Source organism: Micromonospora sp. D75 (assembly GCF_018070405.1).
GTDB classification, from domain to species: Bacteria; Actinomycetota; Actinomycetes; order Mycobacteriales; family Micromonosporaceae; genus Micromonospora; species Micromonospora chalcea.
The window spans coordinates 1-57,671 of the sequence record NZ_JAGPXV010000001.1 but is presented as its reverse complement, the minus strand read 5'-3'; the positions used below and the strand labels follow the sequence as shown (position 1 = coordinate 57,671).

The following is a 57,671-nucleotide window of genomic DNA, read 5'->3' as shown; positions in this document are numbered from 1 at the left end:
GCGATTTCTTGAAAACCTTCACAGCCTCAGTCAACTACCCACCAATTTGGGCCTATGTCCGTATTGCGACGTTCCATTGGTGACGGTAGAGCGCCGGGATCTAGGAGTTGAGGATAACTATCGCTGGGTTCAAGAGATGGTTGAGCACTGCGATCGGTGCATGTTTTGGCAGTTGAACGAACTACGCCTCACTCGGTATGAGAACCGGGGAGTTCTTACGAGATACGACTATCTGACTCTCCGCTCCAAGGTGCGGGAGTTCGATACCCACACACCCGACGGATCCCTGAGCGAAATCTCGAAATGGTTTCGACGACATCCTGAAAAGTATCAGGCGGTAACTCCACGCTATCTCGAACTGCTAGTTGCTCGTGTATTCGCTGAGGTCGGTACCTACGTTGAGGCGCGACACGTCGGTCGGCCAGGTGACGGAGGCGTGGACGTTCTTCTCGTAGACGCGGAAGGCAAATCCTGGGTGGTGCAGGTCAAGCGACGAGAGAGCCCGAAGGCGGTAGAACCTGTCGACACCATACGAAATTTACTGGGAGCGCTGGTTCTGGGACGAAGTCGCCACGGAATCGTAGTTTCCACTGCCGACCACTTTACCTATCCCGCTCAGTCAAGCGCACGGCACGCAAGAGGCGAAGGCTTTACCATCGAACTCGTCGATCGGCATCTGCTCGATGCGCTCCTAGCCAAGACGGTCGCAGCAAGCCCCTGGGCACCTCTTAAGAGGATGCTTGAGGATCAACGGGGCGGGTGGTTGCGCCAGGAGTGGTCCGAATCCGAGCTATTCGACACCTCCCCGAGCTGGTCAGCTAGGTAACACTCATTCCGGTGCTCACCCCGAGCATCACGGCTCGCCAACGAACCTGCTCGCGGGTGTTGCAGCAACCGCTGATGGTGATCCAGTGCGCTCGACCAGCGATCAACAGTGCTTGCCGGGCTGACATAGTTGCGCTGGGCGTCTAAAGTTCATCCCATCAAAGGGACGGCAACGATAGACGCCCTCGCAAAAGACTGGTCGCGAAAACAAAGAAGGGCCAAGGACGATGACGTTCGAGTCTAGCGAGTCACCTTTCCCCGAGGTCCCACTGTCTTGGCTGGCCGACGCGCCACTGTTCATCGACAGCGAGCAGATATCTGCTTTCTACGATGCGGTCATCATGCCGGAACACGACACAGACAAGATAACCATATCCACGAAGAATGTGACGCTCACCAAGACAAGCGTAACCGGCAAAGCCGGGGCCAGAATCAGCACTAACGCCCTGCTAGCAACTATCTTCCCGTTTATTGACGCACAGGCAAACGTAGAAGGAGCCACAGGGCGCGAGAAGTCCAGGCAGCAGGATCGCGGAGACACCATTGAGCTAAGCCCAATTAAAACGCCTCACCGGCAACTCGTACAACTTGCACTTCACTATGCGGCAAACCTGCCAGGACGAGGTCAGCTACATCCGCGACGGCAATTGGGATGCCTTGCTCGATCCTGCGTTCGTGGCCGCAACTCCAAGGGCGCTCGTTTTCCTTGATCTACCGCCGGCGCAGCCAATCATTCCACTCGCCGCAGAGTTGACGACAGGCCGGGTGGTAACCCTTTTTGATGAACTAGCGGCCGAGGTTTCCAAGCGGGTCCGCTCATTGCCACCTCCCTACCCTGGCGTCGATGACCCTGCAGAAACACGCAACCACTGGGCCTGGTATTCCGCGAACTACAGCGCCATAGCGGCGATGAACGTGCTTGAACGCGGCATTGGCGAGGGCGGTTTAGCGAGATGGGTAGATTACAGATTGCAACTGACGGAAGAGGCGTCACTGCACTTCTCAATGCGCGGCAGGGGCGGATTTCCAACCGGCATTTATGCTTACTCCACCATCGCACGCGGTCATGAACACGGGATAAGGATTGTGGGAACGCTCAAGTCCGGACCTGACCTCAACATTCTTGCGCTATTCGAGAAGTAGCAATACATTTCCACCCGGCACTTTTGCCCCACAGCGCAGGTTCGGCGACGCTGGTGTGCGCGACGACAACCAGGGTTGTCGTCGCGCACACCAGCTCGGCGAGCACGGCCACGTGCCGCATGACGCCCGCTCGTCTACACCTCGTCAACGATCGTGAACGAGTTCGGCGGTCGCCCGCGACTCGATCACTAACTGTTGCCTCTGCTCGTCGCTCAGGGCAGCACCTCAAGCGGGTCGCGCTCGCGGGCTGCAGGCGGGCGCACCGCCCTGCATAGCGTGCGGTCCCCATCGGTCCGCACCTCGAGCCAGAGCGGGCCGGAGCCCTCCACACGCCGGAGGGAAACCGACCTTGTCGGCAGGTCGCAAGCCAGCGGCGCTGGCCCGGGTACATCTGAGGTGGCACGGATCCGAGAACATGTAAACATGACTAAAATCGGGGATCGTGCCGTCGTGAGTTCCCCCCGCTTTGATGGAGCGGTGGTTACCTGCTGCCGGCTGGCGCAGGGGTGGCGATAGGTGGCTCGGCTGGTTGCGGCTGGCGGGTGTGCCAGGCGGTCTCGTACTCGTTGGGGCTGAGGTAGCCCAGCTCGCGTTGGATGCGGCGGGTGTTGTGCCAGCCGTCGATGTAGGCGAAGATCGCGTTCTCGGCTTCGTCGCGGGTCCGCCACGAGGTGCGGTAGACGAGTTCGATCTTCAACGTCGACCAGAAGTTCTCCATCAACGCGTTGTCGTACGAGTCGCCGACGGAGCCCATCGAGGGCAGGATCCCGTTGTCCTGCAAGCGTTCGGAGAAACGGAACGACGTGTAGTTGGATCCCCTGTCCGAGTGGTGGATCAACTGGCCGTCGCGGACATCGCGCGACCAGATGCCGTATTCGAGGGCGGCGAGGATCAGGTCGGTGTCGCAGCGGTCAGACGTCTTCCACCCGACGATCCGGCGGGAAAACACATCCCGGACCGCGGCGAGCCAGAACACACCCTCACCGCAGGGGATGCGGGTGGCGTCGGCAACCCAGAGCCGGTTCGGCCCGTCGGCGGTGAACTGCCGGTTGACCAGATCCGGCGCTGGCGTGTGTCGGGGATCTTGCTTCGTGGAGCCGCCACGCCAGCCCCGGCGCAGGAACGCCCCCTGCCAGCCGTGGGCGGCCATCAGCCGCTCGACGCGCTTGCGGCCCACGCGGATGCCGTCACGGCGTAGCTGCCGGTGGACCCGGTCCGCGCCGTAGGTTCGCCCGGAGGTCTCCCAGATCTCGTGGATGTTAGAGATCAACCCCAGGTCGACGACGTCCCGGTCGCAGGGCTGCTCGGCCTGCTTGACCCACGCGTAGTAGGTCGAGGCGCCGATGTTCAGGACCCGTAGCAGGAGCGCGACCGCGAACTGGTCACGGTGTTCATCAATGAACGTCATGACCGTCGCCGGGTCGGGTCGAGCTCCGCCGCGAAATACGCGCTCGCAGCCTTCAGGATCTCGTTCGCCCGCCGCAGCTCAGTGACTTCCCTGCGCAGCCGGCGGTTCTCCTCCGCCATCTCGCTGGTCGGCCGGTCGTGACGCTCACCTGCGTCGGCCTCGGCTTGGCGGATCCAGCTCCTGAGCGCCTCGTGATGCACGCCAAGCTGCTCGGCCAGGCGCCGGATGACGGGCTTCGGATCCGACTCGCGGTACAGACGCACAGCGCGCTGACGTAGCTCATCGGGGTACTTCTTCGGTGCTGCCACGGACGACTTCCTCCCCCACGGCCATCAGACCATGGTCAAGAAGCTCCATAAAAGCGGGGGCGGCTCAGGCGCGGCAGGTGCCCATCATCGGCGAGCTGCGGCCGATGGTGGCCGCGAAGCTCGACCGGCTCACCGAGGATGACGGCCGGCTCTTCGTCGGCCCTCGCGGCGGCCGGATCAGCACGGCGGTGCTGCGCGACGCGACGCACTGGGACGAGGTGGTCAGCTCGCTGGGCTTCGAGTACCTGCGGCGACACGACCTGCGGCACACCGGGCTGACCTGGATGCCGGCGTGCCGGTGCACGTCCTACGGAAGATCGCCGGTCACGGCTCGCTGATGACGACTCAGCGATATCTGCATCCGGATCGTCAGTCGATCCGGGCCGCCGGTGAGGCGCTGTCTTCGCATCTCACCGGCCTGAGGTCCCCAAATGGTCCCCAGCGGGGCATCGCATGATCGCGAGAAATGCCCTTCTACCTGCGTCGGGACGGCCGGATTCGAACCGACGACCCCTTGTAACGGAAAGTAGCCGAAGCGGGCTTGTCATTACTTGCCTGAGATGGTCGTTGAGCTGCAAGGACGTCACTAATACGTCACCGGCTCTTGTCACTCTTCGCCAACAATTGGCCTGGGTTTTCGGGGGGTAAACGGGGGGCCAGGTTCAACGTCCGCCACGTCTGACCGTCTATCCACCGGTCGTGCCAGCCTTATAGGTCGTGTACCGACCGGACTTGCGGCAGCCCGTCCTCGGTCAACACGATCGTCACCGGGACCTCACGCGGTGGTGGTCTCTCGGTGGTATCCCGCAAGCTGCGGTGCGCGGGACATTCGCAGGATGGCTGCAGCGGGTCCGGGCACCCGACGAGGGCAGACGTCAGCCGCTGGACCCCGTCGACGTCGACCGGCCACGACCAGTCCATGTCCCACGGCTCCTCCCAGGGCGGGTGGAACCAATCGTGATGAAAGCGCACCAGAAGCCAGCCCCACACTCCGGGCGGGCCACCACGTTGGTCCAGCGGTAGTTGACCTGGTGCCCCGAGGCGCCGTGCGGGACGCCCCAGCGGCGGACCGCCTTCGGCACCGCAGTGTTCGCCCTGGCGTTTGCCGGGCCGCTGCTGCTGTGGCAGGCCCTCGTCGAGGCGCCGTTCACGATGGTGGTCGCGACGGCCGGAATCATGGCCGGAGTTCGGCTCGCCATCCAGGGCTGGCTCGCGATCTTCTCCAGGGCCACCGCTACCGGGACGACCTGGACCGGGTCCAGCACGACTATGAGGACCTGCGCGCGGCGTACGACAGGTGGGTGCGCAAGCTAAAATCGAAGCCGACCGACGCGGAGATGGCGCACTGGCTCGACTGCGATCGCAAGATCCTGGTCGAGGACACGCTGCGGCACTACCGCATGGCCGCGCAGGACGTGATAGCGCAGGCCTTCATCGAGGCGCCCGTGCCCGGGTTCAAGCGGGCCCGGGTCAGCAAGGGGCCCTGGCGCTACTCGCGATACAAACTTCTCCTCTTCCTCCTCACCAAGGACGGCGTCCGCCAGGTCACGATCACCCTCGACTTCGAAACCATGGAATTCGGCGATCAGCAGCGCCTCGCTTACCAGTACAACTCGGTCGTGGCGGCGAACGTCGTCGATGCCCGCAACGGCGAGAAAACTTCCCCTGACCTTGACGAACAACCGCCGAGACGAGCTGACGATCACCGGTGAGTGGCTAGGCATGCCGGAACTCGGCGACGACGACCGCATCGCCTCCCAGGTATCGCTCGATGCCTCGGGCCTCGAACGCACCCTGCACGTGCTAGAGGGCATGGAGCAATGCAGGATGATCTCGTCCGCCGTGGTGAATCCGCCTCGTTCCTCACGTACGGCGCTGATTGTGTCAGCCTGGGCCGACGTCATCTCCAACTCGGAGCACAACCACTCAGCAGGAACGTGATTTACGTTGATGAGATCGCTGTCCGCGTAGTCCCGGTTAGCGACGACGTCCGGACGCCGGGGTGCCCGGGTCGACTGCCGCGCCGGGTCGTAGATCAGGCTGACCCGGATGGACGGCTTCCCGGTCGGGTTCGGTCAGGCATCGTCCATGCCGAGCGATTCCCGGATGGTCCGGCGGGCCTGGTGCAAGGTGGACGGCAGGTCCGCCTCCTCGCGCTCGACCAGGGACTTGAGCGGAAAGTCGTAGAGGCTTGCGGCTAGTTCCGGATCCACGAGAGTGAGGAACGAGTGGGCGTGGGCCGCGATCAGGTACCTGGCCGGGTGGTAGGGCCCGTAGTAGTGCAGCGCCGTGTTGGTGACGTCGTGCAGCATCAGGGCCGCGGCAACGGTCCGGCCGACGGCGCTGTGCCCCGCGGCGAAGTCGACATGGACGTGCAGGGTGAGCGGGTGGACCGGGCCTAGAACGCTACGGCATGCCTCGAGCAGATGCGGCATCAGCTCGAGGAAGCGCTCGACGTCTCCGTCCGCCGCGATCTGTTTGGCCTGCTTCCAGGAGGACTCGAGTCGGTCCCGATCGTCGGAGGAGTGCGGGACGGGAAGCGGTATACGGTCCTCCTCGGCGAGCGGATCCGGATGCTCGATCCAGGCCATGTCCTGTCTGAACCGGTCACTTCGGCGGAAGCCGATCGCCCCCGTGAGTTCCTCCAGATGTCTGGCGAGGTCGTCGGTGACGCGGGCCTCGCCGGTCTGCCAGACCGCGAGATGGTCGATGAACGCCGCGAAGACTTGGTCCAGATGGTGCTGACCGGGGTCGCGCGGCAGAGTGGGGCTCTCATACGCGACCATGGTCTGGAGGACGGCCGTCGCGCGCATCAGTTCCGCGTGATAGAGCTGCTGGATGTCGGCAAGCTCCTCCGCCATGTCCTCGGGAAGCTTCGGGATCAGACGGATCGTCCGCACGCACAACTGTATCCGACAGAGCATGACACCGTAGTCGTAGTACCGCCGCCGGTGAGCGTCGATCGCGGTGCGCACGACACGTTGCAGATCCTCCATCTCCGCGCTGATGCGTGCCCTGGCTTCCAGCCAGTCCTGTCCGAACGACCGGGCGAACTCGTGGTGACCCGGCAGGTCAGCCACGATTTCCTCGAACCGGTCGACCACGGCCGGGTCCACTCCCAGCTCGCGGATCCGGTCGGCGGTCCATCCGCACATGTCGTGCATTTTCTCGAGTACGAAGTCCGGAAAACCCCGACCGATGATCACGATCCACTCGGTGTAAGCGCAGTAGACGTCCTCCAAGTCGTGGCCGATCTGGAGTTCTTCGGCCGGTCTGGCCATAGCGCCGGGCGGAGGTGGCTCGAAGTCCCGTGCGCCCGTCACGACGCACCCGGAAACTTGTACGTCGCCGGTGCGCCGAACAGCTGGAAACCCGCCCAGTGGTAGGGATGAGCCGTGATCGGATCGGCTGCCATCGCCTGCTGTGCCTGCCGCAACGCGTCGGCGGGCGAGGCGAATTTCTGGAGAGCCAGATAGAAGTGCCGCATGAGCGCCTCGGTCGAGGCGTCGGAGACCGCCCACAGGGGCGCCAGCACCCCCTGCGCGCCGGCGGCGAGAAACGCGCCGGGGAAGCCGACGTACTCCGAGCCGAACCGCATCGCTCCGGTTCCCGCGTGGCAGGCCGCCAGGACGACCAGCCTCGCGTTGAGCTCGTACCGTGCGAGCTCGCCGTACCAGAGCGCCTCGGGACGGTCGGCGGGACCGGCGAGGTGCAGGGCGGAGAAGTCCGGATGGTCGGGGAAGAAGAACCCGTGACAGCCGAAATGGGCGACGTCGGCATCGGCGAGGTTGGCCATCATCATGTGGTACTCGAGCCGATCTCCGGTCACGGTGAAGGCATCAGTGAACGTGCCCGCCGCGTGGTCGATCTCCGCCCGGGCGTGCGGCAGGCTGCCGTCGGGGTCCCCGAAGCCGACGAAGCGTTCGAGGACGCGCTTGAGCCGGGGCCTGGTCAGCAGGCGTGCCAGCAGGGTGAGGCTGGGCACGTAGCTCACTTCGCGGGTCGCGGAGAGCATCGCGGGTGCCAGCGCGCCCAGGGGGATCCGCCAGAGCGCCCCGTGCGGCACGAAGAACAGGCGGCACCCCTCCGGAACGTGGTCCACGACGGGCTGGACGAGATGGGTCATGAGCCAGGTGACCGCGTCGGGGTCGTCCTGTGATCCGCCCAGCGGGCTGGACAGCTGAGCCAGTGCACCCTCAACCGCCTCGTCCACTTCCTTGGTGGCGAAGCGACCGATCGTCCGGCAGTCGCCGCGGCTGATGAGGAAGATCGAACCGTTCGAGCCGCAGACCACGACGCGGTCGTTCTCGGCGAGCAGGGCCCGCACCGACCGGGTCAGCGTCGGTGACGTGGCCGTGGTGAGGCCAGGCGTGGCGGACAGGAGCTTTTGCTCCTGGCGCTCGAGCGCCTGCCGCTGGTCGCCGAACACTCGGGTGAGCAGCCGGTGGTTGGGTTCGGTCGGCGCAATGATGTACTTCCCGAGAACGTCCTGAAGCACCTTCGAACGGGAGTCCTCCAACACCTGCGGGTGCCATTGCCTCCAGAGCTGGTGCATCGCCGTCTGCGCGAGCAGGGCCCGGCTCGCGGCGAGCTCATGGACGTCAACCGCCGCCTCGGCACCGCGCAGCGCTTCGGCGCACCGCTCGGCCATCAGGTAAGTGATCTCATGGGCGGCTGAAAGCTCTCGCTGGAGGGCTTGCGACCGCCCGTACTTCCGCAGCTCCTCAACGTTCCGAAGGATCTCGTCGAGTCGGCGGGCCGCCTCCTCAGTCGGGCCGTTAGCCATCACCTCGAGTGCGGTGGCTCCCGCCTGGAAGACCTCCGAACCACCTTCTTCCAGGGGTATCCTTCGGCCTTCCGCGTAGGCCAGCTTGCCCTCGCACATCTTGCGGTAAAAGTCGGCGTGGCCGCCAAGAAGGGTGGCCGACTCGACGCACCACCGCAGCCCCATGATGAGAGGCTCGAGATCTTTCGCGGTCATCGCGGCCGCATAGGCCCGCCACCACCGCGCCTGGTCCTTATCCAGCCGTTGCAGGCGGTTGAGGGCGCTTTCCAGGTTCGGCTGGTCGGCGAGGTCGGTCAGCACGGTGATCATCGCCACGACCGCGTTGGCCTCGCTGACGGGGTCGGCCGCCCGGCGGTAGGCATCCGCACCGCGGCGGGCGTGTACCAGCATGCGCTGATGGCTTCCCTTCACGGTGTGGGCGGTCCTCATCAGCAACGTGAACAGGCCGATCTCCGCACTGCCTTCGACCGCGGCCTCGCCCTCGGCCCGGGCCAGGTGAACGGCCTCGATGAAGGCCGCTCTGGCCTCTTCGATCTGGCCCCGGTCGCGCAGGGTACGCGCCCGGTCGTCCCACTCCCTCGCGGTCTGCGGCCGCTCCGCTCGGGAGCGCGCAAAGGCAGCCTCCCGGGCGGCCGCGTCTAGCGGCTCCACCGGCATGTCATCGGCCTCGACCTCGCCCGCGCGGACGATTCTGATCATCTCGAGGTGTGCTGTGAAGAAACGCTCATAGGAGGCGTCAGCTTGGGGTATGGCCCGGACGAACTCGATGGTGCGGTCTATCAGCCGTTCGGCCTCGCGGCTCCGCAACTCCTCGCGCTCAGCGATCATCCGTAACTTGGCGCGCGGGCTGCCTTCCGTGATCAGCTCGACCACGGCGTCGCGGACAGGTTCCTCGATGCTGTCGCCCATTCTCGACTGCATGAGCCACGCCGCCTGAACGCTCTCCGTGATCACCCGCGCGGCCTTGGCAAGCCGCTCTTTCTCCGAGTCGTGAGGGGAACCCTCCATCAATCCATTATGCAGATATTGACGGAGCTCTGCGGTGTTACGCTCGTGGCCGTGTCGGCGCATGCGACCGGGCGGGTACGCGCTCTTCTCATCGGGATCGATCGCTACCTCGGCGCCCCTCGCCTGATGGGATGTGTCAACGACGTCGAGCACGTCTCCGCGTTCCTCAATCAGCGGCTGGGCTCGCGTCTGGACGAACGGCGCCTCATCAACGGGGAGGCGACCAAGGACGCAATCGTAGAGGCGATCCGCTCGCACCTCGGGCAGGTGGGACGCGGTGAGGTCGCGCTGCTCTGGTTCAGTGGGCACGGCTCGGAGCAGGCGGTGGCGCCCGAGCAGTGGCACCTTGAACCCACGGGGATGAGTCAGTCGCTGGTCTGCCACGACAGCCGAGACGGCGACGTGCTGGACCTGACTGACAAGGAGCTGTCCGTGCTCCTTGACGGGCTCGCCGATCGCGATGGGCACGTCGTGGTCGTGCTGGACTGCTGCCACTCGGGCAGCGGCACCAGAGAATCCCAAGCAACGATCCGGTCGGCGCCCGCCGTCACCACGCTCTCGTCCTCGGCCCGCCGTCCGCCGGAACCGCGCGCCCTGACGGCCTCCTCGAGCACATCCCATGTAGCTCTATCCGCCTGCCGGTCCGACCAGCTGGCCGCCGAGCAGGTCATCGACGGCGAGTTTCGGGGTGTGTTCACGGCCGCGCTGCTGGAGGCTATGCGCCATCTCGGGGCCGACGCCACCTACCGCGAACTGCTGGTCGGTGCCCGATCAAGGATCGAGGGCATCCGCAGGGCACAGACACCGGTGTTGTTCCCCGCCCACCGCGACGGCCCGGCCGACCAGGCCTTCCTCGGCGGCAGCCTCGTCAAGTCCTCGGGAATGACGGCCCGCTGGATCGGTGACGGATGGCTGGTTGACGCCGGCCACTGTCATGGGATGCCGGTCCCGGCTCTTGAAGAACCTGTGCTCTTGGCCGTCGCCGGCCGCGCTGGTCTGGTGCTGCGGGTCGTCGAGGTGAGGGCGGGTGAGTCGGCCGTCGAGCCGCTGGGCTGGGAGCCCGACCCGGCCGAGCAGTACCCGGTCGTCCTGAGCCGTACCCCGTTGCCGGCCGCCCAGGTCGTGGTCGGGGGCACGGTCGAGGACGATCCGGCGGCGTGCGCACGGGTGGTCGAGGCGATCCGGACGTCGGCCTACCTGACAGCCGCACGCCAGGAAGACCCGAAAATTGGCCCGCGCATGCGGGTTGCGGCGGTGCGGCGGGAAGGGCGTAAGGTCCTCCGCGTCCTGCGCTCCGACGACACGCCGGTCGTCCCCGACGTCGAGGGCCACTCCGATAGGAGCGCTCGCCTGGTGGTGGCGCAGATGGCGCACGTCGCACGATGGACGCAGATCAAGGAGCTGGCCAACCCCTGGTCAGCGCTGACTGGTGCTGTGCACCTGGAAATTGTGGCCGCCCGCCCCGGCGTGGTGTCGGCACCACGGGAGGAGCCTCCGCTCTCCGTCAACGACGATGGCGCGATTTCGCTCACCTATCGCCGCACCGCTGACGGCTGGGCTCCGCCGGAGGTCTTCGTCCGATTGCGCAACACCTCGCCTCGCAGGCTGTGGTGCGTCCTGCTCAACCTCACGGACCGGTACCGCTCGCACGCCATGCTCTTCCCGGGCGGATTCGTGGCGCCGATGGGTGTCGCGGCGGCGGCCGAGGGACATCGGATCCCGGTGGTCCTGCCACCGGGCCACGCCATCAAGCCGGGCGCGGCGAGCACGGACTGGTGCAAGCTCATCGTCTCCGACCGCGAGGTGAACTCCGCCGCCCTGGAACTGCCCGCGCTTGGCGAGCGCATCGCCCGAGGCCTGCGCCCGCAAACCGCGACGGCGAGCCTGGGCTGGAACTCCGTGCGCGACATGACCGTCCCCGATCCGGCAGGCGACTGGACGACCTTCCTGCTTCCGGTCGTCACGCGAGTCCCACAGGAGTGATCAGTCCGTAAAGTCCCCATGATCTCGTCCAGTCCCATGGCGAACAGCTCGCCAGAGACGAGAGTCCACCTCCCACGAGGAGAAGCGAGGGTGAACAGAGCGCCGACCAGCGGAGAAGCATCATGCAGCGTGATTCGCTGGGCGCTCAACACGACGGGTCCTACTACGCTGCTGTAATCCGGCCGGCGTAGGACTGCCAGTCGCCGGACGCGGTTCGTTGCCACGCAACGGCGCTGCAGATGTCGATGCCGAGGCACCGGGCGAGAACGGCGGCGGGTAGCTCGACCGCAGGTTGGAACATGGCGGCGGTACGAGCGGCGCGGGTCGGCATGCCCAACGCCGCGAGGCGTGTGCGGAGCATGCCCCCGCTGATCGGCTGGTCCCAGGGCCCGACCGGGGAAAACGCATGGGGTCGTCGCGCGGTCGGTACCTACGCGTTCAGCCCTGAGCTGGACGAAAAGGGTAGCCATGACCGGCGGCAGGCCGATCGGCGTAGTGCCGAAGGTGAGCCGGACGCCGCCTGAATTAACGCCCCTTCGACCACATCCATTGATGGTCACGATGGCGACGACGACACCAGTACCGCGCCAAAAGAGCCCACTACCAGCGAAGACTCCGACTTCATCAGGTGCGGCTGGAGTACTAACCGCTACCTCGGCCTGATCAGTAGCTCCTACCCGCGCGCGCCGATGCAAATGTAGGAGGCCCAGATCACCGGCAGCGGCGCCTCAACTGGGTTCGCGCCTTGCGGTGTGGACCTCCACCGATGGAGCCACTTGAGCTGCACGGCCCGCAATGCCGTGGCCGCATCTTCCGGCCGGCGTAGCGCTTCGGCTAGATCAAGATCGAAGCGACTGGTAAACGGGGTGTCCCAGACCCGCCAGTTCGTCGCAACGACCTGCCGCGCGCCGGCCCACAGGATCGCGGAGGCCAACCCGAACCACTCCCCCGCACCGTCGCCACCGGCTCCTGAGGACGCGCACGCCGCCAGCATCACCCGCGACGGAAACGGGAGGGCCGGAGCGTCGCCTGAACTGGTAAAGATCAGATCGGCGGTAACCAGATTGCCCTCCAGGGCGAGGCCGCTCTCCACGTCACCGCGCCCGCTTACGTGACCGGAATAGTAGAACAGGCTCGGATGTGACGGTCCGAGTCGCCGCAGAGCGATCGCCAGGGCCTGCGGGGTGGCTCCTGGATGGGTGAGTACGATCTCCGTACCAGGCGGCACACGCCGGGCGAACTGCAAGTCGCCGCACGGGTCGACGCACGCGACGCTCAGCGGCAGTTCGTCCAACGGGAACGTCGGATGACGATCGACGTAGTCCATCAGGGCCGCCGGTGGTGCGACCCGCGGCACCGCGGCGTCGATGAGCCGCGCGGGGTAACGATCAGAGCTCTGCGTCTCGATGCCCAGGAGGGCGGTCGGCAAGACAGCGAACAAAGTGCCACAGAGCACCAACTGCAAGGGGTTGCCAGTGTCGATCCGGCGCAGCAGCTCGGCGCGCAGGACAGGTGGGATAAGGTGATGCCCGAGGAGCGTGGAGAGTGCTTCCTCCTCGCGATACGAGGAACTGAGCGGACCGTTTAGCACGTCCGAGGCGGTCGCATCCTCGTTGACGAGGCTGGCATTTAGCAAAGTCTCGAGGGCGTCGCCAAGTTCGGTGCCGTCGGCGGCATCAAGGAACCCGCAGGCCGCCTCGCCCCCGCCGCGCACACACCAGTAGATGCGCTCGTTGAATCCCCAGGCACCCCACCACCAGGCGTCTTCACCGCCGACCTGCCTGACGCAGTCCTCGAAGGACAGCGGGGTTCCAGCAACGTCCTCGGTATACAACGACGCGAGGTGGGAGAAGCCGTCCACGGCGATCGGTCGCATCCGGGAGACGCGGGTAGCGCCGAGGGTGGTGAGCAGGCCCGCCGGCGACATGCCGCGGTATCGTTCCGCAGTCGCTCCGCCGGTGGGGAGCACTTGGAGACGGGCGCTCTCCATGAGCTCGGCTGCCAGCGCTGTGTCGTTGCGCGCACAGGCGATCTGAAGCGCCACTTCCCGCGCTGCCTCTCCTCCGATGTTGTTGAACAGGCGCAGGGCAGACCCGTCCGTTCTGGCGCTGATCTCATTGTTGCGGGCGACCGCAGTGAGAGCGTGCGTGAGCGCATTCTGAAGGTCTCCGCGACTGAGGAGGAAGGCGGCCCGGCCGAGTTCCGCGTCGGCAATGTTGCGGGGGCTGGCGTTCTCCCGTGCTACCCGCAGCGCGTGCTCGGAGGCCGAGTCCAGCCATGCGGGGAACGAGCGGCCACGGTGCCGGGAGTCGGTGAGGATGCTCAGCGCCTGCAGGAACTTCTCACGGTCACGCTTGGCGTAGTAGACCACGGCCGAGCGGACATGGGCGAATGCCTCGTGCTGGTCAGCCCCATCCATTTCTAGCAGGGCGGCTCCGAGGTTGTAGCTATGCATGGCGCGGTCGGCGTCGGTGCGAGTTGACTCTAGGTCATGCCGGAGGCTCTCGATCACCGCCGCGGTCATCCGGCGGTGGCCCTGCCCCGCCAGATCCCTCCTGACTTGTTGGATCTGATCGGCATAGCTAGGGAGATGCCCGACGGCCTTTTCTGCCTTTTCGATGTACATCTCCGCGACTGAACGGATGCCCAGTTCGGCGAAGTAAATCGCGATGTCGTGCATCGCTTCCCCGTAGCGCCGGAAATTACGTGGATCCTTCTCCAGATGCTCCTCTGCACGGGCGAACGAGCACAGTCCCTTCTCCACATCGCCTAGCCTCATGTACACCTGCCCGGCGAGCTGATGCAATCGACCGAGATCACAGTCACGCTGACGAGCGTCCGGCTCGATGGCGAAGAGCGGTTCGGCCGCCTTGATCTTGCGCAGCGCGGTGTCGTAGTCGCCGCGCCGGTAGGCCTTGAGCGCCGCATTGGCGGTCAACACCCCTCGAGCTCTGTCGAACATTGCGGCGACTCCCTTGTCTCGGCGTTGGTCTCCAGCAGACCCTTGTGGGACCACGGCCACAATCCACGCTCGGCTATACAAACCGGCTGATCGGACAATTGAACCGCCACCGATACCCTGACACGCTCCAACGAGTCATCACAGGAAGGACATACAACCGATGGAAGACCCGCAGCCCGAGCAGGCCGAATTCAGGCTCGCCGAACGTGGACTCGTGGACGACTTGGACAACCCCATCAGCCTCAGCGACCTTCTGACGCCCCCGACCATGTCCGACGACGGGAACGAGCAATCCACCGAAGGTCAGGCACCCACTACAACGGACTAACGGCGGACAGCCATGGTGCCCACGTCACTGGCAGGTGTGGCCATCTTCCTGCTGCTGGTGCTTCCCGGCATCGCGCTTGAACTGCTACGTCAGCGATCCCGGCCAGGCCGAGCCGACAGCGTCTTCGTCGAAACCGCGCGTGTCCTGTTCGGCGGCGCAGCCGTCACGGTGTTGACCCTGCTGGTGCTCGGCCTAATCAGGACGGCTGCGCCCGCCGTAATGCTGGATCCCCGGCAGCTCTGGCTCGAACCGCGGTACGTCGCCGACCACCTGTGGCTCACCGTCTGTTCACTGACGTTGTTCCTGCTGGTCTCCTTGACCTTGGCCACGCTGTGCTACGCCCTGCTGCCCGCGCCCGGACTGGCGGGGAACGTGCACATGGAGAGCGCCTGGGTATCCACCTTCAGTCGGCTGCCGCAGCGACTGTACGGCCAGCAGGACGCGTCGTCTCCGGGCTTCAGCATCCGCACGCAGTTGCAGGTGGAGCTTACCGACGGGACCGCCTACCTCGGCATTCGGGACACCTACTCAGCGGATGCCGCACTTGTCGATCGGGAGCTTGTGCTGGCTCCTCCCATGCACGTGCGGCGCGCCGAAGGCTCCTTCGAGCCGCTCGAGCCTGGCTGGCAACGGATCATCCTTCCAGCGTCACAGATCCGTACGATCCTGGTCCGCTTCATCCAGGGCGCGCCCTCCGCTACGCCGTCGCCGCTTCGCGGCCGCAGGATCACGCGGTTCTTCGGTGCGCTGATCATCGACCCCTGGCGTCTCGCCGCGATACTCGGGTTGGAGATCCTGATTCCCCTCGCCCTTGGCATCTTTCTTCACCGGCCGTGAAGTCAGTGCTCCTCAAGTGTGGCAAGCGCCCGCGCGAGAATGATCGCCAAAGGCTCCGGTGCACTCATAGCGTTCAGGGCCTGTCCTATCGATCATGGAAGCCCCGATGATGGCGGCGATGAGGACAAGGCTTGCCTGGTAGAGAGAGGCGCGTTTGGCTTGACTGGTGGGCCAGGTCGCGCCAGGTCGAACGGCGAGATCCCCATCCGCGCTAGCAGCAACCGCGCGGCATCGAGCTCCGCCCGCCCCATGGTGGGGTCGCTCATGCCTAACCACCGCCAACGCGTGGGGGCCGCTAGATCCACAGACCCCCTGCATGAAGGGCCTCTTTCGTCGATGGACGCGAACACCCCGAACAGCCCGCCGGGCGTCACGAGGAGCGAGGCCCCGCTCCTTACCGCACCAGGGCGTACAGCCGGGTTTCGAGCACCTGCTCACCAAGGCTGCCAGCGCTCGAGAGTCGCGCGATCTGATCCAGAGGGCGATCGACGAGCTATGAAAGGACGGCGCGGGTGGACAGGTTGTCGCGTCCCGGGTGACCTAGCGGAAGAGCACTCGCAGCAACGGATTCGGCAACTGTGTGGAGATCGCGGACGACCTGGCGGGCAAGGTCGGGCTACGCGACAGCAAGGGCCCGAGCGGGCCGGTTCTAACCTTCTCAGCGACGGCCTGGCGAACGTTCGTCGAATCCGCAAAGGCGCACGGCCCGCGACAGTAGCGACTGGTTGAGCGTCGCAATCCCTCTCCTCGGCGCAGACTTCCCCGCTCACCCTGCCGCCACACGACGCGCGGCAGTACGTTCCGCTCATGAGCCCTTCGCACGAGTTCACCACCGAGCAGGTCGACGCGGCCATCGACTCTGTGATCAGCCACGGCGCGGAAGACCGTGGGCAGACCATCTCCTACTCACGCGTCTTCGGGCGGCGGGGCTGCCGAAACCCCAGAATCTACACGAGAGCGGCGAGTCAGATCGGGTCGCAGAGTTCATGGCAGCCTTCCATCACCGCGTCAGGAGCGGCATCTGCCGCCTCTGGACGCTCTGGTCGTGCATGTCGCGGGCCCTCGCGTCGGGTTTCCCGGTGCCGGCTACTTCCGGGTCAACGTGAAACCCGACCCTTGCGGGAAGCAGGTCACCCCTGAGGCACAAGCTGCGAGCACACGGTTCTGGGAGACGCAACGCGCCGCGTGCAAGCAATGGGGCGTAAGGAGCCGGCGCGGACGGCTTTGATCAACTGCAACGAAGGCCGATCGGGCCCCCGGCGAATACTCTGGGTAGCGGGACTCGTCCGGAATGCCGTCGACAGCAGATGGTGTCTCAACGAAAATTGATCCGTGCCATCGCGAAAGGGTCAGCAGACGCAACCGAGGTCGGACGCTCGGGCCGTACCGGTTCAGCTTCGGAACTCGTGGCCGCCGGACACCACCGGAGGCATCGTCACCGTCGGTGGACGCACCTTCCACCGAGACATCGACTGTCCCGGCTACCGGCAAGGTGTCCGGCAGGCGGAGAAGCACGGCCGGACCATCAATCCCGTCGAGAGGGTCACCGCCGGGATGGCACGCTCCCGCGGCAAGGCGGCATGCCGTTGGTGCTGGCATCCTCGCTGACCCTGCTCTGTTACAGGCCCGGCGCCGGCGTCGACGTCTGCCTGGCGCAGCCACGTGAACAACGTCATCGGGTGCACACCGCAGTCCTTCGCGGTCTGCTCGACCGTCACTCCCGCCTCGCGGTCACGCGCGACACGCACGACGTCATCGCGGAACTCTCGCGGGTAGGGCTTGGGCACAGCAACATCCTTCCAGCCCGCCCACAGGGCAAGCCGTCTCAGATGTCACCTATCCGTGCAGCAGACCCAGCACCTGAACTGCCTCCGGGCGAGCCATCTAAGCTGGGCTGCGACGTTCGCTCGTTGCAGCGCGCTGCGGCCAAGCTCGTCGCGCCACGCCTTCCGCGGCGCCGACTCGGCATCAAGTGCTCAGGGGAACGAGGGACTTGAACCCAAGACAACCTCTTGTCGAGTCCCCTCAGGACTTGTCATTGGTTGTCAAAACCCCTTGTTACCCACCGTAGCCGAAACGAACTTGTCGTTGATTATCAAGAAGTTGCGTTGACCTGCCTAGACGCGACCAGGCATCGGGCACTTCTTGTCACTGATTGTTGACCGCAGACAGGGGTTTTCGAGGGGTAAACGGGGGGCCATGTACTGTCGGCCCCCCCATCCCCGGCTCCCCTGGCCACCGTCCGCCCGGCCGATACGGCAATGCTGGCCGACGGTCCCGCCGGTGCTCTGGTCCTCGCGGCGTCGACCCGCCTACGCGCCCACCCGGTTCGCCCACGCTCGGCTCCCGTCTCGTTGGCGTAGAACCGGTTGCGGTATGGTCCGCTCCACGCGACCTTTGAACGAGAGACCACGCGCCGCCGACAGGAAGAGGACCGCTGCGTGGCATGGTGTCGATCGGGCGCAGGCTGTCGTGTTCAATGCCACTCGCAGATGATGGTGATGGTCAGGAGGGCTTGGAGTCAGACGGCCAACTTGTCGTAGCGGGTGGCCACGCCGCGGTGGCGCTTGAGTCGGGCGATGCTGTTCTCGACGGCATGTCGCATCCGGTGGAGGTCTCAGTCGAACTTCGGCGGGCGTCCGCTGCGGGTGCCTTTGGCCTTGCGGTGGGCGTCCTGGTCCTTCTTGCTCTGAGGTTCCCCGGTAGCTCGGAGGCTTTCGACGGTACCCCGATGAGCTGCGTGAACGTGCGGTGCGCTTGTATCGGGAGTCGGACCCGAGGCCGGTGATCCACTGGACCCGCCAGGACGGGGCCGACCGGGTCAGCGCGACGACCGGCCGACCACTCAGAGGTGCAGGACTTGCGCCAGCTACGTCGGGAGAACGTCGAACCTAGAAGGCCACGTTGGACGACGCCTCGATCAGCGGGGACCAGGCCCGCTAAAGGACCCCGCCGAAGAGCCCCGCCCGGTAGAACAGTCTACATCGATCCGCGCGGTTCAGTCGATGCGACGTCCAGGTGCACCCTCTCCCTCGAACGTCCCCTCCTGCGTCGGCAGGCCCCGGCTGTTCCCCGCTAGCACTAGGGTGGTCGCATGAGCGGGTCCACCCTTGACGCCAACCTCGCAGTCGGCCTCGAAAAGTCCGTCGTGGACGCCCTCGATCAGTGGCAGGCAGAGACCGGCAACGTCATCCAGTACGAGCGGTGGCTGACCGGAGGCAACACGGCCGCTCCCGTGGCGGTCGTCGTCGTCACCGGCCCAGGCGGGCCGGCCAAGGTAGTCCTCAAGGCTTGCCCGCCCGAACGAACGACGTCACGGGAGCCGCGGCTGCACACCCAAGCGCTCGCCGACTCCCCGCCGGAATTCGCCGAGCGGCACCTGGTGCAACAGCCCTTCGAAACCGTCGAGAGCAACACCAAGTGGCGGGTCCTGTTCCAAGCTGTCGCTGGCGACTCGCTGCGCCGGGTCGCGCCTCTGTCGAGCATCATCCGCGATAGCCGTCTGGCCGACATGACCGGGCACATCGTCTCGCGGCTACTCAAAGGGTGGAATCCCGCACCCGAGGTCCGCAAGACGACGCCGTACGAGGTTCTTCGCTCGGACCTCGGGACGAAGGCCGACAAGAAGGGTCCGCTGACCCGATTCAACCAGGCCCGCAAGCTAGAGGCTGCGCCGTGGATCCGCTTTCCCACCCACCTCGCAACCGCGGTGCCGAACGCTCTGTCCTGGATCGAGGACCCAGCCCTCTGGCCGAGTGATGCCCCGTTCTTCGGGCTCTTCGGACGAGCCCACGGCGACCTTCACCCGGGTAACCTACTGCTTCACGTGAGCCCAAACCCATCGCCCGAGGGTTTCCGCCTGATCGACCTGTCGAGCTACGAGGCCTCGGCCTCGCTGGCCAAGGACCTCCTGTATCTGGCACTGGCCGTCGTCACCGAATACCTCGACGACACACCCGCCCGGCGCGAAGAGCTCTTCGACATCCTTCTGAACGACGCCGACGGGGTGTCGTCCGACCTCAAGTCGCCGCGGGACGCTGTGCGTGGGATCCGCCAAGCCGCAAAGGAATGGCAGATCGGCGCGGCGCCCGGCATGGACGACGACTGGGACGACCAGCTCCAGCTCGCTCTGGTGGGCGCGGCTCTGCAGGGTGTCGGCCGAGTCAAGGCGACCGAGACGCTACGCCTCTGGTACTTCGAGCTCGGCTGCCGGGCCCTCGGCCAATACCTCCGCCGACAGGGAACCGTCGAGTTCCCGCCAGACCCGGGAACGGTTCCGGTGTGCGGCCCTCAACTCGACGAGGAGGTACACAAGGGGATCGACCGGCTGCTCGGGACTTCGGGCATCCTCAACGACAAGCGTTCGGTGATCGCTCTCCTCGCTCCCGGAGTCAGCAGCCCGCGGATAGGGGAACTGCCCTGGACCGCCGTCATGTCCTTCGACCCGGACATCGACACCACCGGGCCGCTGGCGTCGGCGCGGCAGCAAGGCAACAGACTGCACCGCCTCGTGACCAGCGAGCAGAATCCCGAGTTCCGACACGGATCGACCACGTGGCTCGTCTTCGGCGAATATGCCGAGGCGATGAACACCACGGGCGGGACGAACCATCGCCTATGGCGCCGGCACAACCGGCCCTTGATCACCGAGTCGGTCAGCGGGCTCGCCCGGTTCAGCTCCCGGCCGATCGCCCTGGTGGTTCTGGGGGACCCAGACAAGCGCGTGGGCGACATCGTGCAGGCCTTCGACGATCGGTTCGGCGATCGATCGACCACGGTCCTGGTCAGCGCGACACCCAGCGACATCGACGACTACGTCGACGAGCACATCGCGATCGAGCCTGGAAAACTACTCGACAATCTTCCCGCCCTTGAGGACCGTGACGTCCCCCCCTCGACGATTCCCGGCCTGGACGGGCCGGTAGTTCTCGACGCCGAGGACGCCCAGTGGTTCCGCGAGTTCGCCGACCTGCTCGACTCGTCGTCGGGCACCACGGCCGGCAACACCGAGAACACCGGCGGGGGCTTCCTACAGGGCCGCCCGGTGACGTGGTTCGAGCTCAGCCTAGGGCTGGACGTACGGCCGGGAATCGCCGACGACCTCGAGCAGGCGGTCCGCATTGACCTCTCCGGCCGGGACACGCGCCGAATCGCGCTCATGCATTACCCCGGCGCCGGCGGAACTACCCTGGGCCGTCGACTCGCCTGGGACCTGCACAGCGAGTTCCCGACCATCTATTGCACCGGCACCCACGATGACTACGGACTCGCCGAACGAGTCAGCCGCCTCAGTCAGCTGAGCGGACTGCCGGTGCTAGTCGTCCTCGAGAACACGACCGATGCCGTCACGGAAGGCGTCTACAACCGGCTGCGCGGAGACTCGGTCCCGGCGGTCGTCGTCGTGGTTGGCCGACGGTTCGAAAAGCCGCGGGAAGCCGGACCCAGAAGCTTCTACCTGGGCCCAGCCGCCACCCGTGCCGAGCTCTCGAGCCTGGTGAGCCGGTATGTCGGATATGCACCCCAGCGCGCCCACGATTTGCAGGCGATCCAGCCCGGCCTCAAGACGGCCGTTCCCTTCTACCTGGGCCTGGTGGCTTTCGAGAAGAATTTCCACGGGCTCGTCGAGCACGTCCGGCGCTCACTGGCCGGGGTCTCGGACACCGAACGCGCGGTGTTCGTCCTCATCGCCGTAGCCCATCGCTATGCCGGCATCAGCGTGGCGTCGGACCTGTTCGCGGACATCCTGGAGGCCGACGACGATCAGGCCGTCATCCTGGAACAGCACCTCAGTCATCCGGCGCAGAGCTTGCTCGCGGAGGAGACGCCAGGATATTGGCGCACCGTCCACTGGTTGATCGCCGAGGAGTCGCTCCGGCAGCTGCTCACACCGCCGGGCGCCGCGGCGGAGGCCTGGCGTCTGTCCTTGTCGAGTGTAGCGTCGAACGTCATCGAACAGGCGAGCAGCGTCTTCGGGGAGGAGCCACCCGACGACATCCGCGATCTCTTGGACCGGCTGTTCATCAACCGCGAAAACAGGGAACTCCTCGGTGGTGAGCGACAGCGTTCGTTCTCAGAGTTCCTCGAGGACATCCCCTCCCAGGAGGGTCGCCTCGAGGTGATGCGCCAACTGGCCGAGCATTTCCCCGACGAGGCCCACTACTGGGCGCACTACGGCCGTCTGCTGAGCTACGCCGGCGACTCCGACGGGGCCCTGCAGGCGGCGAAACGGGCGCTCGACATCAACGACGCCGACACGGTCCTCTTCCACATTCGAGGAATGATCTATACCCGGTGCCTGCGGGACCAGGCAAAGAAGAAGGACGAGGCCGAGCTCCTCCGGCTGACGGAGCTCGCGCTCAGCGACTTCGACGCTGCCGCGAAACTCGACGACAAGTCCGAATACCCGCACGTCGCGACCGTCTCCGTGGCCGTCACGGCGATCGACATGGCCCGCGATCGCGCCCGCAGCGCCACCTTCAGTGAGTTCCTCTCCCGGCCCGGTTCGTCGGTCTACCGCGGGCTGGTGGAGCGGGCCGAAAGAGCGATGGACTCCGTACAGGAGATCCGGGGCCCCGATCCCATGTCCGCCCGAGCTCAAACCGTCTACGTCCAACTCCAGCAGCTGTACGACGACTACGCCGCCCTCCTCCAGGGATGGCGCAACCTGCTCGACCGACCAGACGTGCTCAAGTCGCCGATTCGGCGCCGACTGGCCCGCGTCTACGTCCGCCGAGCCGGCGACTGGAAGAACCTGGACCGCGACGACCGACGACGTGTGCTGACCCTGCTCGAGGAGAACCTCCGCGACGATCCGTCCGACGAGACGAGCCTGCGGGACTGGTTGCGGGCCGCCCGCAGCGGTGCCACCACCCTGGACCGGGCCAGCGAGCTGGTGTCGAACTGGGCTGTGCAGCGGGTTTCCCGCGAGGCGTATCTGTACGACTACATCATCGCGGTCCTCCAAGTGATCAACGGGCGGAGGAGCCAGTCGCGGGAGGCCCAGCGGAAGATCGACCGGTGCCGAGATTTGTCCCTGTCGTTCGGCAACCGCAAATTCAGCTACGAATGGCTGGGTAAGGGCGACGGACTCAGCCAGCTGGTCCATTACTCAGAGGTGCCGTCGACCTGGAACCGGGAGCGCAGCGACGAGATCCCCGCCACCCTGCGTGTCATGCCGGCCAAGGTGTCGACAATTAGATCGCCCCAGGCCGGCAGCCTGCGCCTCGACGACACGGACCTGGAGGCCTTCTTCGTCCCCGCACGGGCTGGGGTGCTCCGGGGCCGGCACGAGAACGCGCGGGTACACGCGGTGCTCGGTTTCTCGTACGACGGTATCCGTGCGTGGTCGGTGACCCTGCGCAGTTGACAGTCGGCGCTACCCCAGGCCGTTGAGAATGAAATCCCGTACCCAACGCCTTCGACAAGGTTCTCGCGGAGCCCGAGGCCCCAGACGCGGGTGGCTCGGCTCGACAGCGCGAAGGAAGCATGTACTGGCTACCGTAACTGTGAGGTAATCACGGAGGCAGCCCTCGTGGGGAAGCCGCCCACGCCTGAACAGCACTCCCCACCACTACGGAGTTGCACGCGCACCGAAGGACGCACCGGCTCATCGCATCACTGGCAGTCGCGCCGTGGGGGTTGGTGTCGGAGGATCGACACGAACCGATGCCCATCACGGGTTGCACCTTGTCGGCACCATTCCGCTCGGCTGACAGAAACCTACCTAGATTGGTTGGCCCCGGGGCTCTCAACCGGGCCAATCTGGTACTGCGGCGCAGGCTGGAGATGAGTGACGCACGCACTAGGGCGTCCTAGGACACCGGCTTAACGATAGTTAGGCTTCTCCCATAGGAGACAAGCGGACAATGGCCGTGGTCATCGGGGTGTGGGTGGTGGCCTGGGGCAGGATTGCCGCAGCCGCTGTCAGCACGAGCGCCACCAGGATCCGACGAGTCTTCATCGTAATGACGCCGGTTTGATGGACGGGTGCTGTTGCACGAAGCGCGGTTGATCATCGAGCCGTTTTCATCCTGAGTAGCGGCTGGTCTCGACGCGGTGCAGGACGAGGATGGCCTGCACGATCGCCGTAGCGCGGCGGGGACAGCAACGCAGCTTGGCCAGGATCTTCCAGGTCTTCAGCGTGGCGATGGCTCGTTCGCCGCGGGCGCGGAGCCGGGCATGACCACGGTTGACGGCCCGCTGGCGGCGGGACAGCTTCGGTCGGTAGCGGTGGCGCTTGAACGGCGTGCGCACGCTTCCGCCGGCTCCCTGATAGCCCTTGTCTGCGAAGGTCAGCACGTTTGTGCTGGTCAGCGCGTCGATCAGTCCGTGGGCGCGGGCGGCGGTGAGGTCGTGGACCGCGCCGGGCAGCGCGGCCGACGCCCAGACCAACCGCCCGGCCGGATCGGCCAGGACCTGCACGTTCACCCCGTGGCGCTTGTGCTTACCGGAGTAGTAGGGCCGCTGGTCAGCGACCCGGTCGATGGGAATCAGCGTGCCGTCGAGGATCGCGTACGCCAACCGGGCAGCCCGACGCATGGCGGCGGTGAGGTCGTCGGCGCAGGCGGCGAGCAGGTCGACGGCCTCGCGTAGGTACCGCCACACGGTAGCCACCGACACCTCGAAGCCGGCCGCGAGGCGGGTGAGGGTGTCGCCGTTGCGCAGATGGGCCAGGGCCATCAGCGCCTGCTGCTGCGCAGGCAGCCTCCGCCAGCGGCCGCCGAGCGCACGTCGGCGGTCGCGGATCATCTCGGTCAGGCGGGTCAGGCTGCGCGTGGACAGCGGGATGCTGGCAGGATAGGTCAGCAACGAAGCTCCCGTGCTGGGCAGTGCGTCTTGGTCGACTGCTGTCCTACCGGGAGCTTCGTCCTATCCGGACAATCGATGAGCCTCTTTCATCCTGCGTAGCGGGCGGCTTCGACGTGGTGCAAGACGAGGGTGGCCTGCACGATCGCGGTAGCGCGGCGCGGGCAGCAGCGAAGCTTGGCCAGGATCTTCCAGGTCTTGAGCGTGGCGATCGCGCGCTCACCGCGGGCGCGGATCTTCGCGTGCGCCCGGTTGACCGTCTTCTGCCGGCGTGACAGCTTCGGCCGGAAGCGGCGCCGCTTGAACGGGATGCGCAGGCTGCCGCGGGCGCCCTGGTAGCCCTTGTCCGCGAAGGTCATCACATCGGCGCTGGTCAAGGCTTCGATGATGCCGTGGGTGCGGGCGGCGGTCAGGTCATGCGTTGAACCGGGCAGCGCGGCCGATGCCCAGACGAGACGCCCGGCCGCATCCGCGATGACCTGCACGTTCACGCCGTGACGTTTGTGCTTGCCGGAGTAGTACGGCTTCTGGTCGGCGACCCGGTCGATCGGGATCAGCGTGCCGTCCAGGATCGTGTAGGCCAGTTGTCGGATGCGCCGCATGGCGGTGTCCAGGTCCTCGGCGGCAGCGCTGAGCAGGGCGATTGCTTCTTGAACATAGCGCCAGGCGGTCGCGACGCCGATCTCGAAGCCGGCGGCGAGGCGGGTGTAGGTGTCGCCGTTGCGCAGGTGGGCCAGGGCGAGTAGTGCCTGCCGGCCCGGGTTCAGGCGCCTCCACCGGGATTTGCGCTGCTGGCGGTGGCCGCGGATTCGCTCGGCGAGGTGGTTCAGGGTCCGGTTGGACAACGGGATCCTGGCAGGGTAGGACAGCATGGCGAGGCTCCCGGTCGGGGCATCGGGTTTTGGTCGATTTGCTGTCCTACCTGGAGCCTCGCCCTCATCGATCAGCACCCCTTGCCGACCCGGGCTGACCTGCAAGATCAGGCTGGAAATGGCTCATCCAACACCAAGGCCGGGTGGGGCAAGGTCCCGCTCCCGCATGCCATGCGCGCCTCCGTGAGATCAGGGGCAGGGATCACGACACCCCTCCGCCGCCATTCGCCTGCGCACGTAGCCGGGCGCCCCGCATCGACCTCCACATGCGAGGATCAGACCATGGCACTGATCTCCGCCGATGCTCTGGCCGGGTATCTTCTCGAAGAGGCGATCGCCTTCCTACTTAGCTCAAACGGATACCGACTCCTGCAGGACTCGGACGCTGATGAACAAGCCCTGCGTCAAGCGGGACACGGTCTGCTCGTTCGCGGCCGAGGCGCTGATCACCAGGCTGACGTCTTGGGCGATCTGCTAATGCCGACACCGTTCTCCCTACCTATTCGGCTTTTCGTCGAGGCGAAGAATCGCGGATCGAAAGTCGGCCTAGCGGAGGTGCGCAACGCACACGGCGTCATCGATGACGTGAACCAGCAGTACTCGACGGCGCTATCGACGACGTACCGGCAACCGTTACGCCGGTATCAGTACCGCTACGCGTTGTTCTCGGCGGCTGGCTTCAAGAAGGAAGCACAAAGCTACGCGCTCGCTCAACAGATCTCACTTGTCGACCTATCGGGCCCGGCGTTCGAACCCCTCATTGAGACGGTAGAAAGGGCCGCGACGCTGGTCCTAGCCGAAGCAGCGGACGCAAATCTGGCGACTTTTCCTGTCCGGCAAGTACGGCTGGCACTTCGACATGCATTTAGCAACGCTGGCGCCGAAATCACTGCGACTGAAGTTTCCTCTGAAGGTACGCACGGCGGCCTGCCTGCGGATATCTTAACGTCCTGGGCGGCCCGGGTGACTGCGGAGCTACAGGACTCGGCTAGTGGCGAAGGGCTCATCCTGGGCTTCCCCGCGGCGCCGTTCATCCTGGCCATGCATCCCGATAGCATGGAGGACTTCGAGGCTTTCATCGCAGCGCACGGCGCTTACGTCCCAGTCGACATTCGTTTCGGGCGAGAAGGGGCTCGTGGGGATTGGATCATTACCCCCACGGAAGATCCTGAAGCTTTCCGGCTATCGTTCGGCCTCCCCGGCGCCCTCGAGGCCTGGTTGTTGTCCGTGCCCGAACAGGAACGGCGACGTGCGGCCGACGCAAAGCGAACCTTGTTGCCGACGATCAGCCTCTTCTTGGAAGACCGCTTGGTTCAGTTGCGGTATCAGCCGGTGAGAACACCTCCCCGACTTCCCTCGGAGGAGGAGCAGGTTGAAGGCGACGCGGGAACTGACGCAGCGGATACGTCGTTCCTGCGGCGCAGCCTGCCTGCTCGGCCTCGACAGCGCAGACGTCCCGAGCCACGGATCGTGATTGAAGATCAGGCTGAGCGAAGGCCTCGCGACATTCGAGGCTGGTCGGTACCGACAGCCAAGAGCCTGATGACCGTGCTCGACGGCTCCTACCCGACGCAAGCCGCTCTGATCCGTGCCGCGGCACGCCGGCACGGTCGGCTGGAGCGGGATCAGGTGTACACGATCGCCAATTTTCCACCGGATCGGACACTCCGCGGACTAACACGTCCCACCAATAGGATCACAGCGTCTCTCATGGAGCAAGGTCGCCTTCCCGAGGAAGTGGAGTACCCGTTCCAGACGGGCTACGACCACGGGGTTCAGGCGACCCATTTCACCGTGCCGCTAGACCTCGTGGCAGCACTCCGAGCACTTGGGCCACCACGAGGCATCTAGCAAGAGCCGTCTGCGAACGGCTGAGCGATAGAGGGGGCTACAGACCGCCCGCATTCTGCCTACCGTCCAAGGAGCGGTACTGGGCGGCCGGCGCCCTCAAAACAGTAGGAGCGCGTCGAACTGCGGCCCCTTCTTGCTGGCGATGACGCTCGGCCTGCCGACCCTCAGGCCACGGCACCCTCCGCAGCCCTGCCGCTTGATTCGGGCTGAGACCGTCGTCTCCCACTCCTTCGACCCACAGCAGGGGCAGTGCCACCGGCAGCGGTTGTGGGATCCCGGACGCAGCCGGTCAGGCCCACGGCCAGGGTTGTCCAGGTTCTCCAGGAAAGTGCCCGCGACCTCGGGATGCAGATCGGCCAGGGATCCACCGGGTGGAGGCTGCCGGCGGGCCGCGCTACGCCGGCGAATGCCGCACGGTTGGCAACCACGCCCAGATGTACGGTTGACGACCGGGGCCACCCACTCGTTCGCACAGTCCGGGCATCGCCAGAGCACCCGGATGGACGACCCGCGAGCCAGATCGAGCAGCTCGATGTCCCGGGCCTTATCGACGTCAAGGATGCGCACGGCCTGGCTGAGCAACTCGGGAGCCACGTCGCGAACCCGGAGCCCGGGTCGACTCAGACGAGCTTGGTAGGAGCGTTCCCGCCGGGAGCACGACGGGCAGCCGGTTTTGCGCTGGGCCCGGCTAACTACTCGGGTGCGCCATACGTGTCGGCAGGTTCCGCACTGCCAGACGCACCGGTCTGCGGAGCCCGGAACGAGCCACTGCGCGCCCATCTCCGGACGCGTTAGGTTCTCCACCAGTTCGCCCGCCAGCTCGGGGAACAAGAACGCCAGGCTATCGCCGGGTGGTGTGTTCTGGAACGCCTTCCACTCCTCGCGCGCCGCAGCGAGGCATGCGGCGATCCGGCCCGCGGACAGGGGCGGGCACGGCATGGACTGCGACCGCAGCCACTCCGCGAGGACCAGGTACCACTCCGTCGCATCCTTGGTGCCCGCCACCACGGTCTCCCCCGGAACCGGCGGCGTGCCGGGCTGCCGGACCCGCACATAGCGCACGCCCAGCTTGGCCATCACCTCCGATTTGCGCAGATCCCGGGCGTGAGCGGTTTTGTCGGAGTGCCACTGGGCCGGGTCGAGGTCGATGTAGATCTCGGCCGAGGGCAGAAAGAGGTCAAGCCGCTCCGCCGAGCGACGGCCGCCGTCGAGGCGAACGTCGACTTCCACTTCGTCGCCGGTCGCGGCCGCCAGCAGGTGGGCGAGCTCCAGTTCGAGGAGGCTACGGCCTCGGCGGCGGCACCGGCCGCAGCCGTAGTCCGGTGATTTCGCGCGATCGCGTACGTGCGCCTCGAAGAGTGCACCGCATCGGCAGCGCCAGGAGCAGAGGGCGCCGGCGCGTGGGTACAGCGTCGCCGGTCCATGCCCGGGCCAGGAGATGTTCGCCACGAAGGACGAGGCGACCTCCGGCATCAGCGTGGCCAGTGACTTCTTTTCGGGGGCGACACGGCTGGCGACGCCACGAGCCAGGTACGCGCAGGCGGCACAGAGCAGGCGGGTCGCGTGAGTGGCGACCGAGCGTTCGAAGTGCCGAGAACACTCTGGGCAGCGCCAGACGCAGATGTCGCTGGTCCCCGCAGTGAAGCTCTGCGGATCCCGGCCAGGATGGCACTTGCTGGCGACGAATGTGGCGGTCTGCTCCGGATGCGTCCTGCTGAATGGAGCCGCTTCGCCGGGGTCGCGCTGCAGCTCACGCGCCCGTCGGCGCCCGCAGGGCGGGCAGCCGCGGCCGGCGGTTCGGTTCGTCACGGTAGAGACCCACTCGTGCGCACAGTCGTCGCAGCGCCATAAGCATCGGTCAACTGAGTTCGGACGGAGGAGGGCGGGTCCCCGCTCGGGACGACGCTGGTTGGCGACGAACTGGGCCGCGATTTCTGGGTACAGGTCAGCGAGCGATCGGCCAGGCTGCGGCGCGCCGCCCATCAACTTGGCGCATCGAGGGCAGGGCCGACCGGCGCCGACCACGTTCAATACGGTCTGCTCCCACTCATGTTTACAGGCGCTGCACCGCCATCGGCACCGGTCGGTCGCGGATTTCGGCATGGAGTCGGGGGTACGGTGCGGATTGGTGAGGTTGCCGACGAACATCGCGGCGACCGTGGGGTGGGTAGTGCGCAGTGGCGCTGTGGTTGACGGCCGACGTTTCGCGGCGCGGCATCGTGGGCAGACGCTTCCGGCGACTCGGAGCCGGACTCTCGTATGCCAGGTGTTGCCGCAAGTGCAGCGCCACCAGGCCACCTTGTCGGAGCGAACACTCACCTCGGCCACGGGTGCCTGCTCGGCTGGATCCTCCCAGCGCAGGAAAAACTCGACGACCTCCGGGCACGCATCGCGGACCCGGTTGGCCACCCGCCGTGAGTTGGCGGCGGACCGGCGCTTGCTCGCGCACGGCTTGCAACCGCCTCCCCCAGACCCGGTCCGCCGCGAGATCGGCGCTACCCAGGAGTGGCCGCAGGCGGAGCAGCGCCATCGCACCTCGGCCGAGGACTGGGCGCTAATCGTCCCCGGTGTGGCAGTGGGGTAGGTCAGGCATTCCAGCCACTCCTCGGCCAGCTCCGGCATGACTTCCGCCAGGCTACGGCCCGGCTCCGGCGTCTCGGCCTTTCGTCGCAGACGGCTCCGGCAAGTCTTACAGCCGGCTGCCGCTCGCACCCGCACCGCGGCGGCCTGCCACCACTCAAGCCCACAGGTCGCGCACCTCCACCGGGCCTTGCGGTTCGAGCCCCGGGGTAGGTCGCCCAAAGCCCTAGTCCAGCCCTCGACCTCAAGCAACTCTGGCAGGAGTTCCGGATGAGCGCTCGCCACCGTCTCCCTGGGTTTGGCAACCACGCCCGCATCCTGGCAGCCGAGTACGACATCATCCGGGATGCGCAGCGGCTGAGCGCCCCCGCTGCCGCAGCCTCGCCGGTGTGCTTCCAGGCGTACCTGGCACTGCAGTCGGGCCCTACGCCGGTTCCCCGGCTGAGTTCTGCGCAGGGCTGTCTCGGGTGAAGGCCCGGAGCGGCTTCGTTTCGCCCGCCGTCCGCGCCAACCTTGCCCGGAATCCTGAGTCGCTGACCGGTCTTGTCGGTGTGTGAAAGGCGGGCGGCGAGTTCATCGGACCTGACAGCCGAGATCTGGGCGGTGCATGTCATCCACGGTATGCCCGCCGGGTGGGGACCCTTTAACCGGCGAGGCCATCGGTCCGGTATGGCTGGCGCGCCGTACTGGCATCGCAGCCCTTCGCCACGCGCAAGGGAGGAGCGCCCCCACCGGATTTCACGGTCCTTCGTCCGGTCCCCACCGCGGCGGCCCACCGCGTCGCTGAACTCGGCAGGCATGTCAAAGATGTTGCGTCCGCACCGCCGAGCCCGTGGCCAAGGGATCAGGGTGAAATCGAAACACCGGCTCGGTCACGAGCCCATCATGCCAACTGTTGGTGAGTGTTTCTGGTCCTCGGTGGCTTGCTGCCGCTACCCGGCCCAGGGCGGGCGGCGACCGCCGGGCGGCGCTCCGAAACGTCCCGCGGCTCTGCTTCGGTGGAGTTCGCCTCTCCACTCTGCGGCGGACGCGGAGGCATATCTGGTCGGGTAGTTTACGCAGGTGGGTGGCTATTCAAGACAGCCTGAAGGGCGGCCCTTGCAGTGGCTTCCTGCTCGATCGCGTAGCCCCGGTGCAGGCAGCGTTGCGCGAAGGCGCCGACCTGATCGGGGCGTTGTGCGAGCTGCTGCAGATGGCTGCGGCTGTGGGTGTTGAAGGGCCGGCCTTCGTCGTGCGGCACGGTACCGACGTCCACGACGCGGATGGTGGTGTCTGGCGGCAGCCTGTCGTGAAGGCGGGCGGTGATGCGGACGCCGCCGAGGTCGGCGTCCGCGCAAATGACGACCGCTGAGGTTTGCTCCGCCGCCTGGACGATCATCGACACGACGGCTTCGGGCGGCTGGCCGTGGCACCAGACGACCGGCAGGTCGGCCCGGGTGTCACAGACTGGTTCGGCCGCCTGCCGGTTTTCCACGACCAGCAGGACATCGCCCGGCCCGGTGACGGTCAGCCGCGGCAGCATGTGGGGGCTCAGCCGGATGTCATGGGGCCCGGGCATCGCCGACAGGTCGAGTACGGAGCCGTTGGTCGGGTGCAGCAGGATCGGGCCGCCGAGCCCGATGTACGGGCTGCGGGCCACGCCGAGTGCGATGAGTGTCTCGTGGTCGAAGCCCATCGCGGCGAGCAGGTGATGTACATCGTCGCGGGCTTTCGTGTCATTGGCGTGACTCTGCACGAATGCGCGGAGGGAATCGTGAGTTCGGCCCTCGGCCAGGTCGGCGACTGCGCGCAGCGCCCACAGCAGCCGATCGGGGTGTTCGGTGCTGCGTAGTGCCCGGCTGGCGTCCGGCCAGTCGTCGGCGATCTCCGACGCGATCTGCTCCGCCCTGGCGCGAAGGGTGCTGGTGTCATCGCGACGGCGGCTTCGGCGTTGCTGTTCGGCTGCAGTGAGGTCGGGGTGCGGGTACACCCGACGTGGCGGCTGGGCCAGGGCGTTGCCATTTAGGGTGTAGCCGATCGTCACACAGCCAGCTGCGGCGAGCTCCAGCACGATACGCAGCGCGTCGGCGCCGAACCTGCTGTTGACACCGGCCCAGCTGTGCTCGCTGCGAACGACCCAGCTCCAGTCGCCGTCGCTGAGAAGCCCGTCCGGGCGTCGGGGAGCCTCGCTCGGCCACGGGATCGATGTGTCCGTCAGCACCGGCTCGCTCTGCCAACGCCGCAAGGAACCGGGCCACCGGTAGGTTGGGGTCCGCAGCGGCAGGCAGGCCCGTCCCGGGCATGTGATCGCTCGGGTCTGCTTCGACCAGCAGACTGCCTGGCAGCGCGGCCAGCAGCAGGACGGCATCCCCAACTTGGTGATGGGCGACGGCGACGGCATGCCGATAGGGCAGCAGCCGAGCTTCCCACGCAGGCCGCTGCTGCTCGGTCAAGGAGATCGTGTCGACCAGCGGCGCCGCGGTGATGCCGTTCGCCCGTAGTAGCCGGACCTGGGCGACCGCGACATCCTCGCCCCTCTCGGCCGCCGACAGCGCCGCCTTGGCGACCCGCAGTGCGTGCTCGGTTCGGCCTTTGACCCGCTCCGCAGCCTGGCTCAACTTTTCGGCCTCGGAGATCTCCTCCTCGGCCTGTTCGACGGTGCGCCCATCGGCTGAGGCCGCGTCGGTTCGAAGACCCCGTAGCTGTCCGCTGAGGGTTTCGATCGAGCCGACGTTCTGGTTCTGCTCGTCCTGCAGCGCGGTCTCGGCGGCCTTGAGATCCTCGTAGGCCTTGATCCGGGTGCGGCAGCTCTCGTCGAACGCCTTGTCGTCGGACAGCCGATCCACCTCCCCGCCGGCCGTCTCGATCTGCGCATCCAGTTCCTTGCGCCGGCGATCCTTCGCCTCGATGTCCACGGCGATCCGCTCGGATTCGTGGAAGCCGTCGACCAGATACCGGGCACAACGACCTCGCCAGCTGTCACGTGCCTCGGCCAGCAACGTCCGCGCCCGCTCCCGCGAGGCAATGCCATCCTCGACGACCTTCATCCGACCGTCCCACAGCTCATACTCGGCCTCGGCACGCTCGGCTTTCCCGGCCTGCTCATACTCCTCGGCCCGGGACTTCTGCTCCTGTTCGATTTCGGCGGTCAGGCCGGTCAGCGCACCGATGGCCTCGAAGATCCGCTCCGGGGTCAGTTCGTTGAGCGGCTGGGCGAGCAGGTTCGCGGTCGGGCTCGCCCGTACCGAGGTCGACAGGAAGGACACGCACCTGACCGTCGAGCCGTACAGGGTGCGGGCGAGCCGGTTGGCGCGGATGTCGGTGCGGCCGTTGCTGCGCGGCAGAGCGTCCCACAACCCGTCGGCGCCGCCGGCCCGCTTGTCCTCCGTGTCACCGAACGGCACGTGCAGCCGATGGGCCCACCGCAGCTCCACATGCGGGCTCTGCCGGTTGATCCGCAGCCACACTGTCAGCGCGGACGCGTTGAGTTCCTCCATGGTGGCGGCCTGCGGCGGCACGAACACGCCGATCAGGTAGCCGCGATCGGCGTTGGCGTGCATCGCCTCCTGACCGGCGAGCTCGGCGGTGAACAGCAACTCGGCCGCTGCCTGCGCCCCTGACTGCAGCCGCCACTGCTCATCGGCATGCAGCAGGCTCAGCCCGGCGATGAACGACGACTTGCCGGCACCGTTGGAGTCCGAGGGCCCCTGCCCCGCCACGGTGATCAGCCCACGGGCGGTGATCGGCACCGGGTGAGTCGACAGCCGCGAGACGTTGACCATCTGGATGCCGGCGAGGACGCGCGCTCCGACGATGTCCTCGACGACTCCGTCCGACAGCACGGCTATAGACGTCAACGCTACCCTCCCACGCGGTTGTGCCGGCGTTCCCGGATCGCTGCGGCCAGCGGATGGTCGGGTGCCGCGGCGAGAATCAACTGGTCCTGCACCTGCTCGCGGGCGGCCGGCGTCAGCCGCGACAACTGTGGGCCGGGGACATAGCCGCTGTCGTGGTCGCCGCCGCGGACCGTTCGGACCAGCCCGCATGCGGTCAGTCGGCCCAGGGCCGCTCTGACCTCGCCGACCGGCACCTTGCTGTCACGGGTGAGGTCCTGCAACGTGGTTGGGTACGGGCTCTCCCAGGAGTCGGCGGCGATCTGCTCCTCGCTCCGCGGGATCGCCACTGAGTGGACCAGCACCAGGACCAGAACGGCCCGGTCGGCCAGTGACAGCGGCTGCCACCCGGTCTCGGTGAGCTCAGTCCGTACGGCGTCGTCGAACCCGGACGTGAAATGCAACTGGTCGACCGTCACCAGTGTCCGGCCGGTTCGGCGAAGTAGCGCCTCCAGCCGTTCACGGCTCGTCGCGTCGCGCAGCGCGGGCAGGAACTGCCGATGAACCGGACCACTGCCGTGCTCCAGCAGCGCGTACGCGGCTTCGACCAGCTCCCGCTGCCGATCGGGCAACGTCCCGAGCACCTCGTCGAAGATCGAATTCGGGCGGTTCACGACCCCTCCGGCCCGTCCTCGGCGGTCTCAGGGATCAACCGCCACAGCTCCCGAAGCGTGCTCAGCTCCAGCGACCCGAAGGACGCGATCCGTGGACCGATGCGCACCGTGTCCGCTCCCTCCAACAAGACCCAACCGGACACCGATAGGCGCCGGAGCCCCGCGGACAGCAGTTGCTGACGACTCACCTTGTTGCGGCCCGGCACCAGCCGTTGCAACACCTGACCGACATGACCGGTCGAAGCCGGCAGCCCGGGCCACGGATTCGTCGTGGGATCGGGCCAGCAACACCGCAAAGTCGCGGCCAGTACTCGCAGAGTTCCCTTGCTGTCCATCATCGAGGAGCCCGGCACCCCGTACTCGATCAGAACAGCCGGTCCCGCACTGTCGGGCAGGTTCGGGATCAGCCACACCGCCTTGGCGTCAGCCTCCACCAGACGACGCAACCCGGCAGGTGTCGGCCCACCAGCGGAGACCTGCTGCGGACCGCCGGACCGGATCCGCGCCCACCACAGGGCCGCATCCCGCTCGTTCACGCCGCCTCCTGCTGGTCCCGGTGGAACCAGCCGTCGGAGACCCACGTCCGCGTGGACGTCACATCGACACGCCACCCATCGCCCCAGGTCACCGTGTACGGCAACTCCGGGCGTAGATGAATCGCGGTCACCTCCGACAACACTCGCCGACTGGACGGCCAGTCACCCGCATCGGCGAGAAGCTGCGCCACCGTGACCACATCCCGCCCGGCAAGCAACTCCTCCGCGCGCTGAGCCAACCGCGTCGCCTCCGGGTCGACGTCGACTTCCGTCGGCGGAGGCTCCTCGTCGACCCGCGGTCGCGGCGGCGGCACCCGGCCAGTGTCGGATTGCAGCCCTTCCTCCACCGCGTCCAGCAGATCGTCGGCGGTGAAGAACGGCTCCGGCGCGTCGAAGAGCAGACCGTCCAGCGCCTGCGCCAGTCCCTCGGTACTGCTGTCGCGCGCAAAGGTGCGCCACCGCTCGGTCGGTAGCAAACCCAGTGCACGCGTCTTGCCGGCGTGCGCCAGCAGCCGCCCCGCCGCAATGTTCAACGCGTCGCGATAGGCCGCCAGCGCCATCCGGAGCTGCGTACACTCCGGCAACAACTGCGGATGCCGGTCCGCGGCCGCATTGTGATACACCCGCGCCTTGTCGAGCAGGTCGCTGTTACCCAGCAGCGGCTGCGCCTGCGTCCGCAAGGACTCGACTGTTGCCGACTTCGCCAACTGCATGATCGGATTCGCCAGCAGCCGGAAGACCGTCGTCATCTCCAGCAACTGCTCGCGCACCACCTCCGGGGTCGTGTCATCGTCGTCCAGCGCCAGCCGGGCCATCGACAACATCCGGTGCAGCCCCGCCTGGCCCCCGATCTGCGACAGCCGGCGCAGAAAGAGCAACATCACGTACGGCGCGAACGTCGCCTGGTAGAACAACTCGTGCGGCCGCTCGTTGACCCGGGTCACCGCACGGTACGACCGCAGCACCTCGAACCGGCGCCGGACCAAATCCGCCGGCACCGCCGGACATGCAAGCACGACCTGTTCGATCGTCATCCCGGCTGGCCCCGCGTCAGCAAACGCCTGCAAGATCGACTCGTCGACCCCGACCGAGTCCGCATCGTCCACCATCGCGTTGGCGTTCCGCGCCAGCACCGCGAAGACCTGCCGGTAGATCCCGAGAACAGCCGATTCGGCAGCGTAGTCATCGAACGTCAAGGCCGCTGCTTCGCTCATAGGAGGTCGACAATATCGCGACCAGCCAGCAAGCAAGAGACCCTTCATCTGCGGGATGCGATGCGTGTCGTGTTGCGCGATGTGGGTTCTCGCCGAAGGGCCGAGCATGCCTGAGACGGAATTCGGACTGGCACCGTCCGATCCGGATCAGAACGACATCGCCGGGCACGTTAAGCGCGCCTACGAAGACTCCAGCGGTGTCGACAGTTGGAGGTGCTTAGAGAGCGGCACAGCGTGGTACAAGTAGTGACCAACGCGTAGCGCCGATCGTCCACGCCGCCCGTCGTCCCGAGGAGCACCGGCTGTGCCGCCCACCCTGTACCGCGACACCGGTTACTCGTTGAACCACCTGATCGAGGACATCAAAGTCGGACGCATCGGCCTGCCCGACATTCAGCGGCCCTTCGTCTGGTCCGCCGCCAAGACGCGGGATCTGTTTGACTCGATGTACCGCGGCTACCCCATTGGCACGCTGATGTTCTGGGAGACCGGCGCGGAGGTCGGCACCCGCCAGATCGGCTTGGAGTCCGCCAGCCGGGCACCGCAACTCTTGATCGTTGACGGTCAACAGCGGTTGACCTCACTTTTTGCTGTACTCACCGGCCGTCCTGTCCTCACCAAGTCGTTCGAGCAGCGCCGCATTCGCATCGCCTTCCGCCCCGAAGATCAAACCTTCGAGGTGACCGACGCGGCCATCGAGCGCGACGCTCACTTCATCCCGGACATCACGACGCTCTGGTCGAGCGGTTACAAGACCACCGTGCGTCAGTTCTTCGACCGGCTGGACCAGGCGACGGACCAGGATCTGTCAGACACGTTCAAGGACGATCTTGAGGAACGCATCGACCGCGTGCGCGACCTGCGCGAATTCCGGTTCCAGGTTGTCGAGCTAGGCGCGTCGGCCGACGAGGAGCAGGTCGCCGAGATCTTCGTCAGGATCAACTCCGAGGGCGTCAAGCTCAACCAGTCCGACTTCATCCTCACTTTGATGTCGGTGCACTGGGAGAAGGGCCGCCGCCAGCTTGAGGACTTCAGCCGGGCTGCCGTCGATCCCACTGTGACCGGCCCCAGCCCGCGCAACCCGTTCCTCGACCCCAGCCCAGACCAGCTGTTGCGGGTTGCCGTCGCGGTCGCGTTCCGGCGCGCCCGGCTACAGCACGTCTACAACATCCTGCGGGGCAAGGATCTTGAGACTGGCCGGGTCAGCCCTGAACGCCGCCAGCAGCAGTTCGAGCGCCTGGCCGCAGCGCAGGAGAAGGCGCTCGACTTGGCCAGTTGGCACGAGTTCCTCAAGTGCGTAGCCAATGCTGGCTTCCGCAGCCGCAAGATGATCACGTCGGACAACGCTCTTCTGTTCAGCTACACGCTATGGCTGATCGGCCGGCATGACTTTGGCCTCGACGTGTCGGCCCTGCGTCCGGTCATCGCACGGTGGTTCTTCATGGCGCACACCACCGGCCGCTATACCAGCTCACCGGAGTCGCAGCTCGAATCCGACCTGGGACGAATCGCGGGCCTCTCAACCGGCGACGCTGCCGCCTTTGTCGCGGAACTGGACCGCATCGTCGCCGCGAACTTCACCGGGGACTACTGGGACATCTCACTGCCGAACCGGCTGGACACCTCGTCGTCCCGCTCCCCGGTGCTCTTCGCCTATCTCGCCGCGCTGAATATCCTCGACGCCGAAGTGCTCTTCAGTGACCTGCGCGTGAAAGATTTACTAGATCCCTCAGGTGCGGCGCCGCGCTCCATTGAGCGCGACCGCCTGTTCCACCGCAAGCACCTTGAGTCACTGGGTATCTCGGGGACGCGGCAGATCAACGCGATCGCGAACATGGCGTACGTCGAATGGCCGGCAGCTGAGCGCAACAACGCTGACGCCCCGCGCGACTACCTACCCCGCATCGCGGAGGTGATCGATCCGGATACCCTGACCCGGCAGTCCCGCTGGCACGCACTCCCAGTCGGGTGGGAGCAACTGGACTACGCCACCTTCCTCGAGCGACGCCGCCAGCTCATCGCCCAGGTGGTCCGGGACGCCTTCAACACCCTCGCCGGCGAGCGCAAGAGATACGTGCCGGCGACCGCCGAGGACCTGATCGCCGCGGGTGAATCGCAGACCACGGAGTTCAAGTCCAGCGGCCGATGGAACCCCCACACCAGCCAGTACGACCCGAAGCTTGGGCAGATCCTCGTCAAGACCGTGTGCGGCTTCCTCAACGCTGAGGGCGGCATCCTGCTCATCGGGGTCGAGGACGACGGCCAGGTCCTAGGCATCGCGGACGACTTCACCACGCTCGGCACGAAGCAGAACACCGATGGTTACGAGTTGTTCCTCCGGCAGCTGCTCGACGACAACCTGTCCACTTCGACCGCGCAGACCGTACGCATCCGGTTCCCCCAGGTCGCGGGCAAGACGATTTGCCAAGTCAGCGTCGCGGCATCCGGCCGAGCCATCTTCGCCAAACCGGCCAAGGGCGGCGCCGGCGCGTCAGATTTCTGGGTCCGTGTCGGCAACGCGACGAAACAGCTCCACGGCGACGACCTCATCAAGTACCAGGAAGAGCACTGGGGGTGAGATAGACATCAGACCGCACAGGGTCACCCGGTTTCCCTGCATGCTTCCTACTCCCCTGCTGTCCGGCGGCACTACACTGTAGATGGATAGCAATCCAGAAGATTATCGGCGTGAAGTTCCGCCGGCGACTCGGAGGTTTTGGGCCGCGCCGGAAAGCATGCCGAGGTGCCCATCCCTGATATCACTCCTCCTGTTCATAGCGGCTACCGCGACGGCGCGCGCGGTGGTTGCCCAGGCATGGAGCCCTCGCGGGGAACGAGGAGACTTGAACCCAAAAGAACCTCTTGTCGAGCCCCCTCAGAACTTGTCATTGGTTGTCAAAACCCCTTGTAACGGAAAGTAGCCGGATCGGGCTTGTCATTACTTGCCTGAAGTGGTCGCTGAGCTGCAAGGACGTCACTGAGCCCTCACGACTCTTGTCACTGTTCGCCGATATTTGGCTTGGGTTTTCGGGGGGTAAACGGGGGGCAAGGTTGAAACGTCGTCACGTCTGGCCGTCTATCAATCGGTCCTGCCAGCTTCATAGGTCGTGTACCGACCGGACTTGCGGCAGCCCGTCCTCGGTCAACACGATCGTCACCGGGACCTCACGCGGTGGCGGCCTCTCGGTGGTATCCCGCAAGCTGCGGTGCGCGGGACATTCGCACGATGGCTGCAGCGGGTCCGGGCACCCGACGAGGGCAGACATCAGCCGCTGGACCCCGTCGACGTCGACCGGCCACAACCAGTCCATGTCCCACGGCTCCTCCCACGGCGGGTGGAAGCAATCGTGATCAAAGCGCACCAGAAGTCCAGCACCACACTCCGGGCAGGCCACCACGCTGCTCCAGCGATAGTTGACCTCGTGCCCCGAGGCACCGTGCGGAACGCCCCAACTGCTGATGAGCACCACCGTGCGCTGATCCGCCCGGCACACGACGCAGATGCCCATAGCCGCCCTCCCCTGCCGTACCCCCGTAACCACACCGTAGAGATCGACGACAACCCACGGGACGGGGCGAAGGAGGCGAACGCTGCGAGGGTCGAGATGAGGTGGGCTCGGTACCGTGACGAGGTGATTCCGAGTTGTCCCGACTGCCACGCCGCAGGCGTCCCCCTGCTCTTCGGCCTCCCGGCCCCGGAAGCCAGGAAGGCCGCAGCCGCAGGCGAGCTTGCGCTCGGCGGATGCATCCTCCCCGAAGAACCGGTACCGAACTGGCAGTGCCCACGGCAACACCGATGGCACGACGCCGATGAGCGGACATGGAACACGCAACTCCTAGATTAGAGGGCATCTGATCCGTGTAGCGGTTGATTCACATTCGGCCGTGGCATCGGCCGCTGCGGGTCGTTGATCGCGGCGTGGGTGCGAATCGGCGTGGGTATCGGTCGGACTTGTCGGATGAGCGGTGGGCGTTGATCGAGCCGGTGCTGACCGCGTGGCGGGCGGCGCGGGTGGGTTGGGGATCAGCCGGCCGGTGCATGACCTGCGGGAGATCGTCAACGCGATCCTGTATGTGGCGAGGACGGGTATCGCGTGGGAGTACCTGCCGCATGACTTCCCGCCGGCGAAGACGGTGTACGACTATTACGCCAAGTGGGCGAAAGGGACCACCCAGCGGATCCACGACCTGCTGCGGGAACGTGTCCGGGTCGCTCGGGGTCGGTGTGGGAGCCCGTCGGCGGTGGTTCTGGACTCGCAGAGCGTGAAGACCTCCTGCAATGTCAGTGAGTCCAGCCAGGGCATTGACGCCGCGAAGAAGATCAAGGGACGCAAGCGGCATATCGCCACCGACACCCTTGGTCTGCTTCTGGCGGTGATGGTCACTGCCGCGTCGGTGCAGGACTCCGCCGGCGGCCGGCACCTGCTCGACACTGTTTCGACCGACCATCCGAGCGTGGTCAAGGCGTGGGTTGACGGCGGCTACAACACCGCGGTGCGGGCGCACGGCGCCCGGCTGGGCGTCGACGTTGAGGTGGTGCCCCGCCCGGAAGGGAAGGGCTTCCACGTCCAGCCACGACGGTGGGTCGTCGAACGGACCTTCGGCTGGCTGATGCAGCATCGACGACTCGTCCGCGACTACGAGACCCTCCCTCAACGAACCCCGAGCGATGATCCACTGGGCGATGGCTAACACAATGAGCCGTTACCTCACCGGGGAATCCACCCCAACCTGGCGAAACGAAACCATCTAACCGGACCAACCTCGCCAACCGAGATCAGATGCCCTCTTAGAGGTCCTAACTTAATGATGTTGGGCGTAACCGACCGGATGTGAGGGTCGTTTCGTCTGGACGTGAGGAGGGGTGAGCAGCCGCCGTGGATTGCTACGGACGAGCTCCGGACCGAGATCGCGCCGCTGCTGCCACCCGACCACCACGCCGGCAGCAGTTTCCGGGCCGTAAGCCGCTGGATGACCGCAAGGTGTTGTGCGGGATCCTGTTCGTGCTCTACACCGCGATCCCGTGGGAGTACCTACCTCAGGAACTCGGGTTCGGCTCAAGGATGACCTGCTGGCGTCGGTTGCGGGGCTGGCTGGAACGACGCCAGCGTTTGGCAATGACTGCACGAGGTGTTGCTGGGCGAGCTGCGGGCCGCCGACCAGCTGGACATGTCGCGGTCGGCGTCCCCCTCGCCACGGCGCTGACTGGCGGCAACGCCATGACGTCACCCAGCTCATGCCCCTGGTCGACAAGATTCCCGGATCAAGGGCATCCTCGGCCGGCCCCGACAATGACCCGAGCGGCTCTACGCCGACCGCGGCTACGACTACGACTGCTACCGCTGGGACCTGCGGGCCAAGGGCATCACCCCGGTCATCGCCCGACGCGGCTTCGGCCACGGCTCAGGACGCTGGGTCGTCGAGCAGACCATCGCCCTGCTGCACTGGTTCCGCCGCCTCCGCATCCGCTGGGAGATCAGCGACGACATCCACGAAGCCTTCCTCACTCTCGCCTGTGCCATCATCTGCTGGCGCAGACTCCGACGCTCAAAGAGTGAGGAGTTGCAAGTCGAGGACCCGCGATCTCAATGGTGACCTTCCGCTGATTGTCTGCCCGGGGACGTACTGGGGACATAGGGCTGATGGAATCTGGGCAGGCGGGGCTTGACTGGACGCCCCGATGAGCGAAAGGGAAGCCATGGACACTGGCAACAAGTTCGTTCTGTACCCGAACGGCCAGATGCACACCTACTACGGTGGGGTGGGCCACCCCGACGGCTTCGGCCACGGTCACTACAACCACCAGAACGGCTACAACCGGCCCCCGGTCGCGGAGAACCCGCTCGGCTGGACCGCCATCATCGGAGCGGTCGGCAAGCCGAACATCGACGTCGGCGGCTCGCCTTGGTCTTGATATAGGTAGTTCTTCCTTCCGGCCGACACTGTGTTTGGGACGGGCTTCGCGTAAGCGGAGCCCGTCCCGTTACTTGCCGAACCTCGCCCTCGTCTAGAGAGGGAGAACGGTCTTAGCACTGCACTGAAGGGGGCCAGGCTACGAAGCACTGCGCCTGTACATTCTCCTTTGATAGCCGGCTGACGACTGCGGCGACACATCCGGTGGTGTTGGTTGCGGTCAACGGTGACTACCCGTGCACCATGTGGGTTCGTCTATGGCTGGGAGTGTCACGTGGCTGTTCGAGTCAGGGATGGTGACTGGAGCTGCATGCGAACTAGCGGGCGAAGACGTCTCGTGCTTCGAGCGTTGGCGATTGAAGTACAGGTGCCGACGAGCGATACGCATCGCGGGGCAGGCAATTCGGATGAGCGCGATGAGGCAGGAGAGGATATCGGCAACGAAGGCCAAATCCGGCAGCAGATTCGTCATGTCGGTAGCCTGAACCACGGACATCCCGCTTACGTCTCCGGCCATCGCCAGCGGAAGCCGATGACAGTCTGCTCCACGTAAGGCAGGCATATGCTTGCCGTACCAGACGGCTGAAGCTGCACCTTCCGATCTTCTACTGGCTGGCCAAGTATGTGATCTGCCCAAACGGAAAACCAGACATATGTGGGGAAAACCGGCGGCGCGAAATGGACCGCGAGAGTGACGTTCGCTGTGCGTCCGCGTGCTGGGCGACGTACCTCGGTGACGCCGTTGCCGAACTCGTAGCGGCTGGCGTACTCCAAGCCAGCACGTTCGCCAGCGCCGAGAACGTGCTCCAGCACGATGTCGTCCGCTATCAAGCCGTCGGCGTACTCGTAGTGCCGGCCGATCCGGCCGCCGTGGATAACGTCGATCTCAGTTACAGAGGACTCATGGTTGAACAAATAGCTGTCGACGCCGTCCTCCTTGGCCTCGATGCACTGAACGGTCCGGCGCAGGGCGAGGTTGCGCTCGCCGTCAACGTAGTACCGCTCAAATAAGGACACCGTTCTGTGCCATTGCCGGCGAGCCATACCTCGGGGGACGGACACGGTCTGCGCGATACCCTCGGCGCCCGAGTAGGTGCGCCACAACTCCCGCTGATCCTCCTCCGCCATCGCGAAGGCGTCGATGAACTGCTCCAACGTGGAAGCGGTGAGTCGCTGGCCAGTCAACGCGCGGTTTACGAGATTCTTCAGCTTCAACGGTAGCGTGAGCTCGGTGTCTGGCCGGACGCCCTCCTCCCAAAGATGAAGCGCGATCACCTTTGCTACGGCTCGTTGGTTGATCTCGCCGCGTTGTCGATCTCCATGCACCCGCCACGCCCGTACGTAGGCCGGCCGGCTTCCTAGCAGCTGTCGCAGCAGCGCCCCGGTCGCGGCCACGCGCCGCTGCTGACCGTTGGCGTCCATCCACGTCTCCTTCCGGGGACGTACTGGAGACACTTGGGTGATGTGATGCGTGGGCAATTGTAGTGAAGTGAAAACGCGAGACGCCGCCGCCGTCAAGACGATTTGGAGGACATCCCCTCACCCGTTCGGAGGATTGCCAGACTGTCGGCCAACTTGTTGGGCGGGCCGCGATCGGGTACGTCGCTCAGTGACGCTCAAGCATATGGTAACAATCCGCCATTCGTGCTGCTCTACTTATCGTCCTGCTGTGAGTTCCTTGGAAATCGCGGCTCGAGCGAACGTGTAAAGGTGTGAGGGACAGATGGGATGCGGGAATAACGAGGTCGGCCGGGAACACTTGTCATCCGACCCGGTCCCGGTTGAACAAGTCGTGGCCGATCTGATCAAGGCGGCGCCTGTAGTGCCTCCGCCTCCGGTCCGCCTGCCGCGTGCACCGGAGAGCAGGCGATGGGGCCGCGAGCGCGTGGATGGAGAACGCCAGGAAGTAGGGCAGATGTACTACTACGGCGCAAAAGCAGAAAGTCTAGATGTCGAGGCCCCTGCGTCGAAGGTCGACTACTTCATCGGGCCAGACAAGCAGCCGACCGTGGACCCGAACCGGCACATCCACGTCATCCACAATGAGAAGGATAAGACCGTCATTCTTGTCGTGACTGATCGGACTTGGAGCGCGAACAGGGCAGACCAACACCCGATCAGGATCGAACTTCCGGACGATCCACCCGGTAACGCCGTCAACCAATGCATCTCGGCGCTGGTTGATGTGATGAACGCACTTCCACGCGGTCCGCGCGAGGAGCAGTGGCCGTGACGGCGCTCACCGAAGCGAATCCAGTCGCGCAAAGCCTCGGGCGGGTCTACGCGATCTCCTGGCCCGCAGAGGTCGCCCGGATGCTGATCACTCCCCACGGAAACGACTCCGCGATGTCGCTGCCGGACGCGTACGCGCTGCTCGCCCGCTTTGGCGTAGACCTTCCGCAGGGGCTGCTTCCGCTAGCCGTTGTCGATGAGGGCTCGATCGCCTGTGCGGCGCTCACCGAGTGGGGCCCCGCCCGTGCTGGCGACGTGCTGCGTCTGCACCTGGCCGACGTAGACCCCATGTTTCAACTGCGCCTGCTGGACGTCGACCCGCTCGCGTATGTCTCGTCGATAAACGAAGAGCTGGCAGCTCATGGGGAGGGCCTTCGCCGGATGCTCGACGAGATCGGGCCGGCGTACGAGGAGACATACCTGCGCGTGGAGAAGCGGCCACGCGACTTCGTGGTCCGTCCGGTCCGCATCGCCTGCCAGAACGTAATTGTCGGCTTGGCCGCGATCGCGCAGGACTCCGCATTCGACGGCCTGTCAGTGGTCGCCTGGCAAACCTGCGAGGTGCCGCACGTCGCCGCGCACGAGGGCAACCGGGCGCTGGCCGCGCTGACACTGTGCGACGCGTTCCGCAACGGCGGCACCATGGAGATCCGGTTCGACCGGGACGCCCGGGTATTGGCGAACAACCGGCAACGGTTCTACCGCGGGCATCCGGAGAGGCGGGTGCCGGCGAGCCTGCGCCGGTTCGGCCGGACTGTTGGCGCGCTCCTCGGCGCCGAGGACCCGGCCGCGATCACCCCGGTCGAGGCACGGGATCTCTTCCTAGCGATCACCCCGATGCCGGACCAGCTCGCCGCCCATGTTCGGATGGCGATCACAACGTACGGGATCAGCCCGGAACGGATCTGCTTCACGCTGTTGTCGCAGGTGTGGCGAGAGATCGAGCTGGACTACCTGTTGGCGACCACCGCTCGGGTGGCGTCCATCCTGGCCGGCGGTGCATCGTGGCAGCAGCGCGGCGCGCGGCAGCCGGAGTCCGTTGTGTGCCGCGCCGCAGTGATGATCGGGATGCTGTTCAGACGGCTCAACTCGACCGATGCGGCCGGGGCCGGTCCTGGCGAGACCCGGGTCGTCGAGGACCGGAACAACGGGGTCACCTGGAGCATCGACGACGAGACCGGCGTGGTGACCTTTAGTGGCCTGCCACGAGGTGGAACAGTTCCCTGGACGCACGGCGTGACCTGCGATGGCACGCTGACCGTCCGACCTTTTGGGCCGCCGCCCGCGCCAGGTGTGGTGGATGCGGTGGTGGTGCCCGCCGACGTGGCGGCGCCGGAGTTGCCCGCCGGTGTGGCGCTGCTGCGCTGCCCGGAACGGCTGCCCGACATCGACAAAAGCATTGAGGCCCGGTTGCTGAGTTCGAGGATTTCCCGCTGATGGCGACCGAGGCGGCCTACCTGGCTGGGGTCGTAAAGGACGACACGCTCGCCCGGCTGATCGAGGACATCGAGTCGGCGGCTAGCCGCGCCCGTAAGGCGGAGCCGGGTGACCGCACCGACATCGCCCGGTTCGAGGCGCTGATGACGCGCCTGGAGCAGCGAGCCGCAGGCGTTGACCGTGCGGGGCGATTGCCGCTGCCGGACCCTGCAGCCTACGCGGAGGTCACTCTGGTGGGGGATGATCCTGCTCGGTGGCCGGGCGAAATGCCGGCCAGCGTGCGTGCGGCGGCCACCGCCATCGTGGCGCGGGGACTGGTGCCCGTGCTGGTCGTGGAACCGCTGGATGCCGGCGTCACGGCGAGACCGGGTGACGCGCAGTCCGCGCCGGATCCCGCCGAGCGCTGGGATGCCGGGGGCGCCCGCGGCCGTCGGGCCGTCGAGGCGCGGTTCCGGGCGCAAATCTGCGAGGCACTGTCTGGGCCCAAGCCGCGGCCGATCGCGCCGAGCGGCATTAACAACTCGGTGGTAACCGAGATGCTGCGAGAGTTCGCGGACGCCGAGCCAGGCGTACCGGCGCGTCGCGTACCGGTGGAGTACCGGGACGGGTCGCGGTCAGCGAATCCGATGCCGTTGCGGGCGCTGCCGCTGCGCGGCCAGCTGGAACCGAGTGACCTCACGCTGCGGTTCGCCTTACTGTCCATCCGGCACACCGAGATGGACGCGGTGGTGGACGGCGCGTGGCTGCGCAACGCGGAGATCTCCCGGCCACGCCCGGCTGCACAGACCGACGACCTCGTCTACGACATCACCCGGCAGCAGCTCGACGAGCTCGCCCGGCACGGCTCCCGCGTGCGGCTCGACCTGTACCAGACCGGTCTGGAGACCGCGGTGGTCGGGTTCTACAAGGCGCTCGCCGACCATCTGCTGGCGCATCCGCGAAGCGTGGCGGTGCAGCCGATGTACTACGACGGCGCCTCACCGGCCGGCGAGCGGGACCGCTCGGCCGGGATCACTGTCGACAGCGCGCCGTTCCGGAAGGGGACGCCATGGACGATGTGACCGAGCGGCACCGCGGCGCGTCCACCTCGCACATGCGGGCGTTCGTCTGCAAGGAGTGCCAACGAGAGGTCGAGCGGCTGGAGCGGGAAGTCGCCACGCTGGAGCAGGCATCAGGGCGAAACTGCAAGCGGCTGGCGAAGACGCGTGCCGACCTTCAGCGGCGCCGCGACAAGGCCACCTACAACGAGAACTGGGCACGCAACGTTATCGAGCGGGGCGGATCGCGGTCGGACCGGTGCCGGGAGCACCGGCAGCGGCACCGCACGTATATCCAAGGCATAGCGGTGGCCTACATCGACCTGGAGACGGTGGGTGAGATCGCCGACCGCACCAACCCGACTGGGCCGCTAGGCGGGTCGGGCCCGTTACCGACGGTGCACGAAATCGTCGAGAACACCAGCTACGACCTGCAGAAGGTCAACGTCGGCATGACCGACGAACACATCGTCGAGATGATCCGGCTGTTGCGGGAGCGGCGGGTGCTGATCCTTAAGGCGGGGACCGGTACGGGGAAATCGACGTTCGCGCCGTACCGGTTGATGGACCCGCCGTCGGAGTCGCAGACCGGCCTGCCAGCGGATGCCCCGTTCGGTCGCCTCACCGAACTTGGGCCGATCATCGTGACGGAACCGCGAGTGCAGGCCGCGGTGGGGGTGGCCACGTTCGTGGGCGCGGTGATGTCCGGCGCTGGTGGGGTCGGCCCCGGCTACCCGGTGGGCTATCAGGTCTCCGGGGACAGGGCCCACGACGAGGCATGCGAGCTGATCTACGTCACCGACGGCACGATGATCAACTGGCTGCGGGAGGGGCGGCTCAGCCGGATTGGCACGGTCATCGTCGACGAGGCGCACGAGCGCAGCACCAACATCGACTTCATCATGGGTTTCCTGCGCCGGGAATTGGACCGTTACCCGCACCTACGGGTGATCATCACCTCCGCGACCTTCAACGCCGAGTTCTACCAGGAGTTCTTCGGCGGCCCCGACGTCGGACACGTGATGGAGGTACCGGCAGAGAAGTCCTTTGGCTACGGCATGCCGCTGTTCCCCGCCCTCGACACGCCGGAATCCGGCGAGGACGACGTGCTGGAGCGGTGGCGCGATGAATCGCTGCCATTGTCGGGCCAGCACCCCCGCGACGAGAAGGAGTTCCTGCGTCGGCACTGGCCCACCCGCCACGCGCCGCCGCTTGGCGAGGACGACGTCCTCGACCCGGACGACATCGGCTACCGCGAGGACGTCTGGCACACCACAGCCCAACTGCTGGACCTGCGCTACACCAGCCAGGTGCCGGCCGCACGGTGGCGCGAGCGGATGCCCGCCGAGATGACCGAGTTCATCGTCCGGTTGACCAAGGGCCTAGACGAACGCGGCATCTACGGTGACATCCTGGGCTTCCTGCCTACTCGGCGGACCATCGATCCGGTCTGCGCAGAGATCGAACGGCAGCTCGGCCGGGCGTACGAAGGACACGTCTTCCCGCTCATCTCCGCGCTGGGCAAAGAACAGCAGCGTGCCGCCCTGGCCAAGCGTCGCAAGGGGGACCCCCGCAAGATCGTCATCTCGACAAACCTGGCCGAGACGTCGTTGACCGTCGAGGGCGTCCGGTTCGTCGTGGACAGCGGCGTCATCGCCCAGTCCGAGTGGGATCCGGAACTTGCCAAGGGCGACATCCCGACCAAGCCCCACAGCCAGGCCGGCATCAAACAGCGCTGGGGGCAGGTCGGCCGAAAGGCGCCCGGCTGGGTGTTCCCGCTCTATACCAAAGGGCAGTACCTCGACCTTGCCGAGGACACGCCGCCTGGCTCTACCCGGGAGAACCTGGAAGCGCTGGTGATGACCGCCCGGATGGGCGGCATCGATGACGTACTCACCTTCCCCTGGCCCGCGGCGTTCGAGCCGACCACGACCGAACTCGACGACACCGCCCGGCAGGCGATGCGGACCTTTCAGCGCGAGCTGGTCCGCGCCGACGCGGCGCTGCGTGCCGGCGGCGCGGTCGACGGCGATGGTCACCCCACGTCGTTCGGCCGGGAGCTGATCCGGTTTCAGGGGCTGGGTTCCACCGGCAGCGCACTCGCCATCTTGTACGCGGACCGCCTCGCCTGCGTACCTGAAGTCGCCACAGTCCTTGCGCTGCTGGAAGATACCCGCCTCGTCGGCCGTCGTGGTCTCCTGCAGGACGACCCGGAGTGGCCGGACGAATGGCGGCTGGAGGCTGCCGACCGGCATCGCGGCCTCGCTTCGCTCTGTGCCGACGACGCCGAACTGGTGCTGCTGATCGCGGCGGCCTGGGACCGAGCCGACCCGGCGAGCGCCCCCTGGGAACCGTCCAGGGCCCGGGAGCGCTGGACCCGGCAGTGGTGGCTCAACCACGACCTGCTGCTGGAGACCGCGCAGAAACGCCAACAGATCCTCGCCGCCTTGTCCCCGGCTATGAAGGACGAGGTCAAACGCTTCCTTGAACTGTCGGTGATCGACCGAGTCCGCGGCGTGCTCACCCGGTCACTGGCCGGGCACCGGTTCCGGCGCACCGATGACGGGCTCTTCGGCAGGGCCGATCCGCAGGCCGGCGAGGACACCGCGTTCGCGTTAGAGGACGATACCTTAGTGGTGCCCGCCGCCGCCGAGGTGATCGCGCTGCGGCGCCGCGAGGCATGCACAGACAGCCGCATCTCCAACCTGGTCATCGCGCAGCCCTGGGCGCTGGCCGAGCCGGGCTCGGCACAGCCCACCGGCACCGCCGACGCCACCCGAATGGTGGTGGCCGCGTCCCGGCACGCCCCGACTCGGCCCGACCTGAGCCGGCACCTGGCGATCCTCGCGAGTTGGCCGGTCGGTCAGCGGATCCGACTACGCACTTCCACTGCCGGGAAAGAAGCTCCAGAAACCGCCATCGACGAGGTGCTGGCCACGATCGAGCCATTCCCGCAGCCCGTGGGTGAGACCACTCCCGGCCGCCGGCGCCGTAGCCGACGTGCCGACCCTGACGACGCCGAGGCCACCCGAGCCGACATCGACGGCGATCTGCGCCCCCAGACCGGCCGGATCGGATACGCCGACGAGCACACGCTGCGCGAGAATGCCTTCCGGCGCAACGATCTTGAGGTCGACGCATACGCGGCCTGTGGCGCATGCCCACGCTGCCTTGCCGGCCGTACCGCCGCATGCGAGCAACTAAGCCGCCGAGAACCAACGGCAGCCGCCCGCGAGGACCCGGTACGCGAATGGCAGGCCGCCGCCCGCCGCGGCATCGACGTGTCCACGCCGCCCGTCGTAGTGCCAGGCCGCACCCTCGACGAGCAGCGCTGGTACGAGGTCACCAGCTACCGGCCAGGCAACGGCGAGGTCGCGGTACAGCTGCGGCCGGACTGGCGAAACGGTGCCCAGGGCAACCCCGCCCAGCACCAAGGCGTGCAAGCGGGCGACCCGATCGAAGTCCGCGTCGGCCCCGCCCTGCGGCACCACGGAGGGGCCCTGCGGTCCTTCGAACGAGTCGACGGCCGGGGTCGGTTCGTGCTCGCCGAGGCCAGCACCCACCGCGCGGACCTACAGGAGAAGCAGCGCGAAATCGCGGTGTCGCTGCACCGCGGCGCGCACGGCCTCCTAGACTCGCTGCAGCCCGGCGCGACCCTGGTCGCCACCGTGATGCCGGCCCGCGCGCGGAACTGCTACACCATCACCCTGCTGGAGCTGCTGCACCAGCATCTCAGCAAGGCATCGCCCGGATCCGGCATCGAGTACCAGGCGCCGGACCCGACCCGGCGGGTCGCCGCCCGGACCAAGCTGTACAACGCCATCGTGTCCCAGCCGCCCAACGACGCAGGATACGCGCAGGCGGTCCTGCTGCATCGGGACTCGGCACGCGGGATCCGGCACCTAGTCACCCTCCCGGCGCGGCCAACAGCCAATGACGAGGCAGCCCCGGCGATGACCATCGGACAGCCGCTGCTGCTCAACCTCGTCCGGGACAAGTCGCGGCTGGACGTCAGCGACCTGGACCTAGCCGAACTGCGCGACATCGTCCGGCATTCGAACCGGCAACTCGACCTGACAGGCGTGGACGACGACACCGAGGACAAGGAGTTCGCACCGCCCGGCGCGGTCCTACTGGCCCGCTCCGACAAGCCACTGTCACGGTCCGCAGCGATCCGCCTCGCCCAGCTCAGCGACAACCCGCAATGGGCGAACGAGGTGTGGTCGTTCTGGGCACGATCGCACCACGTCGCCCTCGGCAACGCACCGGCTTACCGCTCGGGCACCCGAACCGAGCCGGTCGAGATCACCGCTGACGTGGTCATCGCCGTCGAGTCGCCGCTGGAGCAGCAGCGCCGGCTGACGTCGCGATACACCGAACAGCATCCGGCCGCTCGGTAATCGAGGCCAGCGCGCTGCGCGTGACCGGCCACGGTGTCTACGTCGAACTCGTCCCCGGCCTCGAAGGGCTGATCCCGATCCGGGAGCTGAGCTGGACGTTCGTCGAGGACCCCGCGACGGTGGTAACCCCCGGCGAGATCATCCGGGCCCTGGTCACCGCCGTGCCCGAGCCACCGAACAAGATCGAACTGTCGATGCGCCAGCTCACCCCGAAACCGTACGTGCGCTACGCCGCCCAGCATCCGATCGGCGAGCTGATCGAGGCGAACGTCAACCGGATCATTGATAGCCATGTATTCGTCGAAGTCGAACCGGGCGTCAACGGCGTCGTGCACATCTCCGAGCTCTCGCACCAGCGGGCGTCCGGATGCGCCGACGTAGTCAGTGAGGGCGACACCATCGCCGCCAAGATCATCGGGTACGACGACCGACGCGAGCAGGTCGAGCTTTCGGCGAAACGGCTCCAACCGAGCCCGTACGAGTCGTTCCGCGCGACGCACCCCGTACACGCCACCGCGTACGGAATGGTCGACTCCGCCACCCCTACCCACGTGTACGTCGACCTCGGCGACGGCGTGATTGGCGTCGTCTACGTCCGCGACCTGGCACACGAACGCGTCGAGGACGCCGCCACCATGGTCCACAGCGGCGAGACGATGATTGCACTGATCAAGGGCTACAACGACCAGCGTGAACAGGTCGAACTGTCCCGCAAGGCCCTCATACAGAAGCCCTATTCGGCGTACCGCAATCGGCAGAGTGCTGGCGACCGTGTCGACGGCGTGGTCATCCGGGTCGCCCACCCGTTCGTCCACCTCGACCTCGGAGACCAAGTCACCGGCCGGATCCACGTCAGTGAACTCGACCACACCCGGATCGACGACCTGGCCGCCAGCTTCCCAGTCGGCACCCGCGTCACCGCTCAGATCGTGGAGTTCAAAGACGACCGCGAGACCGTTGTGCTATCTCGCAAGGTACTGCTGCCCCCGCCGTACGAACAGTTCAAGTTGTGGTACGCGGTAGGCGCCGCGGTCCAGGGCACCGTCCGCAACATGAACAACTCGTTCGTCTACGTCGACCTGGCCGGCGGCGCAAACGGAATCATCCACATCAGCCGGCTCGCCACACACCGGATCAACCACCCCAGCAGTGTGGTCACCCTCGGCCAATGGGTGTCGGCTCGCGTCATCGCCTTCAACGACGAGCGGCGGCAAGTCGAACTGTCCCTCCGAGACTGACTGTACTTCGGACCGAAGCGAGCGACCGTCGGTGGTGCTCGCCCGAGACCAAGCGGGCCTCGCCCCGGCCTGGCCTGTCGGCGCGGATCGATGGCCTTGTGGTGACGAGGGAACTCGCCCTCGTGTACCTTTGGGGTTCGACCGAATGTCCATAACCACGCGTCGGCGTCAGGGCTAGTGGCTCGTCATGCAGCCTTCCACGGGTAATCCGGGTGGGGGTCGGGGCTCTGCGTTGATCACCGCGGATGATCGCCTGCCGCGCGTCTCTGCCACGGCACTGAACCGCCCCGGATTCTGTGGAGACCCGGACTTCAACAGAGTCATGAACGGCCTGCGATTGGAAGTGATCGACAACGGCCAGCGGTAGGGGTCACGTCGGATGAGTCGGCCGAGCTGAAGCGGCTGCGGCGGGAGAACGCTGAGTTGCGGCGGGCGAATGAGATCTTGAGAGCCCACGTTGCCCGGCGGGCCGCCCGGCGTGTGCGGTTTCGTTGCTTGGGGTGCGAGCGGAAGATGGTAACGCAGGCATTCAGATAAGATCCGTAAACTCCATCGAGTAGTTCTTCCCAGGGTTGTGGCCGCTGGCCAAAATATCTCCTGTCATCGCCAGCCGCCTGAGCTCCTCGTGACGCCCCAGCCGGGCCAAAAGCTGCAGCAACTGGTTGTGCGCGCGTCCGTCACCAGTCACGACAAGCTCCCGCAGTTCGTCCTCACGGCCCAGCGAACCCCACAACTCGATAAGGCATTCCCGGGCCGGCCGATTCCCGGCCGCTGCCATGGCGCGCAGGTCATCCTCGCGCCCTGCCGCTAGCAAGAGGTTCGCCAAGTCCTTGCTGGCTTCCGGGCAACCCCGTCGTACCAATCCGCGAAGCTCCTTCTCCCGGTTGAGGCGCCGGAGCAGAGCCGTATACTGCCAGACCACCGTCACCTCTCCGCCCGCCGCCAAGTCACGGAGTTCATCCAGGCGTTCCTGTCGAGCTAGTAGCTCAGCCAAGAACAGCAAGGCGCCAGAGTCCGGGCCCTCGTCGGCCCAGGCCCGCAGTTCTGCCTCACGGCCGTCTTCAGCGAGCAGGTGTCCCCAGGCACGTACGGACTCATCAGCCAGGTCGCCCTCCTCCGAGTCGAACAGCGCCTCGTATTCACCCAGAGCCTCGTCCACCCGCCCCAGGCTTTCTAGCAGCCGTGCGAGTTCGAATTGGGCGTTCTCGTCGCCGGCATCGGTGAGGTCGCCAATTGTTGCCCCTCGGCCCTGGTACCCCAGCAAGCACAGGTAAAAGAACTCGCCTGCCGGATCCGCCAGCTCGTAGAGCCTCCGGAGCAGATCCTCCTGCTCGCGTTCAAAGAGCTGCTCAGCCAGGTCCCACCACTGAAGTCCGGTCGTTTCCGCTGCACGCCAATGCTCCAAGACGTCGTCGAACCGATCCTCCTCGATTGCGTATTCGGCGAGCGCGTAGTGGGCCTCAGCGCACCCGCCCGCCGCCTGCTCCCTCAGCAAGTCGTACCGCTGCTGGTTAACGAGCATGCTGACAAGACGCCACCGGGCATCCTCGCTGTGCTCGAACACCCGGATCAACAGCGGACGGGCCGGCTCGACGAACCCAAGCTGGTGAGCACGCCGGCCGAGGCGAGCCAGGTCGTCTAGATCGGTGACATGAGCGGCAAGGATTTTCCACAGCCCGACAGGCACGGCAGCATAGTCACGCCCAATGGCACCATGCTGCTGCAGGTAGTCGGCCACATCGTATCCGGCGATAGTGCCGATCTCGGGGCCCGGCACGGGAAAAATCGCCCGGACCGCGCCACGTAACTGACGGCTTGCATACGCCAGCCCGTCCTCGAACCACGTGGCCGGCGCCTCCGCGAACTGCTCACTCCTGAGGTATAGCGGTGCGGCCGCGGTGAGCAACCCCGCGGTGAGCGGTTCCCGGATCCGAAGGGCACGGAGGTCGACAGCCGCGCTGATCAAAGCTGCACCGTACGGCTGGACGGCCGCCCCGCCCCGCCAGAGGTCCATCAGGTCCGGCGCGCCGGCCAGATGCTGGGCCACACCGTACCGCGGGTCGCCGAGGGCATCGTGGAGCCGTCGATCGCCGCTGGTATTGGCCACGCTCAGCAGAGTCCGCCGCTCCGGCTCACCAAAGTCGTCCGGCACTCGTATCGGTGGTTGCACCGCAAGGGCCAGCGCCTCCCGCATACCTCGCCCCGGATCATCCATCGCGCCTTTCGCCGACTGCGGAACGGCAGTCATCCGCTGATAAGCGTCGCGCCAAACCAAATAGACGACCACGACTGGAGCCGAGCCCTCACCCTCAAGCAGCGTGGCCAAGTCGCCGGCAGTGAGCCCGTCTGGCCCTAGGAGCCGGACTGCGGGCGTGTCGTCGAGCCACACCACCGTACGGCCCGAAATCTGGGCGCCAGCGCGGCGGACCGCCTCCGCGTCGTCCGGTAGAAGAAGCCGCCAGTCGGCGAGCTCCGCCCGGACGGCCTCGAGCAGGCTCCGCGACTTACCCGTGGACGATCCACCGACAACGACCACCATGCCACCGTTCACGGCCACCCGGCGTAGCTGGGCCCGCAACAGGTGGTCGTGCTCCCGCGTCACGTACGGGGGCTGCCCATGTTGGTTAGCACCACTCGCGGCGGGGTGGACACCAACCTGCTCCGGCGGGCAGTCTGCCACGGCGACCACACGCCACGTACGTCGCTCGATGGTCTCCTTAAGCAGCATCGGGGCACGTCTCAGGCCGTACTTTCGCAGCCGGTCCTCAATCAACGGAGCAGTCAGCTCCACACCGAGGTGCTGGACAACCAAGTCACCGATCCCGACAGCTGCGAGAGCGCCGGCCGCACCGTCCAAGAGCTGCCCGGCCAGCAACCCGTTGAGCTCAGCCACATCCCGTTCGCCGTGGCACTCGATCCAGGTGCCACGGAGAACTCGCCATGCAGGTTCGAGGGCCCCGAGGTTGTTCACAGTAGCCAACTCCGAGAAGGCCTCCTGAAGGTCCTGATTGGGCAGCCAGTGATCAACAAAACTGCGAGGGTCACTGGCGCTACGGGCGTTGTCGCACAACTCCTGCGCCACACGCGCCGGAACACTCGAGACCAGATGGAACTCCCGGCCTGCCCTGACGTGGTGGCGGGCATTGTCCCAGATCCCCATGCCGAGCAGAGACCGGACCGTCCAGCCGTTCGCGACGCCGTTCTGCCTCTTGACTTGGTGAACCTCGACGGCACCGGCCCGTCGGTAGGTAAACTCAACACCCTTGGCGAGGTCGCCGACGTCCTCGACGGTCAGTGACCAGCCGCTCCCAGCCAGCACGTGCAGTACGTGGCGAACCGTCCAGGCACCCTCGTACCGGTTGCCGAACTTGTCGGATTCCCCGCCTCGTCTTGGGCTCATAATGCCGGCCATTATCGCGCGTTCCGACCCAGCGTCCTAAAACTGGTTATGACCAGAAGACGACAACGCCGGCCGCGGGCCCTGATTAGCCCTCAGCCGTATCCGGCTGGTCGGAGCTTCTCCCATTACCCGGGACGGTTCCATGGGCTACTGCACTCCGTGGAGCGCCTGGCCGCCGCCACAGCGCAGCAACAACCGCCGGACGCGGCCGGGTGGCAGCACGTCGAGCCGACCGCTAGAGTCGCCCAGGCAGGCAGGTGGCCATGAAGCGTGAACTCGGCACGCGCCCACGGGACGAGGGAGTTGAACCCAACACAACCTCTTGTGGAGTCCCCTCAGGACTTGTCATTGGTTGTCAAGACCCCTTGTAACGGAAAGTAGCCGAAGTGGGCTTGTCATCACTTACCTAAGGTGGTCGTTGAGCTGCAAGGACGCCACCAAGGCCTCACCGGCTCTTGTCACTCTTCGCCAACATTTGGCTTGGGTTTTCGGGGGGTAAACGGGGGGCCAGGGTTGAACGTCCACCACGTCTGACCGTCTATCAACCGGTCCTGCCAGCCTTATAGATCGTGCACCGACCGGGCTTGCGGCAGTCCGTCCTCGGTCAACACGATCGTCACCGGAACCTCACGCGGTGGCGGGCTGCCGGTGGTCTCGCGCAGCCTGCGGTGCGCGGGGCATTCGCAGGATGGCTGCAGCGGGTCCGGGCACCCGACGAGGGCAGACATCAGCCGCTGGACCCCGCCTCCGAATGGCGGCCAGACCCGCTCCTGACCATCGACGACCTCGCGGCCTGGCTGGGCAAGCCCAAGAACACCCTCTACGCCTGGCACAGCCGAGGCAAGGGCCCTCGCGCCATCCGCGTCGGCAACACCCTGCGCTACCGGCGCAGCGAGGTCGAGCGCTGGCTCGAAGACCACACCGACGCGGAGCGGTGAACCATGGCCCGACCTGAACTGGCCATCGGCACCTCCGGCAAAATCCGGATCGAGAAACTCGGTCCGAAGAGATTCCGGGCACGCGCCCGATTCCGCGACTACGACGGCATCACCCGCGACATCGAAGCCACCGACACCACCGGGCCCGCCGCCGAACGGACCCTGAAGGCCAAACTCCGCGACCGTGCCACCCCCACCGAAGACGAGATCACCCGCGAAACGCGCATCAGCGGCCTCGCCGAACTGTGGGTCGAAGAGATCACCGCCGAGGAACGCATCGCGCCACAAACCATCCACCGATACGCGACCAGCGTCCGCACCTCGATCCTGCCCGCCCTCGGCAACCTCCGAATCCGGGAAGCCAGCGTCGGACGCCTCGACCGGTTCCTGCGCGACATCGCCAAGGACCGCCCTTCAGCCGCCAAAGGCGTGAAGGTCGTACTCAGTCAGATGTTCGCTCTGGCCGTACGCCACGGCGCCATCCCCACCAACCCGGTCCGCGACACCGGCCGACTCCGTAAACCCCGCCGCACCGTCGTCGTCCTGTCCGCCGAGCAACTCCAAGCCGTCCGTACGGCGATCCGCGAATGGCAGCGACCGATCCCTGGCAAGCCCGGGCCTCGGCACAGCGGCGACCTGGCCGACGTCGTCGACCTCATGCTCGCCACCGGCGCCCGTATCGGCGAGATCCTCGCCCTCCGCTGGGAGGACCTGGACCTCGCCGCCGAACGACCAACCCTGACGATCTGCGGAACGCTGGTCTTCATCAAGAGCCAGGGCTTCTTCCGACAGCCCTGGACCAAGAGCGACGCCGGCTACCGGAGGGTCGTCCTCCCCCGGTTCGCGGTCGGCATGCTCATGGCCCGCAAACTCACCACCGCGGACAACCCCCACGACGCGATCTTCGCCTCCCGACGAGGCACCTGGCTCTCACCCAACAACGTCCGCCGTCAGTGGCGCCAGGCCCGCGCCGAAGCCGACCTCGACTGGGTCACCCCACACACCTTCCGAAAGACCGTCGCCACCCTCATCAAGGAGGAGATCGATACCAAGAGCGCGGCAGCGCAACTCGGGCACTCCAGCGAGGAGGTCACCGACACCTACTACATCGCCAAGCCGGTACAAGCCCCAGACGTGTCCGGCA

The 57,671-nt window shown here is 66.4% G+C and carries 34 protein-coding genes and 5 pseudogenes (1 of these 39 running past the window's edge); 21 read left to right on the top strand and 18 right to left on the bottom strand.

Annotated elements, in window-relative coordinates; all coding sequences use genetic code 11:
- A protein-coding gene (locus KBX39_RS34190; protein WP_369010100.1) for a restriction endonuclease crosses the window boundary here: on the top strand, positions 1–826 show its 3' portion. It extends 62 nt beyond the left edge of the window; 826 of the gene's 888 nt are visible here — the last part of the coding sequence; the start codon falls outside the window, past its left edge; it ends in the stop codon at positions 824–826.
- 587 nt (positions 827–1,413) lie between these two features.
- Complete coding sequence (locus KBX39_RS00180) at positions 1,414–1,968, top strand: hypothetical protein (protein ID WP_210868608.1); 555 nt, start codon at positions 1,414–1,416, stop codon at positions 1,966–1,968.
- Between the two features lie 481 nt (positions 1,969–2,449).
- Here the strand turns inward: KBX39_RS00180 and KBX39_RS00175 are convergent, their stop codons facing one another.
- Both KBX39_RS00175 and KBX39_RS00170 read right to left on the bottom strand, forming a co-directional pair.
- Positions 2,450–3,376 (bottom strand): IS3 family transposase, encoded by a 927-nt coding sequence (locus KBX39_RS00175; protein ID WP_210868606.1) that lies wholly within the window; start codon positions 3,374–3,376, stop codon positions 2,450–2,452.
- The gene (locus KBX39_RS00170) at positions 3,373–3,684 is read right to left on the bottom strand and encodes a transposase (RefSeq protein ID WP_069087405.1); all 312 of its coding nucleotides are present in this window, start codon (positions 3,682–3,684) and stop codon (positions 3,373–3,375) included. The genes KBX39_RS00175 and KBX39_RS00170 overlap by 4 nt, the downstream gene beginning before the upstream one ends.
- 65 nt (positions 3,685–3,749) lie before the next feature.
- Here KBX39_RS00170 and KBX39_RS00165 point away from each other — a divergent pair.
- From KBX39_RS00165 to KBX39_RS00155, 3 genes and pseudogenes are all read left to right on the top strand, one after another.
- Positions 3,750–4,141: pseudogene (locus KBX39_RS00165) on the top strand (tyrosine-type recombinase/integrase); the annotation flags it as partial.
- Between the two features lie 844 nt (positions 4,142–4,985).
- Positions 4,986–5,396, top strand: a complete 411-nt coding sequence (locus KBX39_RS00160; RefSeq protein ID WP_210868604.1) for a hypothetical protein — start codon at positions 4,986–4,988, stop codon at positions 5,394–5,396.
- Entirely contained in the window at positions 5,356–5,625 is a 270-nt protein-coding gene (locus KBX39_RS00155) for a hypothetical protein (protein ID WP_210868602.1), read from the top strand. Before KBX39_RS00160 ends, KBX39_RS00155 begins: the two co-directional genes overlap by 41 nt.
- 134 nt (positions 5,626–5,759) lie before the next feature.
- Here KBX39_RS00155 and KBX39_RS33030 read toward each other — a convergent pair whose 3' ends face one another.
- Both KBX39_RS33030 and KBX39_RS00145 read right to left on the bottom strand, forming a co-directional pair.
- Complete coding sequence (locus KBX39_RS33030; protein ID WP_247659725.1) at positions 5,760–6,965, bottom strand: hypothetical protein; 1,206 nt, start codon at positions 6,963–6,965, stop codon at positions 5,760–5,762.
- A 38-nt stretch (positions 6,966–7,003) separates the two neighbouring features.
- Positions 7,004–9,478 (bottom strand): CHAT domain-containing protein, encoded by a 2,475-nt coding sequence (locus KBX39_RS00145; RefSeq protein WP_210868600.1) that lies wholly within the window; start codon positions 9,476–9,478, stop codon positions 7,004–7,006.
- Positions 9,479–9,529: 51 nt separating this feature from the next.
- Between KBX39_RS00145 and KBX39_RS00140 the strand changes: the two genes are divergently transcribed.
- A complete protein-coding gene (locus KBX39_RS00140) occupies positions 9,530–11,461 on the top strand; it encodes a caspase family protein (protein WP_210868598.1) in 1,932 nt (643 codons plus the stop codon).
- Between the two features lie 673 nt (positions 11,462–12,134).
- Here the strand turns inward: KBX39_RS00140 and KBX39_RS00135 are convergent.
- Positions 12,135–14,423, bottom strand: coding sequence for a CHAT domain-containing protein (locus KBX39_RS00135; RefSeq protein WP_210868596.1), 2,289 nt, complete (start codon positions 14,421–14,423; stop codon positions 12,135–12,137).
- Between the two features lie 340 nt (positions 14,424–14,763).
- On the opposite strand from KBX39_RS00135, the gene KBX39_RS00130 reads away from it, so the two are divergent.
- Both KBX39_RS00130 and KBX39_RS00125 read left to right on the top strand, forming a co-directional pair.
- The gene (locus KBX39_RS00130) at positions 14,764–15,588 is read left to right on the top strand and encodes a DUF6338 family protein (RefSeq protein ID WP_247659724.1); all 825 of its coding nucleotides are present in this window, start codon (positions 14,764–14,766) and stop codon (positions 15,586–15,588) included.
- 535 nt (positions 15,589–16,123) lie between these two features.
- Positions 16,124–16,306: pseudogene (locus KBX39_RS00125) on the top strand (DUF397 domain-containing protein).
- Between the two features lie 763 nt (positions 16,307–17,069).
- On the opposite strand, the gene KBX39_RS33025 reads toward KBX39_RS00125, so the two are convergent.
- Positions 17,070–17,375: a transposase gene (locus KBX39_RS33025; RefSeq protein WP_269706835.1), complete on the bottom strand. Its 306-nt coding sequence runs from the start codon at positions 17,373–17,375 to the stop codon at positions 17,070–17,072.
- A 740-nt stretch (positions 17,376–18,115) separates the two neighbouring features.
- A pseudogene (locus tag KBX39_RS33020) lies at positions 18,116–18,202 on the bottom strand (IS5/IS1182 family transposase); the annotation flags it as partial.
- A gap of 480 nt (positions 18,203–18,682) precedes the next feature.
- Between KBX39_RS33020 and KBX39_RS00115 the strand changes: the two are divergent.
- Complete coding sequence (locus tag KBX39_RS00115; RefSeq protein ID WP_210868591.1) at positions 18,683–22,954, top strand: hypothetical protein; 4,272 nt, start codon at positions 18,683–18,685, stop codon at positions 22,952–22,954.
- Positions 22,955–23,613: 659 nt separating this feature from the next.
- On the opposite strand, the gene KBX39_RS00110 is transcribed toward KBX39_RS00115, so the two are convergent.
- Both KBX39_RS00110 and KBX39_RS00105 read right to left on the bottom strand, forming a co-directional pair.
- Entirely contained in the window at positions 23,614–24,396 is a 783-nt protein-coding gene (locus KBX39_RS00110; protein ID WP_210868590.1) for a transposase family protein, read from the bottom strand.
- Between the two features lie 86 nt (positions 24,397–24,482).
- Complete coding sequence (locus KBX39_RS00105; RefSeq protein ID WP_210868588.1) at positions 24,483–25,265, bottom strand: transposase family protein; 783 nt, start codon at positions 25,263–25,265, stop codon at positions 24,483–24,485.
- 282 nt (positions 25,266–25,547) lie between these two features.
- Between KBX39_RS00105 and KBX39_RS00100 the strand changes: the two genes are divergently transcribed.
- Positions 25,548–27,116 carry a restriction endonuclease gene (locus tag KBX39_RS00100; RefSeq protein WP_210868586.1) on the top strand — a complete coding sequence of 523 codons (1,569 nt, stop codon included), beginning with the start codon at positions 25,548–25,550 and terminating at the stop codon, positions 27,114–27,116.
- A 96-nt stretch (positions 27,117–27,212) separates the two neighbouring features.
- On the opposite strand, the gene KBX39_RS00095 is transcribed toward KBX39_RS00100, so the two are convergent.
- From KBX39_RS00095 to KBX39_RS00075, 6 genes are all read right to left on the bottom strand, one after another.
- On the bottom strand, positions 27,213–29,981 hold the full coding sequence (locus tag KBX39_RS00095) for a zinc-ribbon domain-containing protein (RefSeq protein ID WP_369010101.1): 2,769 nt from the start codon (positions 29,979–29,981) through the stop codon (positions 27,213–27,215).
- Positions 29,982–30,750: 769 nt separating this feature from the next.
- Complete coding sequence (locus KBX39_RS33950) at positions 30,751–31,719, bottom strand: DUF2399 domain-containing protein (protein WP_312245063.1); 969 nt, start codon at positions 31,717–31,719, stop codon at positions 30,751–30,753.
- On the bottom strand, positions 31,604–33,517 hold the full coding sequence (locus KBX39_RS33010) for a hypothetical protein (RefSeq protein ID WP_247659722.1): 1,914 nt from the start codon (positions 33,515–33,517) through the stop codon (positions 31,604–31,606). The genes KBX39_RS33950 and KBX39_RS33010 overlap by 116 nt, the downstream gene beginning before the upstream one ends.
- 17 nt (positions 33,518–33,534) lie before the next feature.
- A complete protein-coding gene (locus tag KBX39_RS00085; protein ID WP_210868580.1) occupies positions 33,535–34,182 on the bottom strand; it encodes a hypothetical protein in 648 nt (215 codons plus the stop codon).
- Entirely contained in the window at positions 34,179–34,718 is a 540-nt protein-coding gene (locus tag KBX39_RS00080; protein ID WP_210868578.1) for a hypothetical protein, read from the bottom strand. Before KBX39_RS00080 ends, KBX39_RS00085 begins: the two co-directional genes overlap by 4 nt.
- On the bottom strand, positions 34,715–35,914 hold the full coding sequence (locus KBX39_RS00075) for a hypothetical protein (RefSeq protein ID WP_247659721.1): 1,200 nt from the start codon (positions 35,912–35,914) through the stop codon (positions 34,715–34,717). The genes KBX39_RS00080 and KBX39_RS00075 overlap by 4 nt, the downstream gene beginning before the upstream one ends.
- Positions 35,915–36,236: 322 nt before the next feature.
- Between KBX39_RS00075 and KBX39_RS00070 the strand changes: the two genes are divergently transcribed.
- Complete coding sequence (locus KBX39_RS00070; protein WP_210868574.1) at positions 36,237–38,510, top strand: DUF262 domain-containing protein; 2,274 nt, start codon at positions 36,237–36,239, stop codon at positions 38,508–38,510.
- 520 nt (positions 38,511–39,030) lie between these two features.
- Here the strand turns inward: KBX39_RS00070 and KBX39_RS00065 are convergent.
- Complete coding sequence (locus KBX39_RS00065; RefSeq protein WP_210868573.1) at positions 39,031–39,441, bottom strand: hypothetical protein; 411 nt, start codon at positions 39,439–39,441, stop codon at positions 39,031–39,033.
- Between the two features lie 410 nt (positions 39,442–39,851).
- Between KBX39_RS00065 and KBX39_RS00060 the strand changes: the two are divergent.
- From KBX39_RS00060 to KBX39_RS00050, 3 genes and pseudogenes are all read left to right on the top strand, one after another.
- Positions 39,852–40,685, top strand: a pseudogene (locus tag KBX39_RS00060) (IS5 family transposase).
- Between the two features lie 128 nt (positions 40,686–40,813).
- Positions 40,814–41,527: pseudogene (locus KBX39_RS00055) on the top strand (transposase).
- An 85-nt stretch (positions 41,528–41,612) separates the two neighbouring features.
- Positions 41,613–41,846, top strand: coding sequence for a hypothetical protein (locus tag KBX39_RS00050; RefSeq protein WP_210868571.1), 234 nt, complete (start codon positions 41,613–41,615; stop codon positions 41,844–41,846).
- Positions 41,847–42,346: 500 nt separating this feature from the next.
- On the opposite strand, the gene KBX39_RS00045 is transcribed toward KBX39_RS00050, so the two are convergent.
- Positions 42,347–43,267, bottom strand: coding sequence for a hypothetical protein (locus tag KBX39_RS00045; protein WP_210868569.1), 921 nt, complete (start codon positions 43,265–43,267; stop codon positions 42,347–42,349).
- Positions 43,268–43,637: 370 nt separating this feature from the next.
- Here KBX39_RS00045 and KBX39_RS00040 point away from each other — a divergent pair, with 370 nt between their 5' ends.
- Genes KBX39_RS00040 through KBX39_RS00020 form a run of 5 tightly spaced genes read left to right on the top strand, consistent with a single transcriptional unit; the run spans position 43,638 to position 52,189 of the window.
- Entirely contained in the window at positions 43,638–44,078 is a 441-nt protein-coding gene (locus KBX39_RS00040) for a hypothetical protein (protein ID WP_210868567.1), read from the top strand.
- The gene (locus tag KBX39_RS00035; protein WP_210868565.1) at positions 44,075–45,514 is read left to right on the top strand and encodes a hypothetical protein; all 1,440 of its coding nucleotides are present in this window, start codon (positions 44,075–44,077) and stop codon (positions 45,512–45,514) included. The genes KBX39_RS00040 and KBX39_RS00035 overlap by 4 nt, the downstream gene beginning before the upstream one ends.
- Positions 45,514–46,575 carry a hypothetical protein gene (locus KBX39_RS00030; protein WP_210868563.1) on the top strand — a complete coding sequence of 354 codons (1,062 nt, stop codon included), beginning with the start codon at positions 45,514–45,516 and terminating at the stop codon, positions 46,573–46,575. The genes KBX39_RS00035 and KBX39_RS00030 overlap by 1 nt, the downstream gene beginning before the upstream one ends.
- Entirely contained in the window at positions 46,563–50,951 is a 4,389-nt protein-coding gene (locus KBX39_RS00025; RefSeq protein WP_210868561.1) for a DEAD/DEAH box helicase, read from the top strand. The genes KBX39_RS00030 and KBX39_RS00025 overlap by 13 nt, the downstream gene beginning before the upstream one ends.
- A gap of 20 nt (positions 50,952–50,971) precedes the next feature.
- On the top strand, positions 50,972–52,189 hold the full coding sequence (locus KBX39_RS00020) for a S1 RNA-binding domain-containing protein (protein WP_210868559.1): 1,218 nt from the start codon (positions 50,972–50,974) through the stop codon (positions 52,187–52,189).
- 529 nt (positions 52,190–52,718) lie between these two features.
- Here the strand turns inward: KBX39_RS00020 and KBX39_RS00015 are convergent.
- Positions 52,719–55,601: a hypothetical protein gene (locus KBX39_RS00015; RefSeq protein ID WP_210868557.1), complete on the bottom strand. Its 2,883-nt coding sequence runs from the start codon at positions 55,599–55,601 to the stop codon at positions 52,719–52,721.
- Positions 55,602–56,323: 722 nt separating this feature from the next.
- Between KBX39_RS00015 and KBX39_RS00010 the strand changes: the two genes are divergently transcribed.
- Positions 56,324–56,527, top strand: a complete 204-nt coding sequence (locus tag KBX39_RS00010; RefSeq protein WP_210868637.1) for an AlpA family transcriptional regulator — start codon at positions 56,324–56,326, stop codon at positions 56,525–56,527.
- 3 nt (positions 56,528–56,530) lie between these two features.
- A partial coding sequence (locus KBX39_RS00005; RefSeq protein WP_210868555.1) for a site-specific integrase occupies positions 56,531–57,671 on the top strand: 1,141 nt, incomplete at its 3' end.

Bases quoted from the DNA above. Each gene is read 5' to 3' on its own strand.
- KBX39_RS00065 (WP_210868573.1), bottom strand. From the start codon at position 39,441: ATGGGCATCTGCGTCGTGTGCCGGGCGGATCAGCGCACGGTGGTGCTC.
- KBX39_RS00135 (WP_210868596.1), bottom strand. From the start codon at position 14,423: ATGTTCGACAGAGCTCGAGGGGTGTTGACCGCCAATGCGGCGCTCAAG.
- KBX39_RS00175 (WP_210868606.1), bottom strand. From the start codon at position 3,376: ATGACGTTCATTGATGAACACCGTGACCAGTTCGCGGTCGCGCTCCTG.
- KBX39_RS00115 (WP_210868591.1), top strand. From the start codon at position 18,683: ATGAGCGGGTCCACCCTTGACGCCAACCTCGCAGTCGGCCTCGAAAAG.
- KBX39_RS00030 (WP_210868563.1), top strand. From the start codon at position 45,514: ATGGCGACCGAGGCGGCCTACCTGGCTGGGGTCGTAAAGGACGACACG.
- KBX39_RS33030 (WP_247659725.1), bottom strand. From the start codon at position 6,965: ATGGCCAGACCGGCCGAAGAACTCCAGATCGGCCACGACTTGGAGGAC.
- KBX39_RS00100 (WP_210868586.1), top strand. From the start codon at position 25,548: ATGGCACTGATCTCCGCCGATGCTCTGGCCGGGTATCTTCTCGAAGAG.
- KBX39_RS00145 (WP_210868600.1), bottom strand. From the start codon at position 9,478: ATGGAGGGTTCCCCTCACGACTCGGAGAAAGAGCGGCTTGCCAAGGCC.
- KBX39_RS00050 (WP_210868571.1), top strand. From the start codon at position 41,613: ATGAGCGAAAGGGAAGCCATGGACACTGGCAACAAGTTCGTTCTGTAC.
- KBX39_RS00025 (WP_210868561.1), top strand. From the start codon at position 46,563: ATGGACGATGTGACCGAGCGGCACCGCGGCGCGTCCACCTCGCACATG.
- KBX39_RS00045 (WP_210868569.1), bottom strand. From the start codon at position 43,267: ATGGACGCCAACGGTCAGCAGCGGCGCGTGGCCGCGACCGGGGCGCTG.
- KBX39_RS00015 (WP_210868557.1), bottom strand. From the start codon at position 55,601: ATGGCCGGCATTATGAGCCCAAGACGAGGCGGGGAATCCGACAAGTTC.
- KBX39_RS00130 (WP_247659724.1), top strand. From the start codon at position 14,764: ATGGTGCCCACGTCACTGGCAGGTGTGGCCATCTTCCTGCTGCTGGTG.
- KBX39_RS00105 (WP_210868588.1), bottom strand. From the start codon at position 25,265: ATGCTGTCCTACCCTGCCAGGATCCCGTTGTCCAACCGGACCCTGAAC.